Origin of the sequence: Solimonas marina (genome assembly GCF_012241385.1) — a bacterium.
Taxonomy (GTDB): domain Bacteria; phylum Pseudomonadota; class Gammaproteobacteria; order Nevskiales; family Nevskiaceae; genus Solimonas; species Solimonas marina.
The window spans coordinates 57,672-99,135 of the sequence record NZ_JAAVXB010000015.1 but is presented as its reverse complement, the minus strand read 5'-3'; the positions used below and the strand labels follow the sequence as shown (position 1 = coordinate 99,135).

Annotated in this window: 36 protein-coding genes and 2 pseudogenes (1 of these 38 running past the window's edge); 32 read left to right on the top strand and 6 right to left on the bottom strand. The window is 66.2% G+C overall.

What is annotated here, in order from left to right; all coding sequences use genetic code 11:
• Window positions 1–59: 59 nt before the first annotated feature.
• The 3 genes from G7Y82_RS19475 (at window position 60) to G7Y82_RS19465 (ending at window position 2,002) form a co-directional block, all read left to right on the top strand.
• Window positions 60–590 carry a hypothetical protein gene (locus G7Y82_RS19475; RefSeq protein WP_168149800.1) on the top strand — a complete coding sequence of 177 codons (531 nt, stop codon included), beginning with the start codon at window positions 60–62 and terminating at the stop codon, window positions 588–590.
• Between the two features lie 176 nt (window positions 591–766).
• Complete coding sequence (locus G7Y82_RS19470) at window positions 767–1,495, top strand: transposase (protein ID WP_168149799.1); 729 nt, start codon at window positions 767–769, stop codon at window positions 1,493–1,495.
• A 177-nt stretch (window positions 1,496–1,672) separates the two neighbouring features.
• Window positions 1,673–2,002, top strand: coding sequence for a hypothetical protein (locus tag G7Y82_RS19465; RefSeq protein WP_168149798.1), 330 nt, complete (start codon window positions 1,673–1,675; stop codon window positions 2,000–2,002).
• 87 nt (window positions 2,003–2,089) lie between these two features.
• Here the strand turns inward: G7Y82_RS19465 and ubiM are convergent, their stop codons facing one another.
• Complete coding sequence (ubiM, locus tag G7Y82_RS19460) at window positions 2,090–3,265, bottom strand: 5-demethoxyubiquinol-8 5-hydroxylase UbiM (protein WP_168149797.1); 1,176 nt, start codon at window positions 3,263–3,265, stop codon at window positions 2,090–2,092.
• Window positions 3,256–4,200 (bottom strand): annotated as a pseudogene (locus G7Y82_RS19455) (ribonucleotide-diphosphate reductase subunit beta); the annotation flags it as partial. The pseudogene G7Y82_RS19455 and the gene ubiM, both read right to left, overlap by 10 nt.
• Window positions 4,201–4,529: 329 nt before the next feature.
• Between G7Y82_RS19455 and G7Y82_RS19450 the strand changes: the two are divergent.
• From G7Y82_RS19450 to pyrG, 8 genes are all read left to right on the top strand, one after another.
• Window positions 4,530–5,624 (top strand): serine hydrolase domain-containing protein, encoded by a 1,095-nt coding sequence (locus G7Y82_RS19450; RefSeq protein ID WP_206370895.1) that lies wholly within the window; start codon window positions 4,530–4,532, stop codon window positions 5,622–5,624.
• A gap of 82 nt (window positions 5,625–5,706) precedes the next feature.
• Window positions 5,707–7,047 (top strand): MFS transporter, encoded by a 1,341-nt coding sequence (locus G7Y82_RS19445; protein ID WP_168149794.1) that lies wholly within the window; start codon window positions 5,707–5,709, stop codon window positions 7,045–7,047.
• A gap of 269 nt (window positions 7,048–7,316) precedes the next feature.
• The gene (stpA, locus tag G7Y82_RS19435) at window positions 7,317–8,600 is read left to right on the top strand and encodes a glucosylglycerol 3-phosphatase (protein WP_168149793.1); all 1,284 of its coding nucleotides are present in this window, start codon (window positions 7,317–7,319) and stop codon (window positions 8,598–8,600) included.
• A 94-nt stretch (window positions 8,601–8,694) separates the two neighbouring features.
• Complete coding sequence (locus G7Y82_RS19430) at window positions 8,695–9,795, top strand: transporter substrate-binding domain-containing protein (protein ID WP_206370893.1); 1,101 nt, start codon at window positions 8,695–8,697, stop codon at window positions 9,793–9,795.
• Window positions 9,796–10,150: 355 nt separating this feature from the next.
• On the top strand, window positions 10,151–10,339 hold the full coding sequence (locus G7Y82_RS19425) for a hypothetical protein (RefSeq protein WP_168149792.1): 189 nt from the start codon (window positions 10,151–10,153) through the stop codon (window positions 10,337–10,339).
• 234 nt (window positions 10,340–10,573) lie between these two features.
• On the top strand, window positions 10,574–11,536 hold the full coding sequence (locus tag G7Y82_RS19420; protein ID WP_168149791.1) for an acetyl-CoA carboxylase carboxyltransferase subunit alpha: 963 nt from the start codon (window positions 10,574–10,576) through the stop codon (window positions 11,534–11,536).
• 231 nt (window positions 11,537–11,767) lie between these two features.
• Window positions 11,768–13,072 (top strand): tRNA lysidine(34) synthetase TilS, encoded by a 1,305-nt coding sequence (gene tilS, locus G7Y82_RS19415; RefSeq protein ID WP_168149790.1) that lies wholly within the window; start codon window positions 11,768–11,770, stop codon window positions 13,070–13,072.
• Between the two features lie 56 nt (window positions 13,073–13,128).
• Window positions 13,129–14,829: a CTP synthase gene (gene pyrG, locus G7Y82_RS19410; RefSeq protein WP_168149789.1), complete on the top strand. Its 1,701-nt coding sequence runs from the start codon at window positions 13,129–13,131 to the stop codon at window positions 14,827–14,829.
• Between the two features lie 137 nt (window positions 14,830–14,966).
• Here the strand turns inward: pyrG and kdsA are convergent, their stop codons facing one another.
• Window positions 14,967–15,815: a 3-deoxy-8-phosphooctulonate synthase gene (gene kdsA / locus G7Y82_RS19405; protein ID WP_168149788.1), complete on the bottom strand. Its 849-nt coding sequence runs from the start codon at window positions 15,813–15,815 to the stop codon at window positions 14,967–14,969.
• Between the two features lie 103 nt (window positions 15,816–15,918).
• On the bottom strand, window positions 15,919–18,606 hold the full coding sequence (locus G7Y82_RS19400) for a M4 family metallopeptidase (protein WP_168149787.1): 2,688 nt from the start codon (window positions 18,604–18,606) through the stop codon (window positions 15,919–15,921).
• Window positions 18,607–18,866: 260 nt separating this feature from the next.
• Between G7Y82_RS19400 and eno the strand changes: the two genes are divergently transcribed.
• The 13 genes from eno to G7Y82_RS19335 all read left to right on the top strand — a co-directional run bounded on the left by eno (window position 18,867) and on the right by G7Y82_RS19335 (window position 33,182).
• Complete coding sequence (eno, locus tag G7Y82_RS19395; RefSeq protein WP_168149786.1) at window positions 18,867–20,162, top strand: phosphopyruvate hydratase; 1,296 nt, start codon at window positions 18,867–18,869, stop codon at window positions 20,160–20,162.
• Window positions 20,163–20,235: 73 nt separating this feature from the next.
• Window positions 20,236–20,514: a cell division protein FtsB gene (gene ftsB, locus G7Y82_RS19390; protein WP_168149785.1), complete on the top strand. Its 279-nt coding sequence runs from the start codon at window positions 20,236–20,238 to the stop codon at window positions 20,512–20,514.
• A 16-nt stretch (window positions 20,515–20,530) separates the two neighbouring features.
• Window positions 20,531–21,253 (top strand): 2-C-methyl-D-erythritol 4-phosphate cytidylyltransferase, encoded by a 723-nt coding sequence (ispD, locus tag G7Y82_RS19385; protein WP_168149784.1) that lies wholly within the window; start codon window positions 20,531–20,533, stop codon window positions 21,251–21,253.
• Window positions 21,250–21,729, top strand: a complete 480-nt coding sequence (gene ispF, locus G7Y82_RS19380) for a 2-C-methyl-D-erythritol 2,4-cyclodiphosphate synthase (RefSeq protein ID WP_206370890.1) — start codon at window positions 21,250–21,252, stop codon at window positions 21,727–21,729. Before ispD ends, ispF begins: the two co-directional genes overlap by 4 nt.
• A 45-nt stretch (window positions 21,730–21,774) precedes the next feature.
• The gene (locus G7Y82_RS19375; RefSeq protein ID WP_168149783.1) at window positions 21,775–22,413 is read left to right on the top strand and encodes a TetR/AcrR family transcriptional regulator; all 639 of its coding nucleotides are present in this window, start codon (window positions 21,775–21,777) and stop codon (window positions 22,411–22,413) included.
• A gap of 226 nt (window positions 22,414–22,639) precedes the next feature.
• A complete protein-coding gene (locus G7Y82_RS19370) occupies window positions 22,640–24,274 on the top strand; it encodes a TldD/PmbA family protein (RefSeq protein ID WP_168149782.1) in 1,635 nt (544 codons plus the stop codon).
• Window positions 24,275–24,304: 30 nt separating this feature from the next.
• A complete protein-coding gene (locus G7Y82_RS19365; protein ID WP_168149781.1) occupies window positions 24,305–25,636 on the top strand; it encodes a TldD/PmbA family protein in 1,332 nt (443 codons plus the stop codon).
• 21 nt (window positions 25,637–25,657) lie between these two features.
• Complete coding sequence (locus G7Y82_RS19360) at window positions 25,658–26,362, top strand: DUF4159 domain-containing protein (protein ID WP_168149780.1); 705 nt, start codon at window positions 25,658–25,660, stop codon at window positions 26,360–26,362.
• Window positions 26,363–26,402: 40 nt separating this feature from the next.
• The gene (locus G7Y82_RS19355) at window positions 26,403–27,410 is read left to right on the top strand and encodes an AAA family ATPase (RefSeq protein ID WP_168149779.1); all 1,008 of its coding nucleotides are present in this window, start codon (window positions 26,403–26,405) and stop codon (window positions 27,408–27,410) included.
• 34 nt (window positions 27,411–27,444) lie between these two features.
• Window positions 27,445–28,323: a DUF58 domain-containing protein gene (locus G7Y82_RS19350; RefSeq protein ID WP_168149778.1), complete on the top strand. Its 879-nt coding sequence runs from the start codon at window positions 27,445–27,447 to the stop codon at window positions 28,321–28,323.
• On the top strand, window positions 28,320–29,411 hold the full coding sequence (locus tag G7Y82_RS19345) for a BatA domain-containing protein (protein WP_168149777.1): 1,092 nt from the start codon (window positions 28,320–28,322) through the stop codon (window positions 29,409–29,411). Before G7Y82_RS19350 ends, G7Y82_RS19345 begins: the two co-directional genes overlap by 4 nt.
• Complete coding sequence (locus G7Y82_RS19340) at window positions 29,404–31,455, top strand: DUF4175 domain-containing protein (RefSeq protein WP_168149776.1); 2,052 nt, start codon at window positions 29,404–29,406, stop codon at window positions 31,453–31,455. The genes G7Y82_RS19345 and G7Y82_RS19340 overlap by 8 nt, the downstream gene beginning before the upstream one ends.
• Window positions 31,452–33,182: a carboxypeptidase regulatory-like domain-containing protein gene (locus G7Y82_RS19335; protein WP_168149775.1), complete on the top strand. Its 1,731-nt coding sequence runs from the start codon at window positions 31,452–31,454 to the stop codon at window positions 33,180–33,182. Before G7Y82_RS19340 ends, G7Y82_RS19335 begins: the two co-directional genes overlap by 4 nt.
• Before the next feature lie 20 nt (window positions 33,183–33,202).
• Here G7Y82_RS19335 and G7Y82_RS19330 read toward each other — a convergent pair whose 3' ends face one another.
• On the bottom strand, window positions 33,203–33,748 hold the full coding sequence (locus G7Y82_RS19330; RefSeq protein ID WP_168149774.1) for a Smr/MutS family protein: 546 nt from the start codon (window positions 33,746–33,748) through the stop codon (window positions 33,203–33,205).
• 84 nt (window positions 33,749–33,832) lie between these two features.
• Between G7Y82_RS19330 and surE the strand changes: the two genes are divergently transcribed.
• The 4 genes from surE to G7Y82_RS19310 are packed head-to-tail and all read left to right on the top strand — an operon-like array spanning window position 33,833 to window position 36,761.
• A complete protein-coding gene (gene surE / locus G7Y82_RS19325; RefSeq protein ID WP_168149773.1) occupies window positions 33,833–34,579 on the top strand; it encodes a 5'/3'-nucleotidase SurE in 747 nt (248 codons plus the stop codon).
• Window positions 34,561–35,241, top strand: a complete 681-nt coding sequence (locus G7Y82_RS19320; RefSeq protein ID WP_240954431.1) for a protein-L-isoaspartate(D-aspartate) O-methyltransferase — start codon at window positions 34,561–34,563, stop codon at window positions 35,239–35,241. The genes surE and G7Y82_RS19320 overlap by 19 nt, the downstream gene beginning before the upstream one ends.
• Complete coding sequence (locus G7Y82_RS19315; RefSeq protein WP_168149772.1) at window positions 35,241–35,852, top strand: DedA family protein; 612 nt, start codon at window positions 35,241–35,243, stop codon at window positions 35,850–35,852. Before G7Y82_RS19320 ends, G7Y82_RS19315 begins: the two co-directional genes overlap by 1 nt.
• An 18-nt stretch (window positions 35,853–35,870) precedes the next feature.
• The gene (locus G7Y82_RS19310) at window positions 35,871–36,761 is read left to right on the top strand and encodes a peptidoglycan DD-metalloendopeptidase family protein (protein ID WP_168149771.1); all 891 of its coding nucleotides are present in this window, start codon (window positions 35,871–35,873) and stop codon (window positions 36,759–36,761) included.
• On the opposite strand, the gene G7Y82_RS19305 is transcribed toward G7Y82_RS19310, so the two are convergent.
• The gene (locus G7Y82_RS19305; RefSeq protein WP_168149770.1) at window positions 36,742–37,836 is read right to left on the bottom strand and encodes a fatty acid desaturase; all 1,095 of its coding nucleotides are present in this window, start codon (window positions 37,834–37,836) and stop codon (window positions 36,742–36,744) included. The two genes, G7Y82_RS19310 and G7Y82_RS19305, sit on opposite strands and share 20 nt — an antisense overlap.
• 269 nt (window positions 37,837–38,105) lie before the next feature.
• On the opposite strand from G7Y82_RS19305, the gene alaC reads away from it, so the two are divergent.
• From alaC to thrC, 4 genes and pseudogenes are all read left to right on the top strand, one after another.
• On the top strand, window positions 38,106–39,341 hold the full coding sequence (gene alaC, locus G7Y82_RS19300; protein WP_168149769.1) for an alanine transaminase: 1,236 nt from the start codon (window positions 38,106–38,108) through the stop codon (window positions 39,339–39,341).
• An 87-nt stretch (window positions 39,342–39,428) separates the two neighbouring features.
• The gene (locus G7Y82_RS19295; RefSeq protein WP_168149768.1) at window positions 39,429–40,739 is read left to right on the top strand and encodes a homoserine dehydrogenase; all 1,311 of its coding nucleotides are present in this window, start codon (window positions 39,429–39,431) and stop codon (window positions 40,737–40,739) included.
• 49 nt (window positions 40,740–40,788) lie between these two features.
• On the top strand, window positions 40,789–41,388 hold the full coding sequence (locus tag G7Y82_RS19290) for a GNAT family N-acetyltransferase (RefSeq protein WP_240954430.1): 600 nt from the start codon (window positions 40,789–40,791) through the stop codon (window positions 41,386–41,388).
• Window positions 41,389–41,430: 42 nt separating this feature from the next.
• Window positions 41,431–41,464: pseudogene (thrC, locus tag G7Y82_RS19285) on the top strand (threonine synthase); its annotated part runs 1,008 nt beyond the window's last position; the annotation flags it as partial.

The window sequence follows — 41,464 nt, the reverse complement described above, 5'->3', positions numbered from 1 at the left end:
ACTCAAGTGCTTGTAAATTTCGCCCATCGCAACACCTTATCTGACTGCGGGTGTTGCACTTGATGGTTGAGGCTAAGCAGACATATCTTGGAGTCGTAGAGCCCTATGCAAAGGCGTTCATCTACTACCTCTTCGAAGATTACAACTCTGAACAAACTGAATTCACCACTGAAGTTCAGAGAAGGTTGGAAGACATCGGGGAGGCCTATCAGGATCGGGTATCTCTGTTGATGCCAAACCCGAGGTTCGCAGCGCGAATTGAATCTGAAGTAAAAGACAAGATCCAACATGTTTGGTGGTCACTGCACGGAAAGCTGCCCGGCCTACTCTTCAGCACTAAGCCGCTTTCACAGTTCGATGGAGCGAGCGGCGAATACGTCTACTTCCCCTTCGACGCCTTAACGGCGCATGGAGCGGCGGAGGTCATCGTCAAGGTTCGGCGGCTTGCTAACGAGCAAGTGTCATGGGATTTCCTAAACCCAAAGAAAAAGGAAGTAAAGTCAGTTGGCAAGGTAATCCTCGATGCTATTGAGGCAAAGCCGGGTTTCGCCGGGTTTCGTATCGATCTTAAGAAACTTAAAAGGTCGTGAGGTGAGCGGCCGGGAACATAGGTAACAAAAGAGTCTGGAGACATCGGTAACAGTCACCGGCGCAACAATCTTCCGTTTGCATCTTCGATTCGCATGTGACGTTCATGAAATCAATAGGGTCAGACACGATTGAATAACTGCGGTAAGCTTGTTGATCCATTTCTGGAGTCTCGGCCATGGCTCGCTTGCCCCGTTACGGTGTTCCTGGTCAGCCGCAGCATGTGATCCAGCGCGGCAACAACCGCAGCCCGATCTTCTGTGCGCCGGAGGACTACCGGTTCTTTCTAGAATGCCTGCAGGAGGGCTGCCACCGGTATGACTGCGCCATCCATGCTTACGTCCTGATGACCAACCACGTCCACCTGCTGGTGACGCCCAAGACAGCGGACGGCATTTCCCGGCTGATGCAGTCGGTGGGGCGCCGCTATGTCCAGTACTTCAATTTCACTTACCAGCGGACCGGCACGCTGTGGGAAGGACGTTACAAGGCTGTTCCGATCGACAGCGAAGCTTACGTCATGACCTGCTACCGCTATATCGAGAATAATCCCGTGCGCGCAGCGATGGTGACGCAGCCGGGGGGCTACCACTGGTCGAGCTACGGCGCCAATGCTGACGGCAAGGCCGATCCTCTGGTCCAGCCGCACGGTCTCTACCTGGCGCTTGGTAGCGACGACCGTGAGCGGTGCGCGGCCTACCGCAAGTTTTTCCGCGTGGGCATTGGAGAAGCGGAGTTGTCGGCAGTCCGTGAATCCATCAATCGTGGCTGGGTCCTGGGCTCTGACCGGTTTGCGCGCAAGATCGAATCCATCACCGAACGCCGGGCGGCGCCGCTGCCGCGAGGTGGGCGTCGCAAGGGAGCAGGGCGTCCAAAGCGGGATGATGCTGAGCAGGGTACTGGATAATCAATCGTGTCTGACCCCATTGATTTGATCAATCGTGTCTGACCCCATTGATTTATTTGTCTGACCCCATTGATTTATTGATTTGCTATGCACTCTTGACGCATCGCGCAAGGCGGACGGCTTCGCCGCCGCTTCACTCCAGCATTGAGTGCTACCGCCGGATTCAGACATCAGGTGATGGATATTTCTGATCTTTCAGCACTTGAGCAACAGGCGCTGGTTTCGGCTATTCGCTTCTGGGCGGACCACTGGGATTGGGAGTGCCCGACTCTTTTTGGGCTTGCGCAAGAAGATATGTCGGACATCGCGGGGACATGGCCCGAGAGCGCCGCACTTCGGAGTGCTGATGCCGCGTTAGCGGTCATCGGCAGCATCAGAGAAATGCTTTGCGGAGCAAATGCTTTGATGCCGGAAAAGATACGAGAGCGGGTCGGAATCAGCGCCGCGGAGCTAGGCGATCTGCTGCATCGCATCCGTCCTCGCATTGATGAAGCGCTCGCAAAATGAGTAGCTCGGTAGGGCGGAATTTATTCCGCCTTTCGCGATCCGCCGAAAACAACAGATGGTGACGCGCGAATCGCGTCGCAAAACCGATCAAGCCTCCCGCATCAACTGCCGCAGTACCGCCCGCCGGAACGGCGGCAGTTTTGAACTGAGGGCGATGCCGGCCTGTCTCGCGATGCGGGCGACGGGGTCGTGGCGGGTGTAGAGGTCGACGATGCCGTTGGTGGCGAGGAACAGCGGCAGGGTATGGGCGCGGTGGCGGCGTTCGTAGGTTTTCAGCAGGCGCGGGTTGGCGATGTCTTGCCGGCGTTGTTGGGCGCTGCCGATCAGCGTACTCAGGGTCTGTTGGCTGCGCAGCCCGAAGTTGAAGCCGTGGGCGGTGACGGGGTGCATGCCGACGGCGGCGTCGCCGATCAGTGCCGTGCGCGGGGCATGGAAGGCTTGTGCGTAGGTAGCGATCAGCGGGTAGCGCCAGCGCGGTGAGATCAGGCGCACGTCGCCAAGGCATTGCCGCAGCCAGTTGCCGAGCGTTTCGTTGAATGCCGCTTCCGGCAGTTGTGCGAGTTGTTCGGCTTGGCGATGCGTGACGGTGATGGCGACCGAGACTTGCCGGCCGTGCAGCGGCAGCGTGGCGATGGTGCGGCCGAGATCGAACCACTCGCAGGCGACGGCGCCGTGATCGTGTTCGGCTTCGACGCGGCAGACCAGCATGGTCTTGCCGAAATCGTGCAGGTGCGCGGCGATGCCGAGTGCCTGGCGGGTGGCGGAATGGCGGCTGTCGGCGGCGACCAGCAGTTTGGCGCGCCAGGCATCGGTATCGGTGGTGAGGCGCGCGTCGTGCGTGTCGGTTTCGACGCTGCGCATCTTCTGTTCGCAGTACAGGCGGATATTGGGGTGATGTGCGAGCTGGCGGTAAAGCGCGCGACGAATCCGGTGATTGGCGATCAAATGGCCGATCGGCGCGGCGCGCTCGGTGGCCGGCTGGAAGTCGAGAAATCGCGATGAGCGGCCGTTGTGAACGCGGGCGGCGGCGATCGGTGCGATCTGCTCGGGCGTCAGTTCGCGGAGTGCGCCGAAGGCGCCGAGCATGCGCATCGAGCTGCGGTGCATGGCGATCTCGCGGCCGTCGTCGGCCGGTTCGGCGAGCGCCTGTTCAGGCTGCTGCTCGACGATGGCGACGTCGAGGCCGCGTTCGGCCAGCGACAGCGCCAAGGCCAGGCCGACCGGACCGGCGCCGACGATCAGTACATCGCTGGTCAGTCCCATGCGAGGCTGCCGCCGGTGCGATATTCGGTGACGCGCGTTTCGAAGAAGTTCTTTTCTTTCTTGAGGTCGATGATCTCGCTCATCCACGGAAACGGATTGCCGGCATGCGCGTAGAGCGGCGCCAGGCCGATCTGCACGCAGCGGCGGTTGGCGATGAAGCGCAGGTATTCGTGAAACATCTCGGCGTTGAGGCCGAGCACGCCGCGCGGCATGGTGTCGATGGCGTACTGGTATTCGAGTTCGACGGCGCGTTCGATCAGGCCGCGAATTTCAGTCGCGAACGTGTCCGTCCATAGCTGCGGATTCTCTTGCTTGATGTGATTGATCAGGTCGATGCCGAAGTTCAGATGCATGGACTCGTCGCGCAGGATGTACTGATACTGCTCGGCCGCGCCGACCATCTTGTTGCGCCGGCCCAGCGCCAGGATCTGCACGAAGCCGACGTAGAAGAACAGGCCTTCCATGATGCAGGCGAAGACGATCAGCGAGCGCAGCAGGCGTTGGTCGGCGTCCAGCGTGCCGGTGTGGAATTCCGGGTCGGTCAGCGTGTGGATGTAGGGCAGCAGAAACGCGGCTTTTTCATGGATGGACGGGATCTCGTTGTACATGTTGAAGATCTCGCCTTCGTCCAGGCCCAGGCTTTCGACGATGTATTGATAGGCGTGCGTGTGCAGCGCTTCCTCGAAGGCCTGACGCAGCAGATAGCGGCGGCACTCCGGACTGCTGATGTGGCGATAGGTGCCGAGCACGATGTTGTTGGCGGCCAGCGAATCGGCGGTGGAGAAGAAGCCGAGATTGCGCTTGACGAGGCGGCGCTCGTCTTCGGTCAGGCCGTGCGGATCGTTCCACAACGCGATGTCCGCGGCCATGCTGATTTCCTGCGGCATCCAGTGATTGGCGCAGCCGTCCAGATACTTCTGCCAGGCCCAGCGGTAAGGCGCGCGGATCACACCGGCGGGCACGTCGCGACCGTTGATCAGGCCGCTCTCCGGAAGGTCGAATTCGAGTTCGGGCAGCAAGGCGCTCATCGGCGGGCTCTGGGGCGGTGAAGGGGTAGGCGCCAAGCCTAGGCAAGGCGTGCGCCGCGTCGTTTGACGCGCGTCAATGCAGCGTCGCGCACCTTGGTGCGCGGTGTTCGGGGTCGAAGCCTCGGAAGCGCTGTGTTAAGACTGGTGCGACGCGCGCTTGGGGAAGCGAGCGCACAAAGGGATCGCCAAGGGCGCGCCACAGACAAGGGAGGTCGCAGAGGACCATGAGGCCATTATTGAAACGGTCGCAGTGGCTGGCATTGCCGCTGTTGCTGAGCTTCTGCGTCGCATTGGCGTCAGTGCCGGAACCCATCGCCGCGCCGTATGACGTCGCTGCGTTCGTGCAGCGCCTCGATACGCTGCGCAAGGACGCGCACATTCCGGGGCTGTCGTTCGCCGTGGTCCAGGATCAACGCATCGTGGTTGCCGCGGGCCTGGGCCTGGCCAATATCGAGCAAGGCGTGCCGGCGACGGCGGAGACGCCGTACGACATCGCGTCCGTCGCCAAGCCATTGTCGGCGGTCGTTGCCTTGCACCTCGACGAACAGGGCGTGCTCGATCTCGATGCGCCGCTGGCCGGTTACAGCGACTGGCAGGCGTTCTGCGAGGGCTTCAGTCGGCAGCCGAGCGTTTTGGCCAAGGGCTTGCGCTGCGATGTGCCAGGCGAAACCTTGCGCCATCTGCTGTCGCACACGGCGACCGGCATTCCGGGCACGCATTTCTCATACAACCCGGTGCTGTATTCGTGGGCGTCGCGGCCGATGATGGCGGTGTCCGACGAATCGTTCTCGGCGCTGGTCGAGCAGGACGTGTTCGTACCGGCCGGCATGACGAGGTCGGCGCGCAAGTATCGCGATCTGCCGCTGCGCGCGGACCTGGCCGCGCAGCAGGCGCAGCCGTATCGCATCGACGCGGACGGCAAGGCGGCGCCGGCGCCACCGCGTTCGCCGCAGGGCGATGGCGCGGCGGGTGGTGATGTGTCCACCGCGCTCGATCTGGCCAGGTTCGACATCGCGCTCGACAGCGGCAAGCTGATCTCGGCCACGTCGCGCCAGCAGATGATGACGCCCACGCCGATGCGCGACGGCCGGACCGCGCAGTACGGCCTTGGCTGGTTCATCCAGACGTACAAGGGCCACAAACTGGTCTGGCATTCCGGCTGGTGGGACGACGCGTATTCTGCGTTGTACCTCAAGGTGCCGGACCGCAACGTCAGCTTCATCGTGCTCGCCAACAGCGAGGGCGTCTGGTGGAACAATCCGCCGGAGCGCGCCGAGGTGCAGCGCTCGGCGTTCGCGCAAGCTTTCTTGTCGGCGTTCGTCGGCATCTGACGCGCGTATCGTCGCCGCGTGCCACCTGATTCGGCGGCTGCGCCGGTCAGTGCGCGGCCGCGCTTCGCTATGCTGTCGCGCCATGAGCGCACCACACAGAGCGGCAACCCTGGCGGACACACGGTTCGGCCGTTTTCCCTACGACCCGGCACGCCTGCCGTTCTTCTACGGCTGGGCGGTGCTCGGCTGCGGCACGATTGGCGTGGCGATGAGTGCGCCGGGGCAGACGGTCGGCGTGTCGGTGTTCACCGATTTTCTGATCGACGCCCTGCATCTGTCGCGCAGCGCACTGAGTTTTGCTTACCTGCTCGGCACCGTCGCCAGCGCGTTATTGCTGTCGCGCATCGGCCGCCTTTACGACGTCTACGGCGGGCGCTGGGTGGCCGGCGTCGCCGCCGTGGCCATGGCGCTGGTGCTGCTCGGCCTGAGCGTCTCGCCCGCGATCGTCGCCGGCCTGTCGTCGCTACTGCCGCCCGGCGCCGCGCCGGCCGTGGCGTTTGTCGTGATCGCGTTCGCGTTCTTTCTGCTGCGCCTGTCCGGGCAGGGCACCTTGACGCTGGCGTCGCGCAACATGGTGATGGAGTGGTTCGAGCAGCGCCGCGGGCTCGTCAACGCGCTGCTCGGTGTGGCCGTGGCGTTCGGCTTTTCGTCGGCGCCGTCGCTGTTCGAGGGCCTGATTCAACACGGCGGTTGGCAGTGGGCGTGGCGGGTGCTGGCCGCGGCGGCGGCCGGCTTTGCGGTGTTCGCGCTGCTGACCTATCGCCGTCGCCCGGAAGATCATGGACTGCTGCCGGACGGCGGCGCGTCGGCGCGCACGCGGCGCACGCATCAGGAAACGCATGCCGGGCGCGCGTTCACGCTGGCCGAGGCGCGGCGCACGTATACGTTCTGGGTCTTCGCGCTGACGGCGACGCTGGGCGGGCTGCTGGTGACGGCGCTGACGTTCAACGTCGTGTCGATCTTCGCCGACGCCGGCATGAGCCGCGTCCGCGCCGTCAGTGTGTTTCTGCCGGTGGCGTTCATCGCCGTCAGCTTCGAGTTCGGCGGCAGCTGGCTCAGCGACTACGTGAAGCTGAAGTATCTGGCGATGCTGCAGTTGCTGGGCGTGATGCTCGTTGCCGTGGCGCTGGCGACGCTGCGTGACGGCTGGCCGTACGTGCTGCTGATCGTCGGCCTCGGCATGATGCAGGGCATGTTCAGCATCGTCGTCGGTCTGGCCTGGCCGCGTTTCTTCGGGCGTGCGCACCTGGGCCAGATTTCCGGTTTTGCGATGGCGATGATCGTCACCGGCACCGCCGTCGGGCCATGGCTGTTCAGTATCGCCCGCGACCTGTCCGGCAGCTATATGCCGGCGGCGATCGGTTGCGGCGTGCTGGGCCTGTGCCTGGCCGTCGCTGCGTGGCGCGCGGAACGGCCGGCCTGAAACGCCCGGCTCAGCCGCGGTCGTAGCGTTTCACGGCACCTTCGCGGATGAAGATCGCGTGGCTGGCCCGATACGGCGTGTCGGCGTTCTGGTGCGTGTCGTTGAGCAGCAGCGCGGTTTCGCCGGGTTGTAGAACAGCGCGCGAAACGGCGAGGATCGAGTCCGGTGATGCGAAAGGACACGGCGGGCTTTGTGTGTGACGACGGACGCAGCGTATCGGCGCGCCGCGTGTCGCGCGCTCCGATTCTTGCGCTCGTTATCATGTGTCGATGAATGACGAGACTCAGGCGTATTCGCTCGATCACGCCGCGCTGCAGCAGCAGCTGGCCGACACCGAAAACCTGCTGATCATCCAGGACCTCGACGGGGTCTGTATGGATCTGGTGCGCGATCCGCTGACGCGGCGCATCGATCGCGCTTATGTCGAAGCGGCGAGGGCGCTGGACGGTCATTTCTACGTGCTGACCAATGGCGAGCACATCGGCAGTCGCGGCGTGAACGACATCGTCGCGCAGGTCTTTGAAACGCCGGAGCATGCGGCCGATCAGGGTTTCTATCTGCCGGGCCTGGCCGCCGGCGGCGTGCAGCTGCAGGACCGCCACGGCTCGGTATCGCATCCGGGTGTCAGCGACGCGGAACTGGGATTTCTGGCGGCGATTCCGGATCGCGCGCGGCAACTGCTGGCGACGACGCTGACCGAGCTGCACGGCGTCGATGCCAGCGATGCGCACGCGCTGGCGGAGGCTTGCGTGCTCGACAATCTGGCATCGCCGACGCTGAACCTGAATGTGCTGCACCATTACTTCGAACGCGAGCCGCAGCGGTATCGCGCCCTGCAGCAGACCGCGCGCGACTTCATGGCGGCCTTGATGGCGGACGCTGCCGAACGTGGCCTCGGTGATGCGTTCTTCGTGCACTACGCGCCCAACGCCGGTCGTGACGCGAATGGCGAAGAACGCATACGCGTCGCCGACCAGACGCACGCCGGCACCACGGATTTCCAGTTCATGCTCAAGGGCGCGGTCAAGGAAGTCGGCGTGCTGGTGATCCTCAATCACTATTACTTCCGGCGCACGGGCCGTTACCCGCTCGGCGAGCATTTCAATGCGCGCGAGGCGCCGCACGAGGCACAAGCGCTGCTCGATCTGGCGCGCGCGCATTTCGATCCGGCGCAGATGCCGTGGATCGTCGGCGTCGGCGACACCGTGACCTCGTTCGAGCAGGACGTCGACGGTCAGCCGCAGCGTCTGCGCGGCGGCAGCGATCGTGGTTTTCTGACGCTGGTGCAGCAACTCGGCGCCGTGTTCGGGCGCCGAAACAGCGTGCTATTCATCGACAGCAGTCGCGGCGAGGTGCGTCGCCCCGGCGTCGATCGCGCGCAGCTCGAGGCCTACACCGCCGATCCGTCGCTGACGCCATGGCCGGCGCTGCAGGGCATCAGCGACGCCGATGATCCCTTGCGTCTCGATCATGTGTTCGCCCGCGGCCATCGCGAGTATGTCGCGTTTTTCGAGGCGCTGGCCCGGCGTCGTTCGCAGCCGCTGCGACGCTGACGCTCTCGATCCTGTGTTCCGCCGGGTTTGGGCCTGCGCGGCAGCTGCGTTAAGGTCGATGGCGCTTCGGAATTCAAAAAAAGGGAGGACTCCGATGTCGCGACTCGCTCGTCACGGGCTGCTGACCGCGTTGCTGCTGATGGTTTGCGGCGCTGCCAACGCGCAGTCCATGGCCGATGCTTCAGCGGCGGCCGCTGAAAAACCGCTGGTGGTTGGCGTCCGCGCCAATCCGCCGTTCGTCATTCGCGACGATGCCGGGCAGTACCACGGCATCGCCATTGATTTGTGGAACGGCGTCGCCAAGGCGCTGGGCCGGACCACGGTCTACAAGCAGGCCGACGATGTCGACACGCTACTCGATGGCGTTGCGGCCGGCCAGTACGACGTTGGCGTCGGTGCGCTGACAGTCACCGCCGGGCGCGCCGAGAAGGTCGACTTCACACAGCCGTTCTATCGCGGCGGCATCGGCATCGCCACCCGCGAGTCCGGCGGCTGGCTGCATGGGCTCGAAGGCCTGGCCTCGACGGGCTTTCTGAAAGCGGTCGGGGCGCTGCTGCTGGTGCTGCTGATCGTCGGTATCGCCGTCTGGCTGTTCGAGCGGCGGCGCAATCCCGAGCAGTTCGGCGGTACCGCGGCGCAGGGCATCGGCGCCGGGCTGTGGTGGTCGGCAGTGACGATGACCACGGTGGGCTATGGCGACAAGGCGCCGGCCACCCTCGGTGGGCGCATCATCGGTCTGGTCTGGATGTTTGCCAGCATCATCACGATTTCAGGTTTCACGGCGGCCATCGCGTCGTCGTTCACGATCGGCCAGTTGTCGACCGTGGTGCGCGGTGTTTCCGATCTGCCGCGCGTGCGGGTGGCGTCGATCGCCGGCTCGACCAGCGAGTCGCTGGCGCGCGCCAAGGGGCTGGCGGTGGTCAGTCTCGACGATCCGGCCAAGGCGCTGGATCGTCTGGCGGCGGGCAAGGTCGATGCGGTGTTGTACGACGCGCCCATCCTTCAGGCGCGTATTCACAGCGGCAAGGCAGACGACTTGACGGTGCTGCCGGAACTGGTTCGAGAGGAGGATTACGCGCTGGCGGTGCCGCGCGATTCGGGCCTGCGCAAACCCATCAACCAGGCACTTTTGCGCATTGTCGAGTCGCCAGCCTGGCAGGACACCCTCGATCGTTATCTCGGCGCCGATCGCTGAACGAAAGCCGAAGCACCGCGGAAGCCGGACATTTCTTGAAGTGTCCGGCTTTTTTATTTTGAATTCATGTATTTATTCGATTGATCGAAGCTATCGGCCGATAGTCAGAATTGATGGTTTTGGTCAGTCGGCTTCATTAAAAATTATTCATGAACGTTTTGTTGTGGGATGGGTCACAGTGGCGTTGGGCGGATGTCTGAGGGCTGTCATTCAGATGTCGAAGCGCGATTTCGCCAGGGGTCATGGCGACGCGTTTCGGACCGCCCGGGCGGCCGTACCGGTCGAAATCCGTCGCCATATGAGGCTGCGACCGGAGCATCGGCAAATGTCCATTGCATTGAATGGAGACACGCACATGACCATTACGATCAAGCAGCGCGATAACGAGCACATGTCGCATGAGGCGGTAGCCGGCGGCATCGAACTCTGGGATGTCTATCAGGGCGAAGCGCTGGTCGGCGTCTACCGCAGCGAAATCGACGCGCTGCAGTACAAGGAGTTGCTCGAAAGCGGCACGCTGGATCGCCTGCAGGCGCACTCCTGAGTCGAGGCAAGGACGCGGTGCCGTGACCCTGACGGCACCGCGTCGCCGCATTCGGCCGCTGCGCCGGTCAGCATCGGCTGACAAGGCGGCCGTCGACATCTGACGGTGTTGCGCCGCGGCGACGGACGTAAAGCGCCGCAATTGCGTTAAAGTTCAGCTCAGCGCTTTCTGGCGCCGGCCCGTCCGCTCCGGTCGGTCCGGTATTCCCCCAAGCTGCGCATGACCGAATAACGCATGAATCTGAACTACCTCGATTTCGAACAGCCGATCGCCGAACTGCAGCAGAAGATCGAAGAGCTGCGCTTCGCGACGACCGGCAGCGGCGTCAATCTGACCGAGGAAATCTCCCGTCTCGAAGGCAAGAGCCGCCAGCTCACCGAGCAGGTCTTCGCCAAGCTGACGCCGTGGCAAGTCGCGCAGGTTGCGCGCCACCCGCAGCGGCCGTATGCCCTCGATTACATCAAAGCCCTGTTCACCGAATGGGATGAGCTGCACGGCGATCGTCATTTTGCGGACGACCCGAGCATCGTCGGCGGCGTCGCCCGCCTCGAAGGCCGTGCGGTCGTCGTGCTCGGTCAGCAGAAGGGCCGCGACGCCAAGGAACGCGTCTACCGCAACTTCGGCATGCCCAAGCCGGAGGGCTATCGCAAGGCCTTGCGCCTGATGAAGCTCGCCGAGAAGTTCAACCTGCCACTGCTGACCTTCATCGACACGCCGGGCGCGTATCCGGGCATCGGTGCCGAGGAACGCAACCAGTCGGAGGCGATTGCCCGCAACCTGCTGGAACTGTCGAAGCTGCGCACGCCGGTGCTGGCGACGGTGATCGGCGAGGGCGGTTCGGGCGGTGCGCTGGCGATCGGTGTGGCCGACCACATCATGATGCTGCAGTACAGCATCTACTCGGTGATTTCGCCGGAAGGCTGTGCGTCGATTCTGTTCAAGGATGCCGCGCGCGCGCCGGAGGCGGCCGAGGCGATGCGCATCACCGCCAGCGATCTCTACGAGCACAAGCTGATCGACGAGATCGTGCCGGAGCCGTTGGGCGGCGCGCACCGCGACGCGGCCGGCGCGATGAACCTGGTCCGCCAGAAGCTCACCGCCAACCTCGAACGCCTGCGCCACACGCCGATGACGCAGCTGATGTCGGCGCGCTACGAGCGGCTGATGGCGTACGGCGCCTACGAAACCGTCCACTGACGATGTGAACGGAGCTGTTGCGCGGGTCGATCTCGCATCTGCGGTGCTCACCGTACTGATGTACGGCTGCGCGCCTCGACGCGACCTCGGCCCTGCTCTCGACGCTCCCTTCACATCGCCATCGCGAGACGCTGCGCGGCCGACGCGACCTCGACCCTGCTCGCGACGCCCTCTTCACATCGACTCGATCTCCTGGGGGACCGCCGTCGGTGAAAGCCGTCGGCGCGACTTGTGGAACTGACGCTTCCTGACGCTGCCCGGCGCGCTCGGGTGTGGGTGGCGTTCAGCGGCGGGCTCGATTCGACCTTGCTGTTGCATTTGCTGCGCGAGGCCGGAGTCGGCGAACTGCGCGCGGTGCACGTGCATCACGGTCTGCAGGCGGCGGCGGATCGCTGGGCACGGGAGGCGCGGCGGGTCTGCCGCGATCTGGGGGTGCCACTGACGGTGCGCCGCGTGACGGTCGATGCCGATCATGACGGCGGGCCGGAGGCGGCGGCGCGGGCGGCACGCTATGCGGTCTTCGAGGCCTTGCTGAAACCCGGCGACTGGCTGGCGACCGCCCATCATCAGGACGACCAGGCGGAGACGGTGTTGCTGCGTGCGCTGCGCGGCAGCGGCATCGCCGGACTGGCGGCGATGGCGCCGACCGCGCCGCTGGGCCGCGGAACCTTGTGGCGGCCCTTGCTCGATCAGCCGCGCCGCGCCCTGCGTGCCGAGGCCGAGCGTCGGGGCCTGAGCTGGATCGACGATCCGCACAATGTCGATGCGCGTTATGCGCGCTCCTATCTGCGCACCGAAATCATGCCGCGCTTGCAGCGGCACTGGCCGCAAGCCGGGCAGAGTCTGGCGCGGTTGGCGGCGCGCGCCGACGACACGCAGGCGCTGCTGCGGGCGCTGGCCGAAATCGACCTGCAGGCGCTGCAGCGCGGTGCCGGGCTGTCGGTCTCCGGCTTGCTGGCACTCGAAGCGCGCCGCCGTCGCAACGCGCTCTATTACGCCTGGCTGGCAATGGGCTGGCCGGCGCCGGCCGAGGCGCGGCTACAGCGCGTCGAGCGGGAAATGCTTGGCGCGCGAGAGGACGCCACGCCGCTGCTGCGCCACGAGAGCGGCGAGCTGCGCCGCTACCGCGACGTGCTGTTCCTGATGCCGTTCCTGCCGGAGCCGCCAACGGCCGCGCTGCGTTGGCCGGCGCGGCGGCGCAGTCTGGCGCTGCCAGCCGGATTGGGTACGTTGCGCCTGGCGCGGGCGTCGGCCACGGATTTGACGGTGCGTTTCGCGCGCGGCGGCGAGCGGCTGAAGCCGGCTGGCGAGGCGCATACGCGCACGCTCAAGCACCTGGGCCAGCGCGCCGGCTTGCCGCCGTGGCTGCGCACGCGGCTGCCGCTGGTCTACGATGGCGGCGAGTTGCTGGCGGTCGCTGGCTTCTGGCGCAGCGTCAACGCCGTAGCGCTGGGCCTTGATCTGCAATGGGAATCCGCGCTGCTCGACGCGTTCTGCACGGGGTCCGGAAACGCATCGGGCAATCAACCGCTTTGAGCGAACGCGGGCAACGGCGTAAAATTAGCGCTTCGCAACCCACCGCTTTTCTTCCCATGCCCGACGCGCCGCATCAGACGCGATTTGTTTTTGTCACCGGGGGCGTGGTGTCCTCGCTCGGTAAAGGCATTTCCGCCGCTTCCCTGGGTGCTGTCCTCGAGTCGCGCGGACTCAAGGTCAGCATGATCAAGCTCGACCCGTACATCAATGTCGATGCCGGGACCATGAGTCCGTTCCAGCACGGCGAAGTGTTCGTCACCGAGGATGGCGCCGAGACCGACCTCGACCTTGGCCACTACGAGCGCTTCCTGCGCGGCAAGACCTCGCGCCACTCGAACGTGACCACCGGCCAGATTTACCGCAACGTGCTCGACAAGGAGCGCCGCGGTGACTATCTGGGCAAGACCGTGCAGGTCATCCCGCACATCACCGACGAAATCCAGGCCGCGATCCGCCGCGGCGCCGCCGGCGCCGACATCTGCATGGTCGAGATCGGCGGTACGGTCGGCGACATCGAGTCGCTGCCGTTCCTCGAAGCCATCCGCCAGATGGCGGTCGAGCTCGGCCGTGCCGACTCGATGTTCCTGCACCTGACGCTGCTGCCGTACGTGAAGGCGTCCGGCGAGCTGAAGACCAAGCCGACCCAGCACTCGGTCAAGGAGCTGCGCGGTATCGGTATCCAGCCGGACGTGCTGATCTGCCGTACCGAGCGTCCGATTCCGGATGCCGAGCGGCGCAAGATTTCGCTGTTCACGAACGTGCCGTATCAGGCGGTGATCGCCGCGATCGACATGGACGACATCTACAAGATCCCGGGCTGGCTGCATCAGCAGAACCTCGACCAGCTGGTGATCGACCACTTCGGTCTCGATGCGCGGCCCACCGACCTGTCGGCCTGGGAGCGCGTCGTCGAAGCGCGGCAGAGCGCCGACATGGAAGTGCAGGTGGCGATGGTCGGCAAGTACGTCGATCTGGCCGACGCCTACAAGTCGCTCAACGAGGCGCTGGCGCATGCCGGACTGCATACCGGTACGCGGGTCAAGATTCGCTACATCGAGTCGGAAGCGGTCGAGAATGAGTCGGCGCGCATCCTGCAGGGCATGGACGCGATCCTGGTCCCTGGCGGCTTTGGCGAGCGCGGCATCGAAGGCAAGATCATGGCCGCGCGCTATGCGCGCGAGAGCAATATCCCGTATCTGGGCATCTGCCTCGGCATGCAGGTCGCGGTGATCGAGTACGCGCGCAACGTCTGCGGCCTGCCGCGTGCGCATTCGACCGAGTTCGATCCGCGCTCTCCGGACCCGGTGATCGGCCTGATCACCGAGTGGATGGACGAGACCGGCCTCAAGCAGATCCGCAACGAGACGTCCGACAAGGGCGGCACGATGCGCGTCGGCTCGCAGGCCTGCCGCCTCAAGGCCGGCTCGAAGTCGCGGGCGCTGTACAACGCGGAAATCATCCGCGAGCGCCACCGCCACCGCTACGAGTTCAACAATAACTACAAGCCGGTGCTGACCGACAACGGCATGCAGATCGTCGCCGAGTCGGCGGAGAACGAGCTGGTCGAGATGGTCGAGCTGCCCAACCATCCGTTCTTCGTCGGTTGCCAGTTCCATCCGGAATTCACGTCGACGCCGCGTGACGGTCATCCGCTGTTCGAGGGCTTCGTGCGCGCCGCGCGCGAGCATCACCTCGCCAATCAGCCGCCGGCCGCGGCCGCGCCGGCCGCGCCGTCGTCCAACGTGAAAGTGGCGTAAAGCAAAAACGCGGTCGCCGTGGGCGACCGCGTTTTCTTGAAGTCGCGCTACCGCGGCGGCTTAGCGCATCGATCTCGAAACCGTCATTGCCGCACTGGCAGCAATGGCGGTCATCTCGGGCTCGCCCCGGGCAGGCTTCAGCGGATTTCCAGCGGTGCGAAGCCCTTGACCAGATCGTCCAGCGCCTTGAGCTGGGCGAGGAACGGTTCCAGCTTGTCCAGCGGCAGGGCGCTGGGGCCGTCGCACTTGGCTTCGTCGGGGTTCGGGTGCGCTTCGAGGAACAGGCCGGCCAGGCCGGTGGCGAGGCCGGCGCGCGCCAGGTCGAGCACCTGCGAACGGCGCCCGCCGGACGCGGCGGCGCCCGGATCACGCTGCTGCAGCGCGTGGGTGACGTCGAAGATCACCGGTAGGTCGCCGGTGGCTTTCTTCATGACGCCGAAGCCGAGCATGTCGACCACCAGATTGTCGTAGCCGAAGCAGGTGCCGCGATCGCAGAGGATGATCTGCTCGTTGCCGGCCTCGCGGAATTTCTCGACGATGTTGCCGATCTGGCTGGGGCTCAGGAACTGCGGTTTCTTGATGTTGACGACGCGGCCGGTCTTGGCCATCGCCACCACCAGATCGGTTTGCCGTGCCAGAAACGCCGGCAACTGCAGCACGTCGACGACTTCGGCGACCGGCGCGGCCTGCCACGGCTCGTGCACGTCGGTAATCAAGGGCACGCCGAACTCAGCCTTCACCGCTTCGAAAATCCGCAGTCCCTCTTCGAGGCCGGGGCCGCGATACGAATGGATGGACGAGCGGTTGGCCTTGTCGAAACTGGCCTTGAAGACGTATGGAATGCCCAGCTTTTGCGTGACGCGCACGTATTCGGCCGCGGCACGCAGCGCGATGTCCTTCGATTCGAGAACGTTGATGCCGCCGAAAAGAACGAACGGCGCGGCATTTCCAACGGCGATGTTCTGAATGTGAAGCGTCACGGGCATGGTCGGGTCTGATGGAAAGTTGCGGCAGTGTCCGCGACGGATTGTGAGGCGTCAACGAAAAAGGCCGGCAGGTGCCGGCCTTTTTCGTTCCTGCTTGCTGCGCTCAGCGCATGCGACGTCGGCGCCAGCCGAGAGCCGCCAGCAGTGCCAGCAGGTCCAGCCCCATCAGGCTGCCGCCGCCGGTGCCGTTGCTGCCTGTGGTCGCGCCGCCGGTCGTGCTGCCGCCGGTGGTCGAGCCCCCCGTCGTCGAGCCGCCCGTGGTGCTGCCGCCGGTGGTCGAACCGCCGGTGGTGCCGCCGTCACTGACCGCGCAGCTATAGACCTGCACGTCGTCGACGAACCAGCCGAGGTTGCCGCCGCAGCCGTCGTTGCCCCATTCCCAGCGGAACACGACGGAATCGCCGGCGACCGCGCCCAGCGCGCCCAGGTCGACGATGGTGTCGCCCCAGCTGCCGGTCGCTTCACCCTGGTCCGAGCCGGTCCAGGCGCTCTGGCTGGCCAGCGGGTTGGTGTTGTTGCCGGTCAGACCGGTTGGGTCGGGCACGCCTTCGAGAAGCGGCGCGTTGCTGAAGCTGCCGCTATGGCCGTTGTACGTGAAGGCGGCATCCGGCACGACCGCGAAGTCGGCGCCATTGATGCTGTACTTGAGGTTGCCGCCGTCATAACCGGCCTCGGCCTGCATGAAGTGCGAGAACTCCAGGAACAGCGCGTCTTCGGCGACTGTGACGGCCGGCGAGTCCATCCAGTGTGAGCCCGAATAGTCGCCGCCCGACGCGCAGGTACCGCCGGTATCGTCGAGCGCGAACGCGGCGTGACCGGTATGCGGCGACGGCAGGTCGCCGCTGGTTTCGAACACGAAGTGCGGGGCTTCGGTGTCGCCGGTCACGTCCTTGCCGAGTGTCCAGCTGGCCGGCATGCCGCTCTCCCAGTCCTCGTTGAGCACCGCCACGGCGGATTCGCCGCTCGGACATAGTGCCGGCGTGCTGTCTTCCGGTTGCAGCACCGGGATGTAATCGCACTTCTCGGCGACCGACATCTCGTCGGTGCCGCGGAACTCGACGGCCAGCGTCGCCGTGTGCACGGCGTCGCAGTCGGCGGCGGTGATGACGTCGCCGGAGACGTTGCCGAACACATCATTGAGCGGCTCGCCGATCAGTTCCTGGCAGGACTGTTCGAGCGCGTCGGCATGCTGGGCATAGTTGGTGGTCGGCGTCTGGTGATGGGTTTCGGCCTGGAAGTAGATATGCGCGGCCTTGATCAGGCCGATCTTCGGAATCGTGTAGCCGTTGAACTCCTTGCCGTCGACCAGCATCGCGTAGGCGTGGTTGGCGACGCCGGAGTTGGTGTGCACGCCGCCGTTGTCGGATGTACCGCAGTAGTAGTTCTCGGACGTGATGACGCTGCCCGGCGACGGAGTCGGGAAGGCGTCCGGATCCCACATGTCGCGCAGGAGGAGGCCGGCCGCGACTTCCGAAAGATCCTCGCCGACGACCCAGCGGCTGCCGCCGTTGTCGTAGGTCGTGCCTTCGGTCAGCGTCACGCCGAGCGGGCCCTCGATCCCGTTCACGAGATCGTAGGTCTCACCGAAGATGTCCGAATACGCTTCGTTCAGTGCGCCGGACTGGTACTGGTAGACCAGGCCGTGCGTGTACTCGGTATAGGCGTGGCTCCATTCGTGGCTGACCACGTCGTCGGCGTCGAACAGCGGGCAGTAGTTCGTCGAGGTGCCGTCCCAGTAGGCGTTCGGGCAGTTCTCGTTGACCAGGTAGACGCTGCGCTGCACCTGATCTTCAGGCGCGGTCGCACCGTCGTCATAGCCGTCACGGCCGAACAGGTTCTTGTACAGCGTGTAAGTGCCGCCGGCGAAGATGTAGAGATTGTTCAGCGGCAGCAGGAGGTCCGGTACGCCGATCGGCGGTACGCGCGACGACGCCGGGTCGCCCATGGTGTCGCCGGCGAACTCGGGATCGGCCGGGGCCAGCGCGCTGCCCTCGGTGAGCACCGGCGGCGCATCCATGGTCGGCGTGTAAATCTCGCGATTCAGGACGCTGTGGATTTCGTTGATGCGGTTGAGCAAGCCGCCGCTGTTGGCGTTGAGGATCAGGCGCTCGCGCACGCCTTCGCCGGCGGCGCCTTTGACCATGACCTCGTAGGCCAGGAAGTTCTTGCCGGCCAGGCCCTTGAGCAGGCCGGTGCGGTAGATCATCAAGCGGCTCGACTCGACGCTGAGCTGCGCGTCCGGATGCAGCTTGCGAGCGGCCGCCAGGCCACGTGCACGCAAGGCAGCGACCGGCATCTTGGCTTCGGTCGACAGGCCCTGCAGGCCGTCGACGAACACACCGTTGGTGCCGATGATGCCGGCGTCGTTCATGTGCACGACGACGCGCGCGCCGAACACTGGCAGGCCCTGGTAGACCTGATCGAGATGCACGTGCGTATTGCCGTTGCCGTCACGCGACAAGCGCGTCTGACGCAGCTCGCTGGCCGCGTCCGTCACGCCGTACAGGCCGCCGTAGACGGACAGGAAGAACTGTGCGCGCGACAGTGGCGAACTGGCGGCATTGTCGACCAGCAGCGGTGTGCTGCTCTGGCTGTGAACGGTGGTGTAGAGCTCTGGCGTACGGCTGGCGCTGCTGAGCTGGCCCGAGACCGCGCCGCTGAGCTGGCTGATCGCCTGTTCGCGCGTGGTGGTCAAGCGGTCCGGTGTGGCTTGTGCGAACTGGCTGGCGCCCATTGCCACGAGCGCAAGTGTGAACGTGACGCTGCCGATGCAGCGCCGACGGATATTCATCGTCAACGTAATCCCCCTGAAAAGGTTGGCGGTGGCGCCATCCTTGGCCCAGACAATCTGGTCCTTCCCCGTGAACCAAGTTACGTGTCTAAGTCTTTGCTTCCAATAGGGAAGAATGCCCACGATCCGGCGAGAAAACTTTCAATTTGGACAGTTTTCTGCAAGAAAGCCAGATTGCGGCCGTGATCCGGTCATGACGCGGAAAGCGCTTAGCCGCTAGAATCGCTGATCTTTTTCCGCAATCGGAGCTTCAGTTCCCCATGTCGAAGATCGTCAAAGTCACCGCCCTCGAAATCATCGATTCCCGCGGCAACCCGACAGTGGAAGCCGAAGTCGAGCTGGAATCCGGTGCCACGGGCCGTGCGGCAGCGCCGAGCGGCGCGTCGACCGGTACGCGCGAGGCGGTCGAGCTGCGTGACGGTGCGCCGAAGAAGGGCAAGGCCCGCTATCTGGGCAAGGGCACGAAGAAGGCGGTGGCCAATGTCGAAGGCCCGCTGGCCAAGGTCGTGACCGGTCTCGATGCGCAGGATCAGGCTGGCGTCGATCAGGCGATGATCGAAGCCGACGGCACCGAGAACAAGTCCAAGCTCGGTGCCAACGCCATCCTCGCGGTGTCGCTGGCGACGGCCAAGGCCGCCGCCGAGGAAAACTTCCTGCCGTTGTTCCAGCATCTGGGCGGCATTTCCAGCGTGACGCTGCCGGTGCCGATGATGAATGTCATCAACGGCGGCGCGCATGCCGACAACAACATCGACATCCAGGAATTCATGATCCTGCCGGTCGGCGCGCCGAGCTTCTCCGAAGCGCTGCGCTACGGCTCGGAAATCTTCCACACGCTGAAGAAGGTGCTGCAGGCGCGCAAGCTCAACACCGCGGTTGGCGACGAGGGTGGCTTCGCGCCGAACCTGCCGTCGAACGTGGCGGCGCTCGACTGCCTGCTCGAAGCGATCGAGAAGGCCGGCTACAAGCCGGGCAAGGACGTCTACCTGGGCCTCGACGTCGCGTCCAGCGAGTTTTACGCCAAGGGCAAGTACACGCTGCACGGTGAAGGCAAGAGCTACACCAGCGAACAGTTTGCCGAATACCTCGCCGGCATCTGCGCCAAGTACCCGATCATCTCGGTCGAGGACGGCTGTGCGGAAGGTGACTGGAAGGGCTGGAAGATCCTCACCGAAAAGCTCGGCAACAAGGTGCAGCTGGTCGGCGACGATCTGTTCGTGACCAACACCAAGATTCTCGCCGAGGGCATCATCCGCGGTATCGCCAACTCGATCCTGATCAAGCCGAACCAGATCGGCACGCTGACCGAGACGCTGGAAGCGATCCAGATGGCGACCGACGCCGGCTACACCAGCGTCGTCAGCCATCGCTCGGGCGAGACCGAGGATGCGACGATCGCCGACATCGCGGTCGGCACGACCGCCACGCAGATCAAGACCGGCTCGCTGTGCCGCTCGGATCGCATGGCCAAGTACAACCAGCTGCTGCGCATCGAGCGCAAGCTGGGCTCGCGCGCCCGCTACCCGGGTGCCGGCGCGTTCCCGATCGTCGTCTAAGACGGCAGTCCATCAGGCCGGTGCCGCTTTCGCGGTGCTGGAAGCGCATCGGCCTGCTGGACTAGACTCGGACATGGCTCAACGTGTGATCCTCGTCGTTCTCGCGGCGCTGCTGCTCGGCTTGCAGTGGCGGCTGTGGGTCGCCAAGGGCGGGATCGCGCATACGCACCGCCTGAAAGTGGAGGTCGCCCAGCAGGCGGCCAACAACGAACGTCTGCGTGCTCGCAACGCCAAGCTCGATGCCGAAGTCCAGGATCTGAATTCCGGTGTCGTCGCCATCGAAGGCCGTGCACGCGAAACCATGGGCATGATCAAGGAAGGCGAGACCTTCTATCTGGTCGTCCAGCGTTAATCCCGACCGCGCGCCCGTGTCCTCCAGCAACGCGCGTTACTGGGCCGTGATTCCGGCCGCCGGCGGCGGCACCCGCATGGCCAGCGGCCGTCCCAAGCAATATTTGCCGCTGCAGGGCCGCGCACTGATCGAATGGTCGCTGGCGCCGTTTCTCGAAGCCGAATGGATCGACGGCGTGGTGATCGTGCTGGCGCGCAGCGACGTTGAGTTCGCCAAGCTGCCGATCGCCGGCCATCCGCGCATCGTCACGACCACCGGGGGTGCGGCACGCGCCGACTCGGTATTGGCCGGACTCGAAGCGGTGGCGGCGCGCACGCGTGGCTTTCGCCACGTGCACGTCCTGGTTCATGACGCCGCGCGGCCGTGCGTACAGGCGGCCGACATCGACCGGCTCTGCGAGGACGCCGACGACGAGCATGGCGGCATCCTGGCCTTGCCGGTCACCGACACGCTCAAGCGCGGCCGTCAGAATCGCATCGCCGAGACGGTCGACCGTGCCACGCTGTGGCGTGCGCAGACGCCGCAGCTGTTCCGGCTGGGGCTGCTGATGGAGGCGTTGCTGGACTGCAAGGCGGACAAGCTCGAAGTCACCGACGAGGCCAGCGCGATGGAGCGCCGTGGCTATCGGCCCAGGCTGGTGCGCGGCAGCGAGGCCAATATCAAGGTGACATATCCAGACGATCTGGAGCTGGCGCAGTTCTGGCTCCGGCAGCGCACCAGACGGGGAGGCGAGGCATGAAACTGCGCATCGGCCACGGCTTCGATTCGCACCGGCTCGAAGCCGGCGACGGCGTACAACTCGGCGGCGTACACATTCCGTGTGCGTACCGCATCGTCGCGCACTCCGATGGTGACGCCATCATTCACGCCCTGTGCGACGCGCTGCTCGGCGCGATCCGCGGCGGCGACATCGGCAAGCTGTTTCCCGACAACGACCCGCAGTTCAAGGGCATCGACAGCCGTCGCCTGCTCGACGAGGTGATGCGCCGCGTGCGCGCCGCCGGATATCAGGTGGTCAATGCCGACCTGACGCTGATCGCGCAAGCGCCGCGTGTTTCTGCCCACACCGCGGCGATGTGCGAGCAGCTCGCCGCCGGGCTCGGCGTCGCGGTCGAGGATGTCAACGTCAAGGCGACGACCAACGAGGGCATGGACGCGATCGGCCGCAAGGAAGGCCTGGCGGCACACGCCGTCGTGTTGCTCTCAGCGACCTGACTCGTGCAATTTGCGAGTGCGGCGTGCGCCGGCCTAGACTGACTCATGGTCGATGCAGCCGACAGCAAGCCCCGTCGCCGGCCGCGCGGCCGGCCTGATACCCGGGAAGAGATTCTGCGCTGCGCCGAGGTGCTGCTGCTGCAGCGTGGCTTCAATGGGTTCAGCTATCAGCACATTGCCGTGCAGCTCGGCATCCGCACGGCGGCGGTGCATTACTACTTCGCGACCAAGGACGATCTCGGTGTCGCGCTGGTTCACCGGTATCGCGACAGTTTTCAGCAGTGGGTGCGCGCGCTACCGATCGATCTGTCCGGCTGGCAGCGCCTGCATGCGTACTTTCGCACCTATACCGAGCATCTCGACGCCGGCGACAGCGGGCGCCTGTGCCCCGGTGGTGCGTTCGGCGCCGACTTCGGCGTGCTGTCCGATCAGGTCCGCCTCGAAGCGCGCACCTTGATGCGTGAAACCTATGCGTGGCTGGTGCTGACCTTGGAGGAAGGCCGTCGCGACCGCTCGCTGCGCTTCGACGGCGATGCCTATGACAAGGCAGTGGTCGTCGGCGCCGCGCTGCAGGGCGGTCTGCAGATTGCACGACTGGCGGGCGCGCACCGCTTTCAGCAGTTGCTCGCCCAGCTCGAGCTGGAGCTGACCGGACGCAAGCCGGATATCGGCCCGCTACCCTGAGCGACGCAGTGCGAGACTGAGCTCGCGTGCACGCCTTTCGCACTGGCTCACACCTGGCGTGCCGGCGCTACCGGGTTATCACTCTGTTGATTTTGGAACGATGCCTGCATGCTCGACCGGATTGCGGTGCGCCGGTTGGGGGGCGGTGCGTGCGTTTGCTCCCGCCTGATCGTTGAACCGGTGCCGACCGCTGCTCATTTCGCGGTTCGAACCAAGCGGAGCCAGCATGCAAAGACGTGACTTTCTGAGAATGGGCGGAGCCGGCCTCGGCGCGCTGCTGTTGCCGTCCTACGGCAACGCCGTGGCGGCTGAGGTGCTGACCACCAAGATCGACGTGGCCGTGAAGAAGCGCCTGGCCGACGTCGCGCTCAATGCCGCGACCAAGGCCGGCGCCACCTACTGCGATGTGCGCATCGGCCGTTATCTGCGGCAGTTCGTCATCACGCGCGAGAACCGCGTCGAGAACATCGTCAACACGGAGTCGGTCGGTACCGGCATCCGCGTCATCGCCAACGGCACCTGGGGCTTTGCCGCGACGTCCGACTTCAGCGACGACGGCGTGGCCAAGGCGACCGCCGAGGCGGTGGCGATTGCCAAGGCCAATTCCAAGTTCCAGAGCGAGCCGGTGCAGCTGGCGCCGGTCAAGGGCGTCGGCGAGGTGAGCTGGGCCACGCCCATCGTCAAGAACGCCATGCAGGTGCCGGTCAAGGAAAAGGCCGATCTGCTGATGGACGTCAACAATCACGCGCTGAAGGCCGGCGCCGACTTCGTGCGTTCGATCATGTTCCTGGTCAACGAGCAGAAGTATTTCGCCAGCACCGACGGCTCGTACATCGACCAGGACATTCACCGCATCTGGGCGCCGCTCGAAGCGACCGCGATCGACAAGCAATCCGGCAAGTTCCGTTCGCGCGCCGGCCTGTCGGCGCCGATGGGCATGGGCTACGAATACCTCGACGGCAAGCCGTCCGGGCGTGTCGCGCTGCCGGGCGGGGCGGTCGCGTATTCGAACTCGTACAACATGGTCGAGGACGCGGTGGCCGCCGCCAAGCAGGCGCGCGCCAAGCTCAAGGCGCCGTCGGTCAAGCCGGGCCGCTATGACCTGGTGCTCGATCCGTCGCACCTGTGGCTGACGATTCACGAATCGGTCGGTCATCCGACCGAACTCGATCGCGTGCTCGGCTACGAGGCCAACTTTGCCGGCACCAGCTTCGCGACGCTCGACAAGTGGAAGTCGGGCAAGTTCAAGTACGGCAGCGACGAGGTCACGATCTTCGCCGACAAGACCCAGCCGGGTACGCTGGGTTGCGTCGGCTATGACGACGAAGGCGTGAAGACGCAGCGCTGGGATCTGATCAAGGACGGCGTGCTCGTCAACTATCAGGTGATCCGCGATCAGGCGCACATCCTCGGCCTCAAGCATTCGCAGGGCTGCTGCTACGCCGACAGCTGGGCCAGCGTGCAGTTCCAGCGCATGGCCAACGTGTCGCTGGCGCCGGGCAACAAGGCGATCGGCGTCGACGACATGATCAAGGACGTCGAGAACGGCATCTACATCGTCGGCAACGGTTCGTTCTCGATCGACCAGCAGCGCTACAACGCGCAGTTCGGCGGCCAGCTGTTCTATGAAATCAAGAATGGCAAGATCACCGAGCAGATCGAAGACGTGGCCTATCAGATCCGTACGCCGGAATTCTGGAATGCCTGCGTCGGCGTCTGCGACGACCGCGACTACCGCTTCGGTGGTTCGTTCTTCGACGGCAAGGGCCAGCCCGAGCAGGTGTCGGCGGTGTCGCATGGTTCGTCGACCGCGCGCTTCAACGGCATCAACGTCATCAACACGGCCCGCTCGCTGGGCTGATGCCCGCGGCCTGATCCAGAGAACGAGAACATGATCTTCACCGAATCAGATGCCAAGGCCTTGCTCGACAAGGTCATCAAGATGTCGAAGGCCGATCAGTGCACGGCGTCGCTGAACGGTTCCACCGAAGGCAATATCCGCTTTGCGCGCAACAGCGTTTCGACCAGCGGCCTCGTGCACAACGCCGAGCTGGTGATCGAGGTGGCCTACGGCAAGCGTGTCGGAACCGCCACCGTCAATCAGTTCGACGATGCCTCGCTGCTGCGTGGCGTGCGTCGCGCCGAGGAGCTGGCCAAGCTGGCGCCGGAGAACCCGGAATTCATGCCGGCCATCGACAAGCAGAAGTACGTCGCCACCGACACCTTCCGCAAGTCGACCGCCGCGATCACGCCGGCCTATCGCGCCAGCGTCGCCGCCGCGTGCATCGAGCCGTGCAAGAAGGACAAATTGGTCGCCGCCGGCTTTCTGCTCGACGGGCAGCGCATGTCAGCGATCGCCAACAGCAAGGGCAACTTCGGCTATCAGGTCGAAACCAGCTCCGACTTCACCTGCACGGTGCGTACGGCGGACGGCACCGGCTCCGGCTGGGTTGGCCGCAACGTCGCCGACGTCGACGACTTCCATCCGTCCAGCGAAATCCAGATCGCGATGCAGAAGGCGCGCGACTCGTCCGGCGCCCGGGCGCTGGAGCCGGGCCGCTACACCGTGGTGCTCGAACCGGCGGCGACCATCGGCCTGCTGGCGCGGATGATGAACGGTTTCGATGCGCGCCAGGCCGACGAAGGCCGCAGCTTTCTGACCAAGAAGGGCGGTGGCAACAAGCTCGGCGAGCAGGTCTTCGACGAGCGCGTGTCGATCTATGCCGATCCGGCCGATCCGGCGGCGCCGGTGATTCCGTGGGACGAGGACGGTCTGCCGCGCGAGAAGGTGACGATCGTCGACAAGGGCGTGGTCAAGTATCTGCAGTACTCGCGCTACTGGGCCAAGCTGAAGAAGCAGCAGGCGCTCGGCATGCCCGGCAACATCATCATGCTCGGCGGCGACAAGTCGACGATGGATCTGGTCAAGAGCACCAAGAAGGGCATCCTCGTCACGCGCACCTGGTACATCCGCATGGTCGATCCGCAGACCGTGCTGCTGACCGGCCTGACCCGCGACGGCACGTTCTACATCGAGAACGGCGAGCTGAAGTATCCGATCAAGAACTTCCGCTTCAACGAGTCGCCGGTGATCATGCTCAACAACGTCGAGGAATTCGGCAAACCGGAGCGTGTGTCCGATGTGGAGTCGCCGTTCCTGATGGTGATTCCGCCGATGAAGCTGCGCGAGTTCACGTTCTCGTCGCTGTCCGACGCGGTCTGATCGGCGGCCCTGGCGTTCGTGATGCTGAGCCGCCGTACGCTGCTGCAGGGCTTTGGGAGTGCCGCGCTGGCCGCGGCGCTGCCGGGCCGTGCGGCGGCGGCCGGCGGCCCTTACGACTTCTGGTTCACGCGCCTCATGTACGAGTCCGGCGACTGGGACGTCGACCAGCGCATGCCGAGCAATCTGATCGACGCGCTGCTGCAGTACACGACGCTGCGCGTCGATGCCGTCGAGCACGTCGTGCCGCTCGCCGATCCGCGCATGCTGGCCGCGCCGTTCTGCTACATGGCCGGCCACAAGCTCGTCGAATTCAACCCGGACGAGCGCGCCAATTTCGCGCGCTACGTGAAGAACGGCGGCTTCGTCTTCGTCGACGACTGCAATCACGACATCGACGGGCTGTTCGCCAAGTCGTTCGAGACCGAGATGAACGGCCTGTTCGGCGCCGATTGCCTGCAGAAGCTGCCCAAGGATCATCCGATCTATCGCGCGTTCTTCAAGTTCGACGACGGCCCGCCGGCGACGTCGATCGAACTCAACGGCTGGGGTGACGACCTCGTGCATGCCTATCTCAAGGGCATCACCGTCGACGGTCGCCTCGGCGTGCTGTACAGCAATAAGGACTTCGGCTGCGAATGGGACTTCGACTGGCGCAACAAACGCTTCCAGGCCGAAGACCTCAGCAAGTTCGCCGTCAACATCGTGACCTATGCGTTGACCGCCTGATGCGTCGCACGGCAACGCTCCGGCCAGACAAGGACTGACCATGGCATCCCCCGCAAGCCCTGCGCTCGACGAAGCGCAGCTCGCCCAGCAACTCGAACGACTCGCCGCCGTGCGCAGCGCGCTGGCGCGCGTCATCGTCGGCCAGCAGGAGACGGTCGAGCAGCTTTTGATCGGCCTGCTCGCCGGCGGGCACTGCCTGCTCGAAGGCGTGCCGGGCCTCGGCAAGACACTGTTCGTGCGCTCGCTGGGTCAGGCGCTGAAACTGGACTTCCGCCGCGTGCAGTTCACGCCGGACTTGATGCCCAGCGACATTCTCGGTACCGAAATCCTCGAAGAGGATCACGGCACCGGCAAGCGCCATTTCAAATTCCAGCAGGGGCCGGTGTTCACCAACCTGCTGCTCGCCGACGAGCTCAACCGCACGCCGCCGAAGACCCAGGCGGCGCTGCTCGAAGCGATGCAGGAGCGCACCGTCAGCTATGCCGGCACGACCTGGAAGCTGCCGTCGCCGTTCTTCGTGCTGGCGACGCAGAATCCGCTCGAACAGGCCGGCACCTATCCGCTGCCGGAGGCGCAGCTCGACCGCTTTTTGCTGCACATTCGCGTCGACTATCCGAGCGAGGCCGACGAGAAGGCGATCCTCGCGGCGACCACCGGCAGTGCATCGGCGGCGATCGAGCCGGTGATGGACGGCGAGCAGATTCTCGCCTTGCAGGCGCTGACGCGCGACGTGCACATCGGCGACGACGTACTCGATTGGATCACGCGTCTGGTGCGCGCCACGCGTCCGCAGACCACCAGCGTCGCGGCGATTCGCGAATGGCTGCGCTGGGGCGCCGGTCCGCGCGCCGGGCAGTCGCTGGTGCTGGCGTCCAAGGCGCGCGCGCTGTTGCAGGGACGCCTGGCGGCGACCCGCGACGACGTCGCCGTGCTGCTCGCGCCGGTGCTGCGTCATCGCCTGCTGCTGTCGTATACCGCCGAGGCCGAGCGCCGCTCGACCGACGAGGCGGTCGCGCTGCTGCTCGAATCGGTACCGTTCAGCGCCTGAGCCGAGACGTGACGTCGAACCAGGGGCGCCGACCGTGCTGATCGCGCCGGAGCTGCTCGCGGCGCTGGCGCCGCTGCGCCTGCGCTCGCGTTATGCGCCGGCCGGCCTCGGCACCGGCTTTCACGCCAGTCCGCATCGCGGCAGCGGCCTCGAATTCGCCGAATACCGCGCCTACCAGCCCGGCGACGAACCGCGTCGCGTCGACTGGAAGCTCTATGCGCGCTCCGACCGCTTCTTCGTTCGCGACGCCGAGCGCGACGCGCAACTGCACGTCTGGGTGATCGTCGACTGCAGCGCGTCGATGGGGCAGGCCGATGCCGCGGCACCGCAGCGCACGCGCCTGGCGCAGGCGGCGGCACTGGCGGCCTGCGTCTTCGAGCTGGCGACGCGGCAGAACGATCGCTTCGGCCTGATCGCGATCGGCAACGACCGCGTCGCGATGCATGGTGACGGCGAGGGGCGCCGACATCGCGATCGTCTGGGGCTGGCGCTCGACGCCCTGCAGGCCGGCGGCGCGTGGCCGGATGCCGCGGCGCTGGCGCCGCTGCCGGCGCGCATCGCCCCGGGCGCGCTGGTCCTGATGATCGGCGACGGCTTCGAGCCGGCCATGGACGGGCTTGCCATGCGCCTTGCCGGCACGCGACGCGACGTGTCGTTCGTGACCTTGCTGACCGCCGAGGAGCGCGACTTTCCGTTCGACGGCAGCCCACGCTTTGAAGATCCGGAGGGCGCCGGCGTGCGCCGTGCCGTCGCCGAGCGCGTGCGCACAGGCTTTCTGGCGCGCTTCGGCGCCGCGCGTGCCGAGCGCCAGCGTGAACTGACCCGCGCCGGTATCGGCGCCGTCGATGCCTACACCGATGCGTCGCTGATCGTGCCGCTGCGGCGTTTGTTTGGTGGAGTGCCGGGCGCATGACGGTCTGGCTCTGGCCGCTGGGCCTTGCGGCGCTGGCCACGCTGGCGCTGCCCATCGTCATCCATTTGCTGCGCCGACCGCAGGACCGCGTCGTGCCGTTCGCGGCCTGGCGCCACGTCACCGAGCAGACCTCGTTTCGCGAACGCCTGCAGTTGCGTGCCTGGTTGCTGCTGGCCTTGCGGCTGCTGCTGCTGGCGGTGCTGGCGCTGCTGCTCGCGCAGCCGCTCTGGCGTCACGCGTCGCGATCGGCGCCGGCGCCGTGGCTGCTGATCGCGCCGGGGCTCGATGTCGCGCAGGTGCGCGCGCTGGCACCGGGCGCCGAGGCGCACTGGCTGCAGCCGGGCTTTCCGCCAATCAGCGAGGCGCCGACGGGCCGCGTCGATCTGTCCTTGCTGCGCGAACTCGATGCGCGCCTGCCGCTGGCGACGTCGATGACCGTGGTGCTGCCGTCGCAACTCGTCGATCACGATGCGGTGCGCCTGCGGCTGCGTCGCCGCGTGACCTGGAAAACCGTGCCGGCGCCGTTGCCGGTCGTACCGCAGCAAGCGGCGATCGTCGCAGTGCCGGCGTCGGCGCCCGACGGCGAGCAGCGCACCGTGCGCGCGCTGGTCGCGGCCTGGCAGGCGGACGGCGCCGCGGTCGAGTTGCGCCTGCTGGAAACGGGCGCGCCGCTGCCAGACGGTTTGCGGCTGCTGTGCCTGTTCGATGCCGCGCCGGATGCGGCGGCGCAGGCCTGGCTGGCCGGCGGCGGCACCGTGCTGCAGTCGCATGCCGCGGACGGTCATTGGCCGTTGCAGGCGCAGCCGGTCGGGCAGGGGCGTCGCTACGCGGTGCCGGCGGCGTTTGACGTGACGGCGATCCCGGCGCTGGCCGACATTGGCGAACCCGCCGCCTTGCGTCGCTTGTTGCTGGCCCCCTTGCAACCGCCGGCGCGCACCCTGGCCGATGCGGTGGCGCCGAGCGACGGGGCGGCGGCGAGCATCGAAACCGGTACACCGCTGCAGCCTTTGTTGCTGGCGCTCGCCGCGCTGTTGCTGCTCGCCGAACGGCTTTGCGCGCTATGGCAATCGGGGCGGCGCGATGACTGATTCGCTGCTCGCGCGTCTGGAATCGCGGCGCCGCGCCGCGCAACGCCGGCTGTTGCTCAACGATCTGTCGCGCGCCGTGCCGCCGTTGCTGGCGATTGCGTTCATTGCCCAGTGGCTGGAAGGGCCGCTGGCGATCGTCATCGTCGTGCCGCTGCTGTTGATGCTCGCGTTCGTCGAGCGCCGCCGACTCGCGCGCTTCGATACGCGCTGGCTGGCGCGGCAACTCGATGCGCAGTGGCCGCAGCTCGAAGACAGCAGCGCCTTGTTGCTGGTCGATACGCAAACGACCGGGCCGTTGATCGCGTTGCAGCGCGAGCGCCTGCGCGCGCGACTCGCCGAGCGGACACTGCCGGATTTGCGGCCGCCCTGGCCGGCACGTCGCGTTGCGGTCGCCGCGGCGCTGTCGCTGTTGGTCGCCGGACTGTTCGCGTGGCAGCCGTGGCGTGGCCATGTGCTGCACGGCGGCGCGGCGGCGCCAGCGGTTGGCGCCGACGGCTTGGCCGCCGGGCTGCGTATCACGCCGCCAACTTACACCGGCGTCGCCGCATTTCGCGCGACGAGCGCCGAGGCAAGCTTTCCGGCCGGCAGCATGGTGCGCTGGCAACTGCGGTTCGCGCACGCGCCGAGTGCGGTGACACTGCGCCTGCGCGATGGCCAGGCCGTGCCTCTGCAGCGCGACGGCGACGCGTGGCAAGGCGAACAAGTGATTGCCGCGTCGACGCTGTACCGCATCGACGCACCCGGCAGTGGCGTCGATGCGCAGCGTTTGTATCGCCTCGAAGCGCGGCCCGATCTGCCGCCGCAGATCACCGTGCGCGCGCCGGACAAGACGCTGAACCTGTTGGAGAAGGACCAGAAGCAGTGGCAACTGGCATTTGCCGCGCACGACGACTACGGCCTCGGCGAGGCGCAACTGTCGATCTCGCATGCACAGGGCACCGGCGAGCTGATCAAGGTCACCGAGCAGACCGTGACGCTGAAGGGCGACGGCGATGCGCACGACCGCGAATACCGCGACACCCTCGATCTGACCAAGCTCGGCTTCGAGCAAGGCGACGATCTGATCGTGCGCCTGAGCGTTGCCGACAATCGTCAGCCGACACCCAACCTCAGCCGCAGCGCCAGTTTCATCCTGCGCTGGCCGGCCGAGGACGATGACGAGAGCGTCGGCATGGAAGGCCTGGTCGGCAAGGCGATGCCGGCGTACTTCCGCAGCGAACGGCAGATCATCATCGACACCGAGGCGCTGCTCGCGCAACAGGAGCAGTTGTCCACGGCCGCCTATGCCAAGCGCGCCAATGCGATCGGTGACGATCAGAAGTTGCTGCGCCTGCGCTACGGGCGCTTCCTCGGCGAGGAAACCGAAGGCGGCCCGCACGACGAGGACCACGACGATCACGAGGGGCCGCCGCCGCCCGATGCGGCGCGCGCCGTCGAGCAGGAATACGGGCATGTGCACGACATCGCCGAAGCCGCGACGCTGTTCGACGAACCGACCAAGCAGCTACTGCGTCGCGCGCTGAACGAAATGTGGTCGGCCGAAGGTCTGCTGCGCACCGCGCAACTGCCAGAAGCGCTGCCGCACGAGCATCGCGCGCTGGAGGCGATCAAGCAGGTGCAGCAGTCGACCCGCATCTATCTGGCGCGCGCCGGTCTCGATCTGCCGCCGATCGACCCGAAGCGGCGCCTGACCGGCGATCGCAGCGGCTTGGTCAATCCACCGGCGTCGCCGATCGGCAGCGGCGACGGCGAGGCGCAAGCGGTCGTCGATGCCTGGCGCGCGCTGCAGACCGGACAGCCGGTCGACGCCGCTGCACTCGATACCTGGCTGCGCGCGCACCCTCAGCACGGCGATGTGGCGCTCGATGTTCTGCGCGCGGCCGACGAGCTGCGCCGCACACCGGATTGCGCGGCGTGCCGCCAGCGCCTCGCCGCGCGGCTCTGGCCGCTGCTGCCGACGCCGCCGACCGCGCTGCAGCCGCGCGCGGCGCCCGATGCGCAGACCCAGGCCTATCGTCAGGCGCTGCAAGGGGCGACGCCATGATCGCCGCCCTGGCATCGCTGGAGATGCGGCCGTGGATCGCGGCGGCCCTCGGGTTGGCGACACTGGCCGGCTGCTGGCTGAGTCTGCGCGCGTCGCCGCCGTGGTCGCGACGGCTGCTGCGCGCCGGCCTGCAACTGGCGGCCGCGCTGCTGTTCTGGTTCACGCTGTACCCGCCGACCAGCGCCTGGCATGCCGACGCGCTGACGGTCTTGACCGCTGGCGATCCGCAGGCGCGGCCGACCTCGCCGCTGGCGCAGGACGTGGTCGCCTTGCCCGAGGCAAAGGCGCCGCCGCGCATCGCGCGCGTCCCGGATCTGGCGACGGCGCGACGCGAGCATCCGCAGCTACGCCGTATCGACGTCATCGGCGACGGTCTGACGCCACGCGATCAAAACGCCGCGCGCGGCTTGCGCGTGCAGTACGCGCCGCCCGCCGGGCATGGCCTGATCGCGCTGCAGGCGCCGCAGCGGGTGCGCATCGGCCAGGCCTGGACGCTGAGCGGTCGGGTCGCGGCGCCGGCCGTACAGGTCGAGCTGCATGATCCGTCCGGCGCGGTCGTCGACCGCGTACGTGTCGATTCCAGCGGCGCGTTCACGCTCGGCGGCACCGCCAATGCCGGCGGCCGGTTGCGCTTTTCGCTGCTGACGCTGGACGCGCAGCAGCACCGCGTCGACGAAACGGCCGTGCCGCTGATCGCCGAGGGCGGCGTGGCGCTGGACATGCTCGTGCGTGCCGGCGCGCCAGACCCGGAGCTGAAGTACTGGCGGCGCTGGGCACGCGATGCCGGCGTCACGCTGGCGACCACCATCGGTCTCAGCGAAGGCCTGCAGATCGACGATGGCGATGCGTCGCTGACGCCGGCTGCGCTGGCCAAGGCCGACATGGTCGTCGTCGACGAGCGCGCCTGGCCGACGCTGGGCGCCGATGAAAAGACAGCGCTGCTCGACGCGGTTGCACACGGCCTGGGGCTGCTGCTGCGTGTCACCGGCCCGGTCGATCCGGCGGTGCTGGACGAATGGCGGGCCTTGGGTTTCACGCTGACCGCGCAGGATCAGCTGCGCAGTGTGCAGCTCCCCGGTGGTCCGGCCACCGGCAACGGCGCCGCATTCGCCGCGGCGGCGCTCGATATCGGCGGCGGCACTGCGATCGCGCAGGATCGCGACGGCGATCCCCTGGTCGTCGCCGTCGATCACGGTGACGGCCGCATCGCTATCACCACGCTGCTCGACAGCTACCGCCTGCAACTGGCCGGCGACGGCGGTCGCTACGGTGCCTGGTGGGCGCGCATCGTCGGCGCCGTGGCGCGGCCCCGGCCACAGCGGGTCGAGCCGGGCTGGCGCGATCCGGTCTGGGTCGGCGAGCGCTTGGCACTGTGTGATATCGGCGCCGACGCACGGGCGATCGCGCCATCCGGCGACGCGACCGCGCTGCTGCGCGACGGTGACTGCGCCGCGTACTGGCCGCGCGAGGCCGGTTGGTATCGACTCGACAGCGACGCTACGAGCCGCGATTTCTATGTGCGCGGCGCTGACGATGCGACTGGCCTGCGCCATGCGCGCGACCGCGCGGCAACCGTGGCCTTGAGTCAGGCGCCGTCGCCGGCCGGCGATGCGGCTGTCGGCAGCCGCCGGCCGCTGCCACGCTGGCCGTGGTGGCTAGGCTGGCTGGCAGTGACGGCGCTGCTATGGTGGCTGGAGCGCGGCGCCTTGCTTGGACGTCGCGCTTGAGGCGTCGAAGCGAGCGCCGCTCAGTTGGCGCGCAGCAGTACGTAGATGGCGCCGGTGCCGCCGTCGACATGGCGCGCCGAGCAATAGGCGATGACGTCGCGACGGCGGCGCAGCCAACTGCCGAGCAGCGCTTTGATGACCGGCCCGCTGTTCGGCGAGCCGTTGCCCTTGCCGTGAATGATGCGCACGCAGCGCCGGTCCAGCGCGTGGCAGCGGGCGATGAACTCGACGACGGCGAGCTTGGCGCGGTCGCGGTTCAGACCATGCAGATCCAGCTCCGTCTCGATGCGGTAATGACCGCGGCGCAGTCTGCGCAGCACGCCGTCCTGCACGCCCGGCGCGCGGTAGAGCAGGGTGTCGCCGCTTTCGATGTCGTCCGGCTCGGTGTCGGCCAGCAGCTCGCGCAGTGCTTCCAGCTCGTCGCGCTGGCGCTGGCGCGGCACCGGCGCCGGCGCGCGCGGCGCGGTATCGACACGCGACGACGGCGGCTGCAGCCGCACGCCGTGCATCGCCAAGCGGAACAGCTCGGCGTCGTCGGGAGGATCACGGTACGAATCGTCGCTCACGGCAGTTAAGTGTCGGTGGTCGGCTTTTTTCGTGGTCCGCCCCATCATATCCGGTAAACTGCAACGAATTTCCGTTTTGCCCCGATGAAAATCCTGCTTTCGAACGACGACGGCTGTCAGGCGCCGGGCCTGCGCTGTCTGAACGATCAGCTCCGCACCCGGCATGAGGTGGCGGTCGTGGCGCCGGACCGCAATCGCAGCGGTGCGAGCAATTCGCTGACCATCCTGCATCCGTTACGCGCGCAGCGGCATGACGACGGCACGCTGTGCGTCGATGGCACGCCCACCGACTGCGTGCATCTGGCGCTGACCGGCCTGATCGACCTGAAGCCCGACATCGTCGTGTCCGGCATCAATGCCGGCGCCAACCTCGGCGACGACACCCTGTATTCCGGCACCGTGGCGGCGGCGATGGAAGGCCGGCATCTCGGCTATGCGGCGATCGCGGTATCGACGACGTCGGTGCAGCCGCAGCATTTCGAGACCGCCGCGCGTGTCACGCTGCGCCTGCTCGAGCAGATCCAGCAGCATCCGATTCCGGGCGACACCATTCTCAACGTCAATGTGCCGGACCTGCCGTTCGACGCGCTGCGCGGCTATGCCGTGACGCGTGCCGGCAGCCGTCACCGCGCCGAAAGCGCCTTGCCGGCCAAGGATCCGCGCGGTCGCACGATCTACTGGATCGGTGAGGCCGGCGCCGAGGCCGACTGCGGGCCGGGCACCGACTTTCACGCGATCGCCGAGGGCAAGGTGTCGATCACGCCGCTGCTCGTCGATCTGACCCGCCACGACATGATCGAACGTCTGACGCAATGGGCGACGCCTCTATGATCTCGCGCGGCAGCAGCCGCCGGTCGCCCAATACGCTCAGCGCCGCCCGCGCCCGCCTGCTCGATGAGATTCGTCAGGCCGGCGTCAGCGATCCGGCGGTGATCGCCGCCATCACCAAGATCCCGCGCGAGTTGTTCGTCGACGACGCCCTCAAGGGCCGTGCCTACGAGAACAATGCGCTGCCGATCGGGCATGCGCAGACCATTTCGCAACCGGTCGTCGTCGCCTACATGACGCAGGCGCTGACGCAGGGCCGCAAGCTCGACCGCGTGCTCGAAGTCGGCACCGGCAGCGGCTACCAGACCGCGGTGCTGGCCGAGCTGGTTGGCACGGTGTTTACCGTCGAGCGCATTCGGGCGTTGTCGGAGCTGGCGCGCCAGCGTCTGTCGGCGCTAGGTTGCCGCAACGTGCATTTCGGTTATGCCGACGGCATGAACGGCTGGACGCCGTACGCGCCGTATCAAGGCATTCTCGTCACCGCCGGCGCCGAGCAGGTGCCGGCGGCTCTCGTCGAACAGCTCGCGCCGGGCGGCCGTCTGCTGATTCCGGTCGGCCCGCAGGGGCGCCAGTCGCTGAAGCTGGTCGAGCGGCGCGGCTCGACGGTACGCGAGCAGGATCTGGGCTGGGTGAGCTTCGTTCCACTGCTTTCCGGGAAGGTTTGATGCTGACGGCCTGGGTTGAACAATACGTCGCACATCTCGGATATTTCGAGATTTTCTTCCTGATGGCAATGGAGTCCAGCCTGGTTCCGCTGCCGTCCGAGTTCGTCATGATTCCGGCTGGCTATCTGGCCATGCAAGGCGAGCTGAATCCGTGGCTGGCGATGCTGACCGGTGGCGCCGGCTCGGTGGTCGGGGCGTCGTTCAACTATCTGCTGGGCCGCTATCTGGGCCGCGCCTTCCTGCTGCGCTACGGCCGCTACCTGCTGATTGATGAGCGCAAGTATCACGAGGCCGAGCGCCTGTTCCTGCGCAATGCGCACTGGGCGACCTTCGTCGGCCGTTTCATTCCGGTGATTCGTCACCTGATCTCGCTGCCGGCCGGCGTGTTCGGCATGCGCCTGTTGCCGTTCTTCGCGCTGACCATGCTCGGCGCGACGCTGTGGTGTGGCGTGCTGGTCGGCGTCGGCTATCACTTCGGCGAGCCGGTGGCACGCGTCATCAATCACTGGTCGCATGAGATCGGGCTCGTTGCCTGTTTGCTTGTGGCATTGTTTGTGATGAGATTCCTGCTCAAAGGACGCAAGAAACCGCAGGGCAGCGACGCGCCCTGAACCGAGAACGATCTGCGAATGATCCGTGCAAAGAAGCCGTGGCGGTCCCTGGGGTGGGTGCCGGCACTGATATTGGCGATGGTCCTGCAGGGCTGTGCGGGCTGGTCCTCGTGGGAAAACTCGCGCCGGGTCAGTGGCCATCACCGCGAGCCGCTGCCGGCAGGGGTCGTACCGGACCGCATGCCGGGCCCGCAGGAATACGTCGTTCGCCCCGGTGACACGGTCTACGCCATCGCGTTTCGCAACGATGTCGACTACCACGCGCTGGCGCGCTGGAACGGCATCGATTCCGACTACCTGATCCACCCCGGCGAAGTGCTGCGCTTGCGCGCGCCGCCGGCGACCAGCAGCACGCCGCCGCGGCAGCAGGTTGGTGTCATGCAGACGCAGGCACTGTCTGATGCGACATCGGTGACGGCGACGCCGGTGACCGCCGATACGCCGCCGCCGCAGACCGTGACGGCGCCGTCCAAGCCGCCGCCGTCATCACCGGCCAGCGATGTCGACGACGGACCGGCCGGTGGCTACCAGTGGATGTGGCCGGTCGATCACGCCACCGTCATGCGCGGCTTCGGCCAGCAGGGCAGCAAGGGCGTGGACTTCACTGGCAAGGTCGGTCAGCCGGTGTTTGCTGCCGCACCTGGCCGCGTCGTCTACAGCGGCAACGCGCTGAAGGGCTATGGCGAGCTGATCATCATCAAGCACGACGACGTCTACCTGTCGGCCTACGGCTACAACCGCAAGCGCTACGTCAAGGAAGGCGACATCGTCACTGCCGGCCAGCCGATCGGCGAGATGGGTCTGGGGCCGGAGAACAAGCCGATGCTGCACTTCGAGATCCGCGAGAAGGGCGAGCCGATCAATCCGGCGAAGAAACTGCCGGCCAAGGTCAGCGCGCCGTCGAGGTAGCACCTGTAGTGTCGGTGCGTGCAGGGGCAGGCTTGCCGTCGAAGCGCCGCCAGCGCGCCGCCTCCAGGTCGTAGAGCTGGCAATGGCGCGCGGTGGCGAAATACCAGCGCCAGCTGAAATCCTGGACAACGATCTTGCCCGGCAACGCCGCTTCGAGGCAGCGCTGCGCGTCCGGCAGGCCGTACAACGGGATGCCCATGTCGACGTGGTGCGCCGTGTGTTCGAGGATGTTGTGCAGCAGGCGGTTGAAGCCCGCCGGCAGCTGCAGGTGCACGGTCGTCGACACGAACGGTGTGGCCGCCGACCACTGCGCCTTGTCGGCATACCAGCGGATGCGCGGGTGGGTGTGGTGGGCGTAGACGACGAAGCCCATCAGTGTGTTCCAGAACAAGAACGGCAGGACGAAACCGCACAGCACCAGCAGCGCTGCCGACTGTGCGGTGGCGACGGCGGTGCCGATCAGCGCGGCGACCCACAGCGCCGCAAACGCGGTGACCAGCAGATCGTCCTTGAGAAATACCGGGCGACGAACCTTCAGGTAGCGTGCGCTCGGGAACATCATGCGCAGCCACCAGACTTCGATCAGGTAGTACAGCCCCGGTGCCCAACCGCTGCGGTAGATGCGCTCCAGGCGTTGCCGCCAGCGCGGCAGTGCGCGGTACTCGGCCGGGGTCAGCGGTGCCCAGACGAAGTCGAAGCCCTTGAGATTGGTGTAGCCGTGGTGGACGACGTTGTGGCCGGTCTCCCACAGGCTGTAGGGCGTCAGCGACGGCAGGAACAGCAGGCGGCCGAGCACGGCGTTGAGTCGCTTGTTCGGCGTGAAGGCCTGATGGCAGGCATCGTGACCGAGCACGAACAGGCGGCCGATGACGAAGCCGGCGACCGGCGTCAACAGCAGTTTGACGAGTACCGACGGGACGACGGCGATGGCCACGGTCAGCGCCACGAACAGCGCGTAGTCGAACGCGCTCAGCGCAAGCGCGCGCGGCGTGCTGCGGCGGCGGAAATCCTGCAGCCAGCTGCGGATCGTCTGGCGCGACGGCAGCGGGGTGCTGAGGCGGGGGGCGGTGGACATCGGGTCTCGAAGGTCGGCGCGCCGCAGGCTGGCGCGACTCGATGCTAGGGGGCAGGCGACGCCCTGCGGATTGATCGCTGTCAATGCGCCGGCAGGCGCGGTCTGCCTGTAGTGCGCCGCTGGCGGGCGGCAAATCCTGTTCGGACAAGGGCTTGAGCCCCGTTTTCGGTTGCGGGAAAACCCCCAAGTTGATTTAATACCGCCCCTTTTTCGGTCCGCTTTTCGGAACGAATCCCACCGGCTGTTTTTCTACCCATCCCAAGGTTCCCGTGAAAACCGTCTTCCCGCGCATCCAGCGCTTGCCTCCTTACGTCTTCAACATCGTTGGCGATATGAAGAAGGCCGCCCGAGCTCGTGGCGAAGACATCATCGATTTTTCGATGGGCAACCCGGATCAGCCGACGCCCAAGCACATCCTCGACAAGCTGGTCGAATGCTCGGTGCGCGGCACCGATTCCGACTACGTGCGGCCCGAGCTGCACGACGAGGATGGGGTGCACACACACCGCTATTCGGTGTCGAAGGGCATCCCGCGCCTGCGCCGGGCGATGGCGCGCTGGTACAAGCAGCGCTACGACATCGACCTTGACCCGGAAAGCGAGGTGATCGCGACGATCGGCTCCAAGGAAGGCCTCGCGCATCTGGCGTTCGCGACGCTCGGTGCCGGCGACGTGGTGCTGGTGCCGAATCCGGCCTATCCGATTCATCCGTACGGCGTGGTGCTGGCCGGTGCCGACGTGCGCCATGTGCGCATGACGCCGGATGTCGACTTCTTCGAAGAGCTGCAGAAGGCCATCAAGGAATCGTGGCCGGCGCCGAAGATGCTGATCCTCAACTTCCCGGGCAATCCGACCACGCAGTGCGTCGATCTGGATTTCTTCGAGAAGGTGGTGGCGATCTGCCGCGAGCACGAGATCTGGCTGGTGCACGACCTGGCCTATGCCGACATCGTGTTCGACGGCTACAAGGCGCCGAGCGTACTGCAGGTGCCGGGCGCCAAGGACGTTGCCGTCGAGTTCTTCACGCTGTCGAAGAGCTACAACATGCCGGGCTGGCGCGTCGGCTTCATGGTCGGCAATCCGACGCTGGTCGGCGCCCTGGCGCGCATCAAGAGCTATCTGGACTACGGCATGTTCACGCCGATCCAGGTGGCCGCAATCGCCGCGCTCGAAGGCCCGCAGGATTGCGTCAACGAGATTCGCGACATGTACGAGCACCGCCGCAACGTGCTCTGCGACGGCCTCAATTCGATCGGCTGGAAGGTCGAAAAGCCCAAGGCGACGATGTTCGTCTGGGCCGAGATTCCCGATGCCTTCAAGGCGCTCGGTTCGCTGGAGTTCTCCAAGCGCCTGATGGACGTCGCCAAGGTCGCGGTGTCGCCGGGCATCGGCTTCGGCGAATACGGCGACACGCATGTGCGCTTCGCGCTGATCGAAAACGAGCACCGCACGCGCCAGGCGATCCGCGGTATCAAGAAGCTGCTCAAGGAAGCGCAGCCGACGTGATTCGTACCCGCCGCTACGTGGCCGGCAACGTGCCGGTCACCAAGCGGTGTGACGAATGACCCACCCCGAATCATCCATCACGGTTTCATGAACGAAGCGATCAAAGTTGGCGTCATCGGTCTTGGCACGGTTGGCCAGGGTGTCCTGCGGTTGCTGAAGGACAATGCCGATGAAATCACGCGTCGCGTCGGCCGGCCGCTGCGTGTCACCTATGCGTCGGTGCGCGATCCGAACAAACCGCGCGATTGCGACCTGTCGGGCGTGACGACGGTGGCCGATCCGATGCAGATCGCGCGTGACGCCGACGTCGACCTGATCGTCGAGGCGATCGGCGGCATCAGCCCGGCGCGCGAGCTGATCGAGACCGCCGTCGGTCGCGGCATCTCGGTCGTCACCGCCAACAAGGCGCTGATCGCCGAAGACGGCAACCGCATTTTTGACGCCGCACGCCAGACCGGTGCCAGCGTCGCCTTCGAGGCGGCCGTTGCTGGCGGCATCCCGGTCATCAAGGCTGTGCGCGAGGGCTTGGCCGGTAACCGTGTCGAGCGCCTGGCCGGCATCATCAACGGTACTTGCAACTACATCCTGACGCAGATGCAGGAGAAGGGTACGAGCTTCGACGAGGCCCTGCGCGACGCGCAGCGACTCGGTTATGCCGAAGCCGATCCGACCTTCGACATCGAGGGCATGGACTCGGCGCACAAGCTGACCATCCTGGCCAGCATCGCGTTCGGCGTGCCGCTCGACTACGCGTCGGTGTCGGTCGAGGGCATCACCAAGGTGACGCCGCAGGACATCCAGATCGCGCAGGTCTTCGGTTACCGCATCAAGCTGCTCGGCATCGCCAAGCGGCACGCGACCGGTGTCGAGTTGTGCGTGCATCCGACGCTGGTGTCGGAGAAGGCGATGATCGCCAAGGTCGACGGCGTGCTCAATTCGGTGGTCGTGCACGGCAATGCGGTCGGCGAGGTCGGTTTCTATGGCCGCGGCGCCGGTGGCGACGCCACCGCATCGGCAGTGGTCGCCGATCTCTGCGATCTGGCGCGCACGCTCGGTGTCGACGCCCGCCATGCGGTGCCGCCGCTGGCGTTCCAGCCGGAGGCGGTGCAGCCGTTGCCGGTAATGGCGATGGCCGACGTGCCGAGCGCGTTCTATCTGCGCCTGCTGGTGGCCGACGAGCCGGGTGTGTTGTCGAAGCTGACGACCATCCTCGCCGCGCACGACATCAGCGTCGAGGCGATCCTGCAGCGCGAGCCGCATGGCGAAGACGATGCGACGGTGGCGCTGATCACCTCGGTCATTCCGCAGCACCGCTTCGATCACGCGTTGACCGAAATGCGCGCGCTGCCGTTCGTTCGCGAGGATGCGGCGCGTTTGCGCGTCGAGAAGTTCGAATAGTTTTTGAGTGGCACGAGGAGGAAGGGGATCGATGCACGGTGATTTTCATTTGGCGCCCGTATCCGCACTGAGCGGACGCCATGTACGGCTCGAGCCACTGACGGAAGCCCACTTCGAGGGCTTGGTGGTGGCGGGCAGCGACCCGGCGATCTGGGCCTGGTACCCGGATTCGGCTGCGACGCCGGACAGCATGCGGCGCTTCGTCGACATCGCGCTGGCCAGCGCTGCGTCCGGCGCCGCGCAGCCGTTCGCACAAGTCGATGCGAAGACCGGCGTGATCGTCGGCAGCACACGACTGGCCGCATTCGACATGCGGCATCGCCGCGCCGAGATCGGCTGGACCTGGCTGGCGCCGTCGGCGCAGCGCACGCCGATCAACACCGAGTCCAAATACCTGCTGCTGCGTCATGCCTTCGAGACGCTGGCCCTGATGCGCGTCGAGTTCAAGACCGACTGCCTCAACGAAAAGTCGCGCCGTGCGCTGACGCGCATCGGTGCCACCGAGGAAGGCATCTTCCGCCGGCACATGATCACCGAGACCGGCCGTGTCCGCGACAGCGCCTACTTCAGCGTCGTCGACGCCGAGTGGCCGGTCGTCAAGCAGCACCTCGAAAAGCTGATGGCGCGCGACGACGCGCCGCTGGCCTGAATCACCCATCGCCGTAACCACTTGCTACCCGAGAGACCCGACGTGACCCGCTATACCGGCCTGATCGAGAACTACC

Bases quoted from the DNA above. Each gene is read 5' to 3' on its own strand.
- G7Y82_RS19425 (WP_168149792.1), top strand. From the start codon at position 10,151: ATGACCATTACGATCAAGCAGCGCGATAACGAGCACATGTCGCATGAG.
- ispF (WP_206370890.1), top strand. From the start codon at position 21,250: ATGAAACTGCGCATCGGCCACGGCTTCGATTCGCACCGGCTCGAAGCC.
- G7Y82_RS19320 (WP_240954431.1), top strand. From the start codon at position 34,561: ATGGGCGACGCCTCTATGATCTCGCGCGGCAGCAGCCGCCGGTCGCCC.
- G7Y82_RS19400 (WP_168149787.1), bottom strand. From the start codon at position 18,606: ATGAATATCCGTCGGCGCTGCATCGGCAGCGTCACGTTCACACTTGCG.
- pyrG (WP_168149789.1), top strand. From the start codon at position 13,129: ATGCCCGACGCGCCGCATCAGACGCGATTTGTTTTTGTCACCGGGGGC.
- G7Y82_RS19310 (WP_168149771.1), top strand. From the start codon at position 35,871: ATGATCCGTGCAAAGAAGCCGTGGCGGTCCCTGGGGTGGGTGCCGGCA.
- ubiM (WP_168149797.1), bottom strand. From the start codon at position 3,265: ATGGGACTGACCAGCGATGTACTGATCGTCGGCGCCGGTCCGGTCGGC.
- G7Y82_RS19470 (WP_168149799.1), top strand. From the start codon at position 767: ATGGCTCGCTTGCCCCGTTACGGTGTTCCTGGTCAGCCGCAGCATGTG.
- ftsB (WP_168149785.1), top strand. From the start codon at position 20,236: ATGGCTCAACGTGTGATCCTCGTCGTTCTCGCGGCGCTGCTGCTCGGC.
- G7Y82_RS19365 (WP_168149781.1), top strand. From the start codon at position 24,305: ATGATCTTCACCGAATCAGATGCCAAGGCCTTGCTCGACAAGGTCATC.
- kdsA (WP_168149788.1), bottom strand. From the start codon at position 15,815: ATGCCCGTGACGCTTCACATTCAGAACATCGCCGTTGGAAATGCCGCG.
- G7Y82_RS19445 (WP_168149794.1), top strand. From the start codon at position 5,707: ATGAGCGCACCACACAGAGCGGCAACCCTGGCGGACACACGGTTCGGC.
- G7Y82_RS19375 (WP_168149783.1), top strand. From the start codon at position 21,775: ATGGTCGATGCAGCCGACAGCAAGCCCCGTCGCCGGCCGCGCGGCCGG.
- eno (WP_168149786.1), top strand. From the start codon at position 18,867: ATGTCGAAGATCGTCAAAGTCACCGCCCTCGAAATCATCGATTCCCGC.
- G7Y82_RS19360 (WP_168149780.1), top strand. From the start codon at position 25,658: ATGCTGAGCCGCCGTACGCTGCTGCAGGGCTTTGGGAGTGCCGCGCTG.
- G7Y82_RS19370 (WP_168149782.1), top strand. From the start codon at position 22,640: ATGCAAAGACGTGACTTTCTGAGAATGGGCGGAGCCGGCCTCGGCGCG.
- G7Y82_RS19305 (WP_168149770.1), bottom strand. From the start codon at position 37,836: ATGTCCACCGCCCCCCGCCTCAGCACCCCGCTGCCGTCGCGCCAGACG.
- G7Y82_RS19345 (WP_168149777.1), top strand. From the start codon at position 28,320: ATGACGGTCTGGCTCTGGCCGCTGGGCCTTGCGGCGCTGGCCACGCTG.
- G7Y82_RS19355 (WP_168149779.1), top strand. From the start codon at position 26,403: ATGGCATCCCCCGCAAGCCCTGCGCTCGACGAAGCGCAGCTCGCCCAG.
- G7Y82_RS19430 (WP_206370893.1), top strand. From the start codon at position 8,695: ATGTCGCGACTCGCTCGTCACGGGCTGCTGACCGCGTTGCTGCTGATG.
- G7Y82_RS19315 (WP_168149772.1), top strand. From the start codon at position 35,241: ATGCTGACGGCCTGGGTTGAACAATACGTCGCACATCTCGGATATTTC.
- G7Y82_RS19295 (WP_168149768.1), top strand. From the start codon at position 39,429: ATGAACGAAGCGATCAAAGTTGGCGTCATCGGTCTTGGCACGGTTGGC.
- G7Y82_RS19420 (WP_168149791.1), top strand. From the start codon at position 10,574: ATGAATCTGAACTACCTCGATTTCGAACAGCCGATCGCCGAACTGCAG.
- G7Y82_RS19335 (WP_168149775.1), top strand. From the start codon at position 31,452: ATGATCGCCGCCCTGGCATCGCTGGAGATGCGGCCGTGGATCGCGGCG.
- G7Y82_RS19340 (WP_168149776.1), top strand. From the start codon at position 29,404: ATGACTGATTCGCTGCTCGCGCGTCTGGAATCGCGGCGCCGCGCCGCG.
- G7Y82_RS19465 (WP_168149798.1), top strand. From the start codon at position 1,673: ATGGATATTTCTGATCTTTCAGCACTTGAGCAACAGGCGCTGGTTTCG.
- stpA (WP_168149793.1), top strand. From the start codon at position 7,317: ATGAATGACGAGACTCAGGCGTATTCGCTCGATCACGCCGCGCTGCAG.
- surE (WP_168149773.1), top strand. From the start codon at position 33,833: ATGAAAATCCTGCTTTCGAACGACGACGGCTGTCAGGCGCCGGGCCTG.